We start from the raw sequence: 56,890 nt of genomic DNA on the forward strand, positions 1-56,890 counted from the left end.
AGGCGCTCGCGTGGTCGTCTGCCTCGGCCCCGGCGGCGTGGGAAAGACGACGACCGCCGCCGCACTCGCGGTCGCCGGGGCGCAACGGGGCCGCAAGGTAGCCGTGCTCACGGTCGACCCGGCCGCACGCTTGAAGGATGCTCTCGAGCTCCCCGAAGAGCCCGGCAAGTTCCACCGTATTCCACTGCCCGACGGCACCCCCGGGACCCTGGACGCCATCCTTCTCGACTCCAAGAGCCTGTTCGACGAACTCGTGACGCGACTAGCTCCCAACTTCACCGTGGCGGACAGGGTGCTCGAGAACCCCGTCTATCGGAACGTGGCCGGCGCGTTCGCCGGCTCCGACGCCTACATGGCGTTGGAACAATTGCTGGACATCGTCGACAACCCGGCGTTCGATCTGATCGTCGTCGACACGCCGCCCGCGAGCCATGCCCTCGAACTGTTCGACGCTCCCGAGCGCATTCTCGCGCTGCTCAACTCGCGTGCGCTCGAGTATCTGAGCGAGCCCATCCGGATTCTGGGCGGCGCCACATCGCGGTTCACGCGCGGCATTCTGTCCGCCGTACTCGACGGGCTCGAACGCATGACCGGCCTCAGTCTGCTCGGCGACATCTCTTCGCTCGCGACCGACTTTGCGGGCGTTGCGCCCGCGTTCCGGCGACGCGCCGAGTCGATTCACGACCTCATGCGAAAAGACGACACCCGCTACGTGCTCCTCGCCTCCCCGGACCCGCACGCGGCGCGTGACACGGTTCAGTTCGCCGCCGACATCGACGAATTCGGAATCGCTCTCGAAGCAGTCGTCGTGAATCGGGTCCTGCGAGTCTCGACCGACGAGCTTCCAGTCCCGGCGAGCGAGCCGGTGGCCGTACCCTCGGGGGAGGGCTGGTCCGCCACCCTCGCGCGCAACCTCGTCACGTGTGCCCGCGAACTCGAGGTCCTTCAGGACTCACAACGCGCCGTGATCGATGCACTCCGGATCGGGCTCGCGGAAATCCGTGGATCCGGCGAGGAGGAGCCTGCGACCGAGCCCATCTGGCTCGAACTCCCGGCTCTCTCGCCCGCCCCGACGACCCTCGCGCAGATCGAGCGGCTCGCCCGCGGCTTCGCGTCGCCCCCCGACCTCGCGATGGAGTGGGGCTAGGACCTCGGCTTTTCGCTCTTCTTGGCGGCCTTCGGAGCCCGCCGCGGTGCAGGACGCTTCTTCGGCTCGCGCTCCGCGAGGAGCCGATCGAGCTTGATGTTGATGTTCACCAGGCTGCCCTGGAGGGCCTCCACCTTGGCCATCAGCTTCTCGTGGTCACTGCGCGTCGTGACGTTCAGGGCGCCCAAAACCCGCTCGAGGTTCTTGTCGACCTGGCCCTTCGTTTCGGCGGCGCGCTTCAAAGCGCCGGCCACCGCCTCGGTGACGCGGGGGTTCTGCAAGACCTCTCCCGCGACCTGGGAGACCTTCTCCTCGCCCTGTTCCACCAACCACTGCCAGACATTGTCCGGATTCGCTCGGTTCGCCATCTCGTCATCCGCCCCCAAGCGCTCGATCCGAGCGCGCCCTTCCACTACAGTTTGCCCAGCGAGGCGGTCAAGGTGCAGACACTGGCGAGCATCCTCGGAACGGTGAGCGGACTCCGCTTCGTCGCATCCGATCTGGAACCCGACGTGACCATTGCCACGTCCCTGGCGATGCACATCACCTACGCCATCATCTGCCGCATCTTCGCCGCCCAGCGCGATCGACCGCCCACCCCATGGCTGGCCGCCGGATTCTTTACAGGCGTCTTCGCCGTCGCCGCCCTGATCATGCTCGGCGATCGCGAGCCCGCAACCGACGAACCCGGCTCTGAGCGCCCGTAGCTAGTCTGCGAAGTTCCGATCCACGAAGTAGTAGCTGAACAGGTTGAACATTTCGTTCTCGGTGCTCTCGCCACCAGTGATCGGACAGGCATCGCAGAGTCCGTCACCGGCACCCGGGCTGGCGTCGCACGCCGCATGATCGTCCACACCGGCGCACGCGGCGCCGACGACTCGGGCCGCGCACGCAACCAGGTCACACGTTCCGCCGAACTGGTCGCCCGCAGTTTCGCGCAGCCGCATGTAGCGGGTCACCTCGTGGGCGTTCGGCGTACCGTCGGCGTTCATGCCGTTGTTGTAGGTTCCGCAATACGTCAGCGTCCGGTCCCCCGGGTCGGGCGAGTCAAACTCCAGCGCCAGCTCCTACTTCTGCACCAGCGGATCGTTCAAGAGGAAATTCTCATAGAGCAGCGTGCAATCCGGCCCCGTGATCGTCGTGTGCTTCCCGCGCTTGTGCGTGTCTGTCTGGAACTCGAACAACCGCGTCCCCGGCGGAAGGACGTGCTCGCTGCAGTACGTCTCCTCGGAGAACGGCGGCGTATTCGGGCGAAAAATGGACGAGAAGTCGGTGATCGGAACGACGAGGAACTGAGGATCCTCCGTGTAGTAGTAGTTGACCTTCGCGTGCATGACGGCGTCGGCCGTCGTCAGGTTGAATGCGTGGCTGTTCCAGTAGATGACGCCGCGGACCGGAAGCTCCGCGTAGACGCCGTCCGCGAAGAGCGACCGCCGACGAGTTGCTGCAGGTCCAGATCAAGGCCGGTGCAGCCGCGCAGGCGGGCCTCGGCGCCACGCTCTTCGGCAACGGCGGAGCCGGACTTCGCCCCGTGATCGACGAACACACCGTGACGAGAAGCGCGGCCGAGGCGGTGGCCGTTCACGCCGAGAAACCCCACGACGTCATCGCCGCGTTCTGCGCGACTCACCCCGACGAGAGCAACCGTCGCCGCATGGTGCACATGCAGGGCGGCACCATGTTCAGCACTCCGAGCCTTCGCGTCGTCGACGCTCAGGTTCAGACCGTCGGCGGCTCGGTATGGATCTACCTCTTCACCTGGAAGAGCTAGGGCTTCGGCGGCGCCATGGGCGCGATGCACGCACTCGAGATCCCATTCGTATGGAATCTCGACCTGGCATCCTGGGCCGCGCTGCTCGGCGAGAACCATCCCGCGCGAGTTGGGGGTTACGTCCCTACCGATCTCCTACTTCCGAGCTCCGGACGTCGACGCGACGAGTCGGTTCCCAATCGTGGATTCGTCGGTCTTCTGGCTCATCTTCTGCATCAGCACCGGGTACGACTCGACGGGCGGAACCTCGTCCATCTCCCTTGCCGGCACGACCTTCTCCATCGCCCGAGCGATCGCCGGGGCCAGGCGTTCGGCCTTCTCGGCGACCCGCTTCGCGTGGCGCTCCTTGAACGCGGGCTGGATCTGTTCCGAAAAGAGTTCGAGCGACTCGCAAATGTGTGCGTGCTTGTTCCGCCCACCCTGCTGAATGAAGATCGTCTGATCGACGCCCAACGACTCGAACTTCTCGAGGTGCTCTCGCACCTGATCGACATTCCCGACGCAGCTACTCGGTTGCCACGCGAACTTCCCGTTCTTCTGGAAGTCGTCCCAGACATTGAACCTACCGGGAACATGCGTACCGGTGACGTAGAAGTGTGAAAGCGCGTAGCCAAAGAACTTGAAACCCTCGAGGCCGCGCTGCAGTGCTGTCTCGGAATCCTCGTGAAGCATGAAGCCCGCAACCATCGCGATGTTCGGGTTCACGGCCTGTCCGATCGGCTCGCACTCCTTCTCGAACGTCTCGTAATACTCCTCGATCCAGTACTTCGCTTCTTCGGGCTCCACGAACGCGAACGTCAACGCGCCGACGCCGAGCTTGGCGGCGAGGCGAATCGTCTCACGATTCGAGCACGCGACCCACAAGGGAGGATGCGGCGTCTGCATCGGTTTCGGGACGACATTGCGATGCGGCATCTTGAAGAACTTGCCGTCGAAACCCGGATACGGGCTGCTGCTCATCATCCGCGCCGTCTCTCCGACCGCCTCGAGCCACATTTCCCGCTTCTTCATCGGGTCGATGCCGAAGCCCTCGAGTTCGCTGCGGGAACTCGATTCACCCGTCCCCCAATCGACGCGACCGCTGCTGACGAGGTCCAGCGTGGCGATACGTTCCGCAACGCGGGCCGGATGATTGTAGTTTGGGGGCATCAACGTGATGCCGTGGCCGAGGCGGATGTTCTTCGTCCGCTGGCTACATGCAGCCAGGAAGACCTCCGGCGCCGAAGAGTGCGAGTACTCTTCGAGAAAGTGATGCTCGACTTCCCACGCATAGTCGATCCCGAGCCGGTCGGCGAGCGCCACCTGATCGAGTGCTTCTTGGAAGAGGCGGTGCTCGTCGCCATCCTTCCAGGGCCGGGGGATCTGATGCTCGTAGAAGATTCCGAACTGCATGGGTCAGTCCTTTCGTCCTGGGCTTGGAGCACCGGAGTTCTCGAACAAGGCGGCGAGGCCGCCGAGGGTGAAACGAACGAGGCCGTCGAGGAGACGTTCACGCTCTCGGGCCCGCTGGTCCCCACTCAGACCGAGAAAGTGCACGATCGCCCCGAAGGTCATCGACTGGACAAGCTCGGCGGCAAGCTCGAGATCCGCATCGGGGACCTCTCGATCGCCAAGGATCGTGCGGTAGTCCACGACGAGGCCCTCGATCCAGCGGCGGCGACCTTCCCGCAAGAAGCGCCGAACGCGCGCGTCTTCGCTCTCACGCTCGCGGAGCATGATGTGGAACAAGTCCGCGTTCTTCTCGGCAATCGCGAAAACCGTCTCAAAGGAGTGCCGCGCGATCTGCTCAGCCGAGGCGCCTTTCCGCGGTTGGTTCGCGTCGTGCACCATCTGTCGGAAGGTCGTGCCGTGCTCGCTCAGAATCGCGAGGAACAGGTCCGTCTTGTCCTTGAACTGGTGGTAGAACGAGCCGACCGAGACACGAGCGGGACCGAGGACATCCTCCTTCAGATTAGTCGCGGCGTGGCCCCGGCGACCGAAGGCGCGCCGGCCGCAGTCCAGCAGTCGCTGACGCGTCCTCTCCCGGGAGGCGGCACGCGTCCGGCGCGGCTCCAGGCCTGGGGCTCCGGCGGGCATAATCCTAGAATATCGCTTCTAGAACTGGCCGTCTAGGTTGCTTGCTCGGCCAGAGAGCCACTTGTTACCCTTTTTGGTCGATGAGCGACTCCGTCTACACAGTCGAAGGGAACGTCTACAGCCCGACGAAGTGGGCCGGGAGCCCTTGGTCCACGTCGATGCAGCACGGCGGCCCGGTGAACGGTCTGTTCGCCCGCGAGTTCGAGCGGGTGGCCGGCGAGATCGGAATGCAGATCGGCCGCATCACGATCGACCTCTTCAAGGCGGTTCCGATGGATCCGCTCGTGGCCGAGACCCGCTTGCTGCGCCAGGGCAAGCGAGTCGCCGCAGTCGAAACGACGCTCCATCCGACCGACGACAGCACCCTCGTCTCCCGGGCCACCGGCCTTCTGCTGCGTGCCGCCCCCCACGACGGCCGCCACTGGGAAACGCCGGAGTGCGCGCCTCCCCCACCGGAGAGCACCTCACCGGCAACGCACCCGGGCGACAGCAAGATCCCGTTCAAGATGCCTCCCGGGTTCCACGAGCACCTGGAGAGCCACGCGGGCCTCGACGAGGCCGGCCCCTTCGTGTGGATGACCACACCACTGGATCTCGTCACCGGGGAGACCATCTCGCCGCTGCAGCGCGCGACCGCCCTAACCGACATGACGCTCGGCACGCAGATGCGCATGACGGTGCGTGGCCGCGCCGCCGCAAAACCGGGCGAGACGCCGCCTCCGGCCGGGGCCTTGATGATCAACACCGACACCACCGTGTACTGGGAACGCCCGTTCGTCGGCGACGATCTCGGCCTGCGGCCGTCGTTGATCACCGAGAGCGACGGCATCGGAACCGCGGAAGCGATCCTCTACGACGCGAACGGTCGCGTCGGGCGCTCTTTGCAGACAGCCCTCGTGCAGCGCGCCTTCAAACGCCAACCGAAGGCCTGAACCGCAGAGTCGGCCCAGTAGCCGCTGCGCTTGTCTTGCTTGACCCCGCGGACGGCGCTGCCATAGGTGCACCTCGTGAGCGAGCGCACATCCACGGATCCGAAGCCCGCTCTACTTCCGGCCGGGCGTCCCGACCGCAACCTGGGAGGCCTTTTCCCCGGCCGACTTCGGATGGCGGCCCGCGAGCCTCTCCGCGCTCTTCGAGTGGTGCGAGAGTCACGCCTCGCAGCAGCTCTTGATTCTGCAAGACGGCCGCCTACTCGCTGAAGCCGACTGGAACGGCGCCGACGCCTCGGTGAGTCTCGGCATCGCCTCGATGCCGAAGTGCGTCGTCGCGAAAGCGGGCGTCATCCAACTCGCCCGACAGATCGCCGTCAACTACGCCAGCCAAGGCATCCGCACAAACGCGATTCAGCCGGCCGGGATACAAGACAACAACCTCTCCCCGCACGTCGGCGAAGACCGCGAGCATCAGACCACGCCCCTCGCGAAGCTCCCGCGGCCGAAGCCTTCGCTTCCCATCCGTAGGCAGGGCCACGCGCGTGATGAATACGGCGCCCCCGTCGCTTTCCTTCTCTTAGAAGACGCCGGATACATCACCGGCGCCTCCCTCCCCGTCGACGACGGCTACCTAGCGACCTGATGCCGGACATGTCGACCGACCGGACTAAGGTTCAATTCGGCATCAAGGCCGCGTACGGCACCGGCGCGGTCGCAGACGGAGTGAAGAACGCCGTCTTCAACAGCTTCCTGCTGTTCTACTATACGGGCGTCCTCGGCCTCCCGGGATCGCTCGCGGGACCCTCCCTGTTTCTGGCGATGTGTTTCGACGCCGTATCCGACCTGCTCGTCGGCTATCTGTCCGACCACACGCATTCGAAGCTCGGACGGCGGCATCCTTACATGTACGCCGCCGCGATCCCGATGGGGATCTCGATCTACTTTCTGCTTTGGACGCGGGTATGGCCTGTACCATTGCCACCTTTGTGGCCGCGGCGGGCACGCGCCGACTCATCCCGACGCTTCGCGGACCCGAACCGGTTCCTATCGGGTTCAGCGCGTTCGTCAGCGAGGTCCGAAACGTCTTCTCCAACCGGTCGTTCCGAATGTTGATGACCGGCGGCATCATCATCTCCGCCACAGCGAACTTCCAAGAGGTTTTCGGGCTCTACATGAGCACCTACTTCTGGGAGTTCAAGGACGGCGACATCGCTCGGCTCTCGCTGCTGCTCGGGCTCGCGACGTTCCTACTCTTCTGGGGGTCGCTCGCGATCGTGCCGGTGACTGGCCTCGGGATCCTGCTGTCGTCGATGTTCAAGGGCATCATCGATGAAAACGAACTGAAGACGGGGCTTCACTAAGAAGGTCTCTTCGGTGCCGCGATCGCCTTCATGCTGAAGTCGGTCGCCGGCGTAGGGAATCTGATGGGTGGGATGGCGATCGAGTGGATCGCCTTTCCGACGCAGGCCGCGGCGGGAACAGTGCCTGCCGACAAAGTGTTCTGGCTGGACATCGCGGCCTGCCCCGGCCTCATGATCTTCTATGTGACCGGGTTCTGGTTCCTGAGCCAGTACTCGATCTCACGCGGGCGCTACGCGGAGATCCGAGCGGCGCTGGATGACCGTCAAAAAACCACGACTAAAGATCTGGCCGAGATTAACGAACGTCCCCACCTGGATCCCCACCTGAATCGAAGGTGATGGGCATGGAGGCGAAGCCGCGGACGTTGGTGTTGTGGACGCGGACCAGGCTGGAGTCGTCGACTTGGTAGTTGGGGAAAAACTCTAGGGCGGTTTCGAGACCGATCAGGCCTTCGAGGCGGGCCAGGCGGGCGCCGAGACAGAAGTGGACGCCCTTCCCGAACGAGACGAATTCGGTGCAGTCCCGTGTGAGGTCGAAGCGGTCGGGGTCTTCGAAGACGGCGGGGTCTCGGTTCGCGGCGCCGACGAGGAGCAGGACACGGCCGCCTTCGCAGATGGTCTCGCCGTGTAGTTCAACGTCCCGGGTGGCGACGCGACCGAGTATCTGACTCGAATTGTCGAAGCGTAGCGTCTCTTCAATCCACTGGGGGATTCGGCTGCGGTCGGCTTCGACAAGGCGGCGCTGTTCGGGGTTCTTCGCCAGCCAATAGACGGCGTTGGCCAGTAGCTTGGTCGTCGTCTCGTTGCCGGCAATCGTCATGAGGAACAGAAAGCTGATAACCTGTTCGTCGGTGAGACGTTCGCCATCGACGGTGGCGGTAAGGAGCGCATCGACGAGACCGTCTCCGGTCGAGCGACGGCGGGCCTTCACGAAATCGACGTAGTACGTGATAAGCTCGAGCGACGCGGCCGCCGATTCATTGGGGATCTCTCGTGTTCCGTCCGCACGATGCATGACCAGGTCGGCCTGCGCCCGGAGTTCGTCGCGATCCCCCTCGGGCACGCCCAGCATCTCGGAGATAACGTCCATCGGGAGCTTTCCCGCAAAATCGCCGACGTAATCGCACTCCCCGCCCTCGACCGCACGGGCCGCATGGCTCCTGGCGATCTTACGGATCCGCTGCTCGAGCTCGTCGACGCGACGACCGGTGAACGCTTTCGACACGAGCCCGCGGAACTTCTGCTGCCGCGGCGGGTCCATCCCCAGAATGAACAGGGCCGACTCCGCGTTGTCGGTCACCTGCTCGAGCGCGACGCCCTTGCTGTTGGAGAAGAGGTCCGAATCCTTGAAGCCGGCGAGCACGTCGGCGTGACGCGACAACGCCCAGAACTCGAGTTCCGAGTTGTGGTAGCACGGCGCCTCTTCGCGCAGGCGCTTGTACGTCGGGTACGGATCTTCGTGGAAGTCGTAATCGAACGGATCGAAGTGGACCATGGACATGCGGATCTCCTAATCAGGCGACCAGAGCCGCGAAGTTCCCGCGCATGATCTGATCCTTCTCGGGCGCGTTCATGCCCTCGAGCTCTTCTTCGAACTCAACGGGCCACAAGAGCCCTTCGGGATGTGGGTAGTCCGATCCGTTCAGCACCTGCGTCGTGCCGATGCGCCGGGCCAGCTTTCGCACATCGTCCTCGAAGAACGGCGCGACCCAGACGTTCTTCGCGAACAGCTCACTCGGCGTGGCCGACGGCTGCCCGAAGCGCCACATATCCTTGCTGAACAACCTGCCGAGGTGGTCGAGTTTCGTGACGAGCGGGTCCACCCAGGACGAGCCGTACTCCACGCTCAGGACCTTCAGGTTCGGGAAGCGTCCGAACACATTGTCGGAGATCAACGCCGTCAGCGTGTCCGCGACCGGGCGCTCGGTGAATGACAGGACGTACTCCATCATCGAATGCCGGTGCGACGGGGGATGCGCGCGAAGCCCCCAGGCCGTGTTGTACATCTCACTGAACGGCGTCCGGCCGATGTGAAACACCACATTGAATCCGGCTTCCTCGCAGCGTGCCCAAAACGGATCGAAATACGGATCGCCGGGCGAGCGACCGTCGATCGGCCCGGCAGTCAGAACCCCGAAGCGTGCCCCGGCCTCCAGCACCCGGTCGAGCTCGCGCACCCCCTTCTCCAGGTCCACCAGCGACAAGAGCGGCGCACCGTAGATCCGCCCGTCCGCGCCGTAGCCCCAGTCCTCCGCGAGCCAGCGATTGAACGCGCGCACCGACGGATACAGAATCTCTCGGTGCTGCGACTCGCGCAGCTGCGGCTCAATGCCCACGCCGGTCGTCGGCAGCATGAGGCACGCATTCACCTTCTGCTCGTCCATCTTGGCGAGGCGAGCCTCGCGGTCCACGAACTCCGCGACGGCGAGCCCGTCGATCGGGTTGAGGCTCGGACTCCCACCTTCATCCGACCTGCCGCGGAGAAACTCCTTCATGACACCCGGTGCGCCGACGCTGTCTGCGGCACCGACGCTGAAGAACTGACAACGCTCCTCGCCGATATGCATTCGACCCGGCCCGGCTTTCGTCCGATCAATCCACATCGTGCGCTTCTTGAAACGCGCTTCGATATGACGCGAGAAGCAGTCGTCCGGTTCGTAATAGTGGTTGTCCGCGTCGTTGATCCAATCGGTTCGGTCGGTCATGTCATACCTCGTCCACGCCCACGCGGGATCGCGGCGTTCGGGGCATCGCCCCACAACAGATTCCAAAGCTTGCTCACGAAACGCGCCTGTCTTCGCACGGCCGCCGGCGAGAGAGGATCCCGCACCAACGTCCCGTCGAACGCGGGCGCCAACGCGACGTATCCGGCGATGATGTTGTTCATCGCGAGGAGGAGAAGCGGTAGCTCCTCCTTCGCCCAGGGATGGCGGTCCGGGCTCTCGCGCATCGCCCGTAACCCACTCCCGAAGAGCCGCTCGATCCACGCCGACAGCAACTCATTCATGTGACGGTTGCCGTCGAGCGCCTCGTGCATCAGAAGCCGTGCACGGTTCGGCCGCTCGGCCAGCACCCGCATCATGTCGTCGGCCATCCCCGGGGTCTCGTACGCGGCCTCTCCGCGCCCCAGGAAATCCTCCAGGATCCCCAACATCGGGCCGAAGGCACGCTCGAGCACGGCCGCGTAGAGGGCTTCTTTGTTCGCGAAATGGTTGTAGAGACTCGGCGCCCGGATGCCCACATCATCGGCGATGTCGCGCAGTGCCGTCCCGCGAAAGCCCTCGTCCGCAAAGCGCTTTTCTGCGGCATCGAGCACCCGCTCGACCGTCTGGGCACCCCCCTCCGTCCGCCGTTCCGTTGCGATTCCCCCCATACTAACTACCGTTAGTTAGCAGGCAACGGCCACGCAGCAACTACGAGAACGTGCGGCCCGCCTTCAGGCCTCCGCGGCGGGTGGCGTGCCCTCGACGACCACAAAGGCGAGCGCCAAACCCGCGGCGTGCGTGAGCGAGAGCGCGAAACGTTCCATGCCGAGACGCTTCGCCGTCTCGGCGGCGGCGCCGTGTAGAACGATCTTCGGCGCCTCTCCCCGAGCCCGCGTGACTTCGATGTCGAGCCAACCGGCGTGACGCCCCCAGCCGACTCCCAGCGCCTTCATCGTCGCCTCTTTCGACGCGAACCGCGCCGCGTAGCTCTGCCCCCGCCCCTTGCGACGCCCCTCGCAGTACTTCTGCTCGCCGGACGTGAACACTCGATTGCGGAGACGCTCGCCGTGCTTCGCATCGAGCGCTCGCTCTATCCGATCGATCTCCGCGATGTCCACACCGTTTCCGAGAATCATGTTCGTTCTCTCAGCAGGCACCACAGGTCTGGCACGTCGCGACATCGCACGGTGGCGTCTCTCGCTCGAGCATGGCTTTGCGCCACTCCGAGAGGAGATACCGCTTCTCGACAGAGTGGTCGATGAAGTCCCAGGGCAACACCTCGTCCGGCTCGTACCGGCGATGCACGAACTCGTCGGGCGCGGGACAGTCCCCGAAGCCACCGTCGCGATTCGCTTGGCGCACGATCGGCCAGAACTTACCTGCCGCGCGATGGACAGCCTCGAGGATTTCGCCGACGCGGCGATCCCCGCGGGACAGAAGCGTCTGCCAGTACGCATCTCGCGGCGACTCGAGGTCGACCGTCGTCCCCGGGATGCGATCGGTTGCCTGCTTCAGAAGGCGCGCACGCGACTTCACGACGGACAGGTTCTCCATCGGCTCCCACTGCAGTGGGGTCCACGGCTTCGGGACAAAGGGATTGATCGAAAGCGTGATGCGCCCCACCCCGCCGGGCAGATGCGCGCGGATCTTCTCGGCCAAACGCGCGATCGCCAGCACATCGTCGTCGGTTTCCGTCGGAAGGCCGATCATCGAGTACAGCTTGAGGGCCCGCACGCCCTCCGCAGCGAGCAGCCGGGCCGCGCGCAGGATCTCGCTCTCGGTCAGGTTCTTGTTGATCACGCGCCGCATCCGCTCGGATCCGGCCTCGGGAGCCACGGTAACCGAGTTCGTCTTTCCCCGCGTCAGCGCCTCGGCGAGTTCTGGGCCGACGAGGTCGGCCTTGAGCGAAGACGGCGAGGCACGACCGCCACGATCGGCGACCTCGCGACAGAGCCCGGCGATGCCTGGATGACTCGCCATCTCCGCGCCGACGAGTCCGACAGTCGACCGGTGTGGCAACGCGTCCTCGACGACCGCCTTGCGCAGCGACTCGGTACTGCGATGACGTACCGGCCGATACATGTAGCCAGCCGCGCAGAACCGACAGCCCCATTCGCACCCGCGGCTCGCCTCGATGAGAAACATGTCGCCGAAGACCGCCTCGGGCGCGAGAATGAGCGACTGGGTGGGCGCGTCATCGAGCTGCGCGATGTACCGACGCCGCACGCGCGGCTCACCGGTTCGCTGCGCCGGAACGGACGGCCACAGACTCGGCACGTAGGCACCCGAAATTCCTCGGGAAGCTTCGAGCTTCCATTCGCGGTCTCCGCGCTCCGTACGAATCGCATCGAGCCATTCGGGAACCATCTCCTCCCCCTCCCCGATGAGGAAGAGGTCGATGAAGTCGGCGAGCGGCTCGGGGTTCAGGAAGACAGCCGGACCGCCCGCGACCACGAGCGGCTCCCGGCGATTACGCTCCGCTCCGCGAAGCGTAATGCCCGCACTCGCCAGAAGGTCGAGGACATGGACGTAATCCGTTTCGAACGAAATCGAGAACGCGACCACGTCGAACGCCGACAGAGACCGGCCCGACTCCAACGTTCGAATCGGCTCGTTCGAGCGCGCATCCGGAAGGAAGGCCCGCTCGACGGCAACGCCGGCGCGCACCAGAATCCCGTAGATCGCCTGGAAGCCCAGATTCGCCATCCCGACGGGGTACGTGTTCGGATAGGCGAGGCAGACGGACAAGTCGGCCGATGCCGCCGGCAGCGGCCCGAGATGCGTCTCCGCATCGAGCCGTTGCTGAGCCCTATCGCTTTGACGACGTCTCACGCAGGCAACGGTAGCCCCGCCCCGCAGGTTGAACAACCGACACGAAAAAGGGCGGCCCCTGGAAGAGAGCCGCCCCGATTCGCGATCCGCGGTGAGCCCTAAGACTCGCCGCGGTCAGTCCGCCTGTTTCCGCAGGAAGGTCGGAATGTCGTACTCCGCTTCTTCGCTCGGCGGGTTCGAGACTTCGGGCTCGCCGCCCTCGTTCTGGCCCTTGTGCCAGACGGGATCGGCTCCGTCCTCGATCAGTCCCATCCGGACGACCCGACGACCCGCGCCGTCGAACTTCTCGCGGCGCACCGGCGCTGGCTGGATCGGTGTCGGCGATACGCCCCGACGAAGATCGGGACGCGCCTGCGGAGCAAAATGATCCGTCGGCAACATGTCCGAAACCGCCTCGCCGAAGCCGGTCGCGATGACCGTAATGCGGAGCTTATCTCCCATCGCCTCGTCGAGGACCGCGCCGAAGATGATGTTCGCATCCTCGTGCGCCTCTTCCTGGATCAGAGTCGCGGCCTCGTTCACCTCGTGGAGCGAGAGGTCGCTGCCGCCGGTGATGTTGATGAGCACACCGCGCGCGCCCTGGATCGAGATGTCGTCCAGAAGTGGTGAAGAGATGGCCCGCTGCGCCGCTTCGACCGCACGGTTTTCGCCGTCGGCCATCGCCGCGCCCATCATGGCCATGCCCATCTCACTCATGATCGTCCGAACATCGGCGAAGTCGAGGTTGATCAACCCCTGCACCGTGATCAGATCGGAGATACCGCGAACAGCTTCCAGGAGGACGTCGTCCGCCTTCCGGAATGTCTCGAGGATCGGCATGTTCCGGCTCGAGACCGACAGCAGGCGCTGGTTCGGAATCGTAATGAGCGTATCGACGCTCTGCTTCAACGCCCCGATGCCCTCTTCGGCCTGGCGCATGCGGCGCTTGCCTTCGAAGACGAACGGCTTCGTCACGACGCCGACCGTGAGAGCGCCGAGTTCCTTGGCGACCGTTGCGATGACCGGCGCACCACCCGTGCCGGTGCCGCCACCCATGCCGGCCGTGACGAACACCATGTCCGCGCCCGTCAGAAGGTCGCGAAGCATGTCGATGTCTTCGCTTGCGGCCTGACGCCCGATCTCGGGGTTCGCACCCGCACCGAGTCCCTTGGTGAAGGCGGTACCGAGCTGCAACTTCACAGGCGCGAGGTTGGCGTTGAGCGCCTGCGCGTCGGTGTTCGCGGCAATGAAGTCCACGTCCGGCATCCCCGACTGGATCATCGTGTTCACGGCGTTCCCCCCGCCGCCACCGACACCTACGACCTTGATGCGTGCGCCGTCGTGCTCTGCTCCCAGTATCTCGTTCATCACCAACCTCCTCAGCTCATCCCATCGCGCCCTCGCGCCCGGTGGGCACGAATCGACGCAATCCTCCGGGTCAGAAGAACTCCCGGAACCAATCCCCCATGCGATTTTTTACCTTCGAGAGCACGCCCGCCGATGCCGGCGACAGAGCCGAATCGGAGGTCGCCTTGCCCGCAAGCTGCAGCAAACCCATTCCCGTTGCGTAGGCCGGACCACTGACGATGTCGCCGAGACCACCGGAGTGACCCACCGAGCCTACCCGGATCGGAACGTTGAACACCTTTTCTGCGAGAGCGGCGAGCCCGTCCAAGTTCGCGGTTCCGCCCGTCAGAACGATTCCCGAGGTCAACATGCCCTCGACCCCGGCCCGCGAAATCTCCGCGGCGACCAGTGTCAGCATCTCCTCGACGCGAGGCTCGATGATCTCTGCCAAAATCTGGCGCGAGAGCACGCGCGGCCCACGACCGCCGACGCTCGGAACCTCGATCCGTTCCTCGGAACGGACCGCGCTCGAAACGGCGCTCCCGTAGCGCTGCTTCAACTTCTCCGCTTCGGCCGCAGGCGTCTGCAGGCCTGCGGCGATATCGTTCGTAATGTGGTTCCCGCCCAGCGGCAGAACCGCGGTGTGCTGGACCGAGCCCGCCTGGTAGACGATCAGGTCGGTCGTGCCGCCACCGATGTCGATCATCCCGACCCCGAGCTCGCGCTCTTCGTCCGAGAGGACCGACTCGGCCGAGGCGAGAGGCGCGAGGACGACCTGCGACACCGTGACTCCGCTCCGGTTGCAGCACTTGATCACGTTCTCGACGACCGGCGTCGAGCCGGTGAGGACGTGAACGCGGGCCTCGAGGCGAACGCCCGCCATCCCCTGGGCTTCTCGAACCCCTTCCTGCTCGTCGACGACGTACTCTTTGGGGAGCACGTGCAGAATGTGTCGATCGGCCGGAAGCGGAACGGCCCGAGCGGCCTCGTGGACCTGCTCGATGTCTGATGAGGTCACCTCGTGACCCTTGATCGCGACCATCCCGTGGCTATTGAAGCCCTTGATGTGACTGCCGCTGACGCCGACCACGACGCTCTGGATCTGGCAGTCCGCCATCACTTCGGCTTCACTCACCGCGCGCTGGATCGCCTGAACCGTCGCGTCGATGTTGATCACCACGCCCCGACGAAGCCCGGCCGACGGTGCCGTGCCCAGCCCGACGACGTGGGGCTCATCTTCATTCATGGACGCGAGCAGAACTGCCGTCTTGTGGGTTCCGAGATCGAGGGCAACGTGGAAGGACTGCTTTCGCGCCATGGGAATCACGCCGTCCCTTCAGGTGCCCATTGGGCGACGACCGCCTCGGGATCGCGAACGTCCAACCGCCCCGAAAGGCCGGAAGGGGCTGCATGTCCCGAGCGCGCGGCATGAGAGACGACTCGCGAAAGCGAGACGAGCTTCGCATCCCAACTACCCCACCCTAGCCTCACCGAAAGCTGGCCGTCCGTGCTGAACACCAGCAAGTCCGGGTCATCGCCGGCAAGTGCGCCGGGTTCGATCGTAACCTCGGAAACGCCAATGCCGCCGTGCCCTCCTTCGAGTCGGGCGGCCAGCGCGATCGTCTCGCCAAGAACCCGTACGGGCAACCGGCTCGCATCGCCGAGCGACGGGTCCGCGCCAGGAGCGGGAGGTCCGAGCAACTCAGGATCGGCAGGCACGTCGCCGCGAGCTACGGTCACGATAGGCAACTCCGGGAGGTCGCCCGCACCGGGTCGCGCCATCTCGAAGAGGACACCATCGACGTCGGCGAGAAAGAAGCCGCGCTTATCGCGCACCACGACATCAGGCACGCGCTCTTCGACGGTAACCTCAATCCGATCGGGCAAGATGCGCCTTACATGCGCGTCCGCGATCGGCGGGTATCTCCGGAGGCTAGCCTCCAGGTCCCGTGGCGATGTCCGCCAGATGCTTCTCCCCTCCACCATTCCCAACCACGACCGCACCCGTAACGCCGAGAGTCTCTCGGTGCCTCGCACCTCGACTCCGCGCACGGCGAAGTACCGATGATCCATGCAGTAGCGCATTACTGGGCCTGCTGTAAAGCAAAGGAGCACGACCGAGCCCAAAAAAGCGGTGTTGCGAGGCTGCTTTGCAGCGGCCCACGCGTTCTCGACGAGCCGAGCGAACGTAAAGCGTCGTTCGATGACGGCCTTCCGACGACGCCGGCGCGGCGTCTGCTGGCGAAGCTTCATCCCCCCACCTCCATGCGCGTCTCGCGCACACCGAGCTCGGCACGATCGAGCAGCAGCTCGATCAGGTCGCCAAACCCGATCCCCACATGGGCCGCCATCGCCGGGAACCAGCCCAGTTCGTGCAGTCCCGGCAACGTGTTGACCTCTAGAATGAACATCTCGCCGTCCGGGCGCACGCGCAAGTCGACGCGACTGTACGCGCCGGCGAGCAGGGCACGGTGGCTCTCGAGAGCGAACTCGAGGACCGGCTCGTACCCATCTCCGAGCGGCGCGGGCAGGATGAACTCCTCCCGCCCCGCCGTGTACTTCACTTCATAGGTGTGAAAATCGTCGCCCAGAGCCACGACCTCCATCGCCGAGAGTGCGCAATCCTCCAGGATTGCGACCGTAATTTCCTGTCCCGGAATGAAGTCCTCGATCAAGACATCGGTGTCGAACAGCCGCGCCTCGGCGACCGCCGCCGCAAGACCCGCCGGCTCACGAACGAGAGACACCCCGTTACTCGAGCCCTCCCCGCGTGGCTTCACCACCACAGGATACTCCCGCTCCCACGCCGCCGTCTCTCCGGCGCCCACGAGTACCGCTGGAGCCGTCTGCATGCCCGCTCGGTCGAGCACTCCCTTCGAGAGCCACTTGTCCATCGAGAGCGCGCTGCCCAGAACGCCCGCGCCGGTGTACGGAATGCCGAGCACCTCGAGAAGCCCCTGCACGCAGCCGTCCTCACCGTAGCGACCGTGCAGGGCATTGAAGGCAACCTCGACGCCCTCTTTCGCGAGCGCACCGGCGATGTCGCGATCGACGGCGATCTCAGCGACGTCGTAGCCGCGCGCGGTGAGCACCTTGGTGGCCGCTCGCGCGCTGCGATCCGAGATCTCGCGCTCCGAGGAGAGTCCGCCGGCGAGCACGCCGACGCGCTTGCCGCGAAACCGGCCCTGAACCGCCGGCAGCTTCACGACGAACTCCAATCGCCGATGAGTTTCACCTCGGCCTCGAGCCAGACCCCGCGAGATTCCCAGACGCGGTCGCGAGTCCGATCCATCAACTGCCTGATGTCGGCCGCGCGCGCCTGGTCGACATTTACGATGAAGTTCCCGTGCTCGGCTGAGATCTGCGCCCCTCCCGACCGTTCGCCGCGAAGCCCGACTGCGTCGATCAACCGCCCGGCGAAGTCCCCGGTCGGGTTCTTCCAGATCGAGCCGGCGTTCGGGTGCCCCAGGGGCTGCCGCTTTCCCCTCTTCTTGCGCGCGTCGGCCGCTCTGGCGGCCAGCGCCTCGGAGTCGCCCCGACGAAGGCTGATCTCGAGAGCCGTCACGACGAAGCCCCTCGGCAGGTCGAGGTGGCGATACGCGAAGCGCAGCTCTTCGCGGGGCAATCGCGCCGGCCGCCCGGCGGCATCGACCCCACGCAGAGCCTCGACGACCTCGCCGATCTCTCCTCCGAAGGCACCAGCGTTCATGATGACGCCGCCGCCGATCGTGCCGGGAATCCCCTCGGCGAACTCGAGCCCCGCAAAACCACGGTCGAGCGTATCGACTACGAACCGCTTGAAATTGGCCGCCGCGCCCACGACGACGCGCGCGTCGTCCCCACAGATCTCCCATTCGCGACGGGCGAAGGATCGGCCAAGCTTCAGCGTGAGACCGCGAATGCCTTCGTCGCCCACAATCAAGTTCGTACCGCCGCCGAGCAGGAAGACCGGCATGCTGCGCCCGCGTGCCCACGCGATCCAGGTACCGAGCTCTTCGTCGGACTCGACCTCGCAGAAGAGATCGGCCGGGCCCCCAACGCGCATCGACGTATGACGGGCGAGGGATTCGTCCCTCCGGAGCTTGGCGCTATCAATGCCCGGCGGCATCGTGCAGTTCGTCGATGCAGCCGGGGCGCTCACTTAATCAGCCGAACCGTTCCTTGCGCACCGCCGCGCAACGCATCGAGCACGTCGTCGCCGGCGCGGATGATATCGCCGGCGCCGAGGAGCAACACGACGTCGTCGCCGCGCGCCACATCGGCGATTCGTTCCGGCAAAGTCTCGCGCGGGCCGACGAACGAAACGTCCGTATGCCCACGGCGCTTGATCGCGTTGACCAGGCTCTCACCGGAGACGCCCTCGATCGGCTCCTCGCCCGCAGCGTAGACGTCGGTGAGGAAGAGCACGTCGGCATCGTCGAACGCGTCCAGGAAGTCCTCGTGGAGATCGCGCGTTCGGCTGAACCGATGCGGCTGGAAGGCCACGACGAGGCGGCGGGCGAGTCCCTCCCGTGCGGCGCGCAATGTGGTGCGGATCTCTTCGGGATGATGACCGTAGTCATCGATCACGGTGATGCCCCCGACCTGCCCGCGCACCTCGAACCGTCGGTGAATCCCGCGGAACGCCCCGAGGGAACGTACGCACGTGCTGAACGGCACATCGAGCTCGGTTGCGACCGCGATCGTCGCGAGCGCGTTCTGCGCGACGTGGCGTCCGGGCATGCCGATCCGCACTTCCCCCAACTCGACGCCTCCGCGCACGGCGACGAACTTCGTGTCGAAGCCTTCCACGCGGAGATTCTTCGCCGTCACCTCGGCATCGGGCGACAGGCCATAAGTAAGAAAGCGTTTGCGAACGCGCGGGATCAGCGCTCGAACCCGAGGGCTGTCGATGCAAAGGATCGAGCGTCCGTAGAACGGCACCCGGTTGATGAACTCACAGAAGGCCTCGGCCGCCTTCTCGACGCTGCCGTAGTGATCGAGGTGTTCGGGGTCGATGTTCGTGACGACCGCGATCGTCGGCGAGAGAAGAAGGAAGGTACCGTCGCTCTCGTCGGCCTCGGCGACCATCAGGTCGCCCTGCCCCAGGCATGCGTTGCTGTCGAGCGAATGCACCTTGCCGCCGATCACGACGGTCGGGTCGAGTCCGGCTTCCGAAAGAATCCCTGCGAGAAGCGACGTCGTCGTCGTCTTCCCGTGGGTGCCCGCCACGGCGATGCCCGACTTCATCCGCATCAACTCGGCCAGCATCTCCGCCCGCGGGATGACCGGGATCCGGAGATCCCGCGCCCGTGCAACTTCCGGGTTCGCGAACTTCACGGCCGACGAGATCACGACGGCATCGATGTCCGACGTGATCCGCGTGGCATCGTGACCGAACGAGATGCTCGCGCCGCGCTCCTGCAACCCGTCGGTCGTCTCGCTCCGCGAGAGGTCCGAGCCGCTAACGGTGTAACCCAGCGTCAGCAGAACTTCGGCGATCCCGCTCATGCCGATGCCGCCAATGCCTACGAAATGGATCCGATGATGAGGTGCGCGCATGGTGAAGCGCGTTTTACCCGTCGGCGGTGCCGAGTGCATCCGGGTCATGCTCCCACCGCCGTGGAAAGGGGTTCCCCACCGGCCGCAAGGCAGATGTCGACCACGTCGGCCAGCGCCTGCGGCCTGCCGAGACTCCGCGTGCGTTCCCGGCGGTCGCGCAAGATCTCAGGATCCCGCCGCGCTTCTTCCAGACACGCGGTGATCCGTTCCTCCTCGAGGTCCTGGTCGAGGATCATCCAGGCAGCGCCGGCATCGACGAGCGCCTGGGCGTTTGTGCGCTGGTGATCGGCTGCGGCGTACGGGTACGGCACGAGGATCGCCGGGACACCCAGAACCGTCAGCTCCGCCAGCGTCGTGGCTCCCGAGCGACAGACCGCAACGTCGCAGGTTCGGTACGCGGCCTCCATGTCATCGATGAACGCGACGACGTCGGCCGGAACGCCGAGTTCCGCGTATCGGCGCGCGACCTGGGTGCAGTCCTTCTTCCCTGTCTGGTGCAAGACGTGGACACGAGCCCCAAGACCACCGATGGCACCCGGAATCTGCGTGTTCAGACGATGAGCACCCGCGCTTCCTCCGAATACGAGAACGCGGAACACGTCGCCGTCCTTCGCCTCGGCCGTGCCCTCTTGCGTCGTCGGCTTCCAGCGAATCGGATTCCCGGTGAGCCGGACGTTGTCGCCCAACTCGGTTCCCGTTTCCGGGAAACTGGTGCACACCGCCTGCGCGAACCGCGCGAAGAGGCGGGTCACGAGGCCCGGGCTCGCGTTCTGCTCCAGAAGAACGATTGGACACCCGCGCAGCACCGCCGCGGCGAGCGCCGGAAAGGCCGCGTACCCACCGACTCCGATGACCAGCGCCGGCTCGAAGCGTCCGAGGAGGGACCACGCGGCCACCAGACTCCTCGGCACCATCCAGACGGCGCGCAGCATTCCGCGAAGACCCTCGCCGAGGACGCCGCGTACGGGGAGAAGATCGACCTCGAAGCCGGCCCGCGGCACCGCCGTCCCCTCGATACCGTGATGGCTTCCGACGAACCGCACCTCGGCGCCCTTGCGGCGAACCAGTTCCTGCGCCACGGCAATCCCGGGGAAGAGATGACCTCCCGTGCCGCCCCCTGCGATCAGGACTCGCAAGGCCCTACCTCGTTTCCGTTCGCCGTCATCGCACCTCGCGCGACATGCCGAGGAGGATGGCGATCATTCCGACCGTCGTGACGAGCGAGCTTCCGCCGTAGCTGAGCAGCGGCAGTGGCATCCCCTTTGTGGGAAGACAGCCCATCACCACTGCGATATTCAGCGCCGCCTGCATCACGACGACGAAGGTGAACCCGAAGGCCAGGTAGCTCGTGAAGGGATCCCTTGCGCGGCTGGCGAGGCGAAACCCGCGCAGGGCGAGAATCACGAAGCCTAGCAAGACCAGCGCGCCGCCGATGAAGCCCATCTCTTCACCGATCAACGCGAAGATGAAGTCCGTGTGGCCCTCTGGGAGGTAGAACAGCTTCTGCTTGCTGTGCCCGAGCCCCACGCCGGTCACGCCACCGCTCCCGAAGGCGAGGAAGGATTGTACGAGTTGGAACCCCTTCCCCAGCGGGTCGTCCCACGGGTCGAGAAACGCCACCACGCGCTTCCAGCGGTACGCCGAAGAGAAAACCAGCAGAAAGCCGACACTCCCCCCGATCGCCCCGAGGCCCAGCAACTGACCCGGCCGAGCACCCGCGACGAACAGCATCGCGCCCGTGAGAAGCGCGAGAACGACGGTCGCGCCGAAATCGGGCTGCAGCATGAGGAGCGTCATCGGCACCAGCGCGACGAGCAGGTGCGGCAAGACTCCGTAAGTAAAGCTGTGAATCTTGTCGCGCTTCCGCGCGAGTGAATGGGCGAGGTAGAGAACGAATACCGGCTTCAACAACTCGGAGGGTTCGAACGTCACCCCGAGGCTGATCCAGCGGCGCGCGCCACCGCGCACCTGACCGATTCCCGGAACCAGGACGAACACGAGCAGGATGAGGACGGCGGCCAGAGCCGGGTACGCGAAACGGCGTAGGAGCGGCAGGGGTACACGCGACGCCACGACGCCGATCCCCACGGCCAACAGCAAGAACGTCGTCTGACGCATCGCCATCGCGTACGGATCACCGAAGCGCTCGCCCCCCAGGAAGAAGCTCGCGCCGAAGACCATCAAGAGTCCGAGGATCGCAAGAGCCGCCGACACGCCGAGCATCCAGCGGTCGACCCCGTGGGCCGAGACCACGACGGGCTGCTGCAGGAGCTGTTCGGAAACCGTGCCTCCACTCGGGGGTGCGTGCGCGGGCCCAAGTGCGAGCGGCTTCTGCCGGTGCGGCGAGGCAATCATCGAGGCATCCTCACGAGCGTGGCGAACGCATCTCCGCGCGCCGCGTAATTATCGAACTGATCGAAACTGGCGCACGCGGGCGACAGCAGGACGACATCGCCAGGCTCCGCGGCGTCGGCGGCCGCCTGCACGGCGTCCTCGAAGTGTTCGCGCACGACGAGCGGCGCGGCACCCTCCCAGCTACGCTCGATCAACTCGCGCGCGCTGCCGTACAACGCCACGCAGCGCGCCTTGCGCCCGACGATCACCCGCGCCAGATCGAAATCGCTTCCCTTGTCCTTGCCGCCGGCCACGAGGACCACGCGACCGTCCTCGAGACCCTCGAGAGACCGCATGAGCGCGCCGACGTTCGTCGCTTTGGAGTCGTCGACGAACCGCACACCGTGAACTGTGTGAACCTCCTGCATGCGATGGGGGAGCGGCGTGAAGGACTCGAGCCCCGCCTGAACGGCCGCGTCCGAGGCGCCCATGGAGATCGCGGCGAGAATCGCGGCCATGACGTTCTCCCGATTGTGCGCGCCCTCCAGGGGACACCTCTCCAGCGAGAAGACGCTGCGCCGCCCGCGAAAAGAAACGTGGATCGCACCGCCGCGCGGCTCGGCGCCGTCGCCTTCGAGGGGCGTGGAGCCGAACGTGACGACCGCCCCGGCCAACCCCGACGCCAGCGCCGCGACCCGCGGGTCGTCGCGGTTGAGGACGGCTACGTCGTCCTCCTCCTGCCGGGCGAAGAGCCGAGCCTTCACGGCGGTGTAGGTCTCGAGATTCCCGTGACGATCGAGATGGTCTTCGGTGACGTTCAGAAGCAGCCCGACCCGCGGCCGGAAGGCGTCGACCCATTCGAGCTGGAAGCTCGACACCTCGACGACAGCCACGTCCCACGAGCCGCGCAGCGCCTCGATGAGAGGCGTCCCGAGATTGCCGCCCGCGAACGTTCGCGAGCCCTGCTCTTCCAGAAGGTGCGCAATCAGCTCGGTCGTCGTGCTCTTTCCATTGGTTCCGGTCACGGCAACCATCGGCGCGTCGAGGTTCGCCGCCGCGAGCTCGATCTCACTCACCACCGGGATTCCGCGCTCCTCGGCTCGGACGAGGAGCGGCGCCGAGGCCGGAACTCCCGGACTCGGGACCACGAGATCGATTCCGTCGAGGACGTCGTCGGGGCTGCTGGACTCTCGGCGCTCCACGTCGGTAAGGTCGTCCGGAAGCGCGGCGCCCTTGGCCGGATCACTCACACGAACCGACGCGCCCTGGGTACGCAGGTAGCGCGCAACGGCGACCCCAGTCGTACCCAGGCCGACGACCAGCGCGTGCCGCCCGCCGATACCCGGGTGTGGCCTGCTGCGCTTCTCTTCCACCACGACCACGCCTACCTCAACTTCAGGGTGGCCAGGGCGAGGATCGCGCACACGACGGCGATGATCCAGGCTCGCACGATGATCAACGGCTCCGGCCAACCCAGCAGCTCGAAGTGGTGGTGAATCGGCGCCATTTTGAAGATGCGCTTGCCCCGCGTCTTGTACGAACCCACCTGGAAGATCACGGAGAGCGCTTCCATGACGAATACGGCGCCGAGAACCGGCAACACCAGCGCCTGCTTGCTCGCAAGAGCAACGACGGCAAGCGCCGCACCCAGAGGTAACGAGCCCACATCTCCCATGAACATCTGGGCCGGGTAGGCGTTGAACCACAGGAAGCCGAGCCCCGCGGCGACGAACGCCCCGCAGAACACCATGAGCTCGCCCGAACCCGCCACGTACTGAATCTGCAGGTAGTCGGCGAAGCGCGCGTTCCCGGCCACGTACGCGAAGATGCCGCACGTGCCCGCCGCGATCGTGACCGGCCCGATTGCGAGCCCGTCGAGACCGTCGGTGAGATTCACCGCGTTGGACATCCCGACGATCATGAAGGTGGCAAACGGAACGTACCACCAACCAAGGTCCGGCCGGACGTCCTTGAAGAGTGGAAAGTTGAGCGTCGTCGTGAAGTCGGGGCTCCCCGCGAGCAACGTGCTCACGACCAACGCGATCAGCACCTGCAGGCCGAACTTCGAACGCACCGAAAGCCCTTTCGAGTTCTGACCGCGGAGCTTCCGATAGTCGTCCACGAACCCGATCGCGCCGAAGCCCACTGTCGTGAGCAGAGCGAGCCAGACGTAGACGTTGTCGAGATCTGCAAGCAGCAGCGTCGAGAGGATGCCCGAGAACAGTATCAGCATCCCGCCCATCGTGGGCGTACCGGCCTTGGACAGATGGCTCTCGGGACCATCGTCGCGTATCTGCTGGCCGACGTTCTGGGACGTCAGCCACCGAATCAGCACCGGGCCGAGGACCAACGAGATGATCAACGCGGTCAACCCGGCCAGCAACGTCCGGAACGTGATGTACCGGAATACGTTGAACACCGAGTACGTGGTGTGGAGAGGATAAAGAAGCTGGTACAGCATTTCCCTCTCCCTACACCCTGGGACCCGGTCCGCGCAGCGTGCTCACCACCACCTCCGCACACTTCCTCCACACGCCTGCCGCGCGGCCCCGAATCCGACCGTACCGGAGGGGGGCGGGCCCTGAGTGCCCGCCCCCTTCGATACGAACCACCACACCACCACCACCGATCGTACGGCGCAGACGGCCTCCGCCTGCGTCATCACGCCGCCACTCCGAGAGCGCGGCGGATCTCTTCCCGATCGTCGAAGTGCGACTTCGTCGTTCCGACGATCTGGTAATCCTCGTGTCCTTTTCCTGCGATCAAGACGAGATCCCCGGCGCGCGCGACGTTCATCGAACGCTGAATCGCCGCGCGGCGCCCGGGCACCACCGCATACTCCACCCCACCCCGTTGCCCGAGCGCCTCTTGCGCGACGTGCGTGCAAGACGTCTCCTGCACGCCCGTCTCGATCGCCTTGATGATTTCGAGCGGATCTTCCGTCCGCGGATTGTCCGAAGTCAGGATGACGAGATCGGCCAGCCGGCCTGCGATCTCGCCCATGATCTTGCGCTTCCCGACGTCGCGGTCGCCACCGCACCCGAACACCACGATCAAGCGCTCTCGCGTGAGCGTCCGGAGGCTGCCAAGCGTGTGCTCGAGAGCATCCGGTTTGTGTGCGTAGTCAACGATGACGGCGAACGGCTGTCCCGCGCGAACCATCTCGAGCCGGCCAGGAACCGAGGCGCAGTCCGCGAGGCCTCGGACGATGTCGCCTGCGGGAATTCCGATCCGCCAGGCCGCCGCGGAGGCGGCCAGCAGGTTTTGAAGATGCGGCGTTCCGATCAGACCGGTCGCGAATGCGGCTCGTTCGTCTCCGAGAACGAGAGTGCCTCGCAGACCGTCGAGGTCACACTCGACGTCTTCCGCCGACACGTCCCCACCCTCACCGAACGAAACATGCGGCACCGTGATCTCCGCTGCGAGCCGCCGGCCCTCGGCGTCTGCGGCGTTCAACACCGCGAACGATTCCTTCCCGGAATCCGGCAGGACTTCGTGCAGCAGCCGAGCCTTCGCGGCAGCGTAGCTGCTCAGGTCCTCGTGGAAGTCTAGATGGTCGCGAGAGAGATTCGTGTACACACCGGCATCGCACGACGTCGCGTGGAGTCGGTCGAGAGCCAGGGCGTGCGACGACGCCTCCATCACCGCGTGCGTCACGCCGGAATCGACCATGCGACGCAGGAGATCCTGGAGCGCCACCGCGTCCGGAGTCGTGAGAGGGGCCGCCTCGCACTCATCCGCGAATCGATACTCGATCGTACCGATCAGCCCCGTCGGATGGCCCGCCGCCTGGAAGATCTTCTCGAGGATCCAGGCCGTGGTCGTCTTGCCGCTGGTGCCGGTAATCGCGACCAGGACGAGCTTCGTGCTCGGCCGGCCCGCGCGCTCCGCCGCCGCGGCCGCCGCGAACCGGCGCGAGGACGAGCAGGCGATCACCACGGCGTCACGCGCCGTCTCCGCCACGCGCTCCGCTTGATCTTCTTCGACGGCGATCGCGTGCGCTCCCGACGTCAGCGCGGCACCGACGAACCTCGCCCCGTCCTGCTCTTCACCCCGAATCGCGACAAAGAGATCTCCGGGCGTGACCTGCCGGGAGTCGATCCGCACGGAACCGATCGGTGCAGTCGGCTCGCCGTGCACGATCCGCGCATCCCCGGCAGCCGCCACCAGGTCGGCGACGGTCGAGGTCGATTCGACGGCGGAGCTCATGTCGACGGCTCCAACATCACGCGAACGACACCACCCTGCTCGAAGGCCGTACCCGCTGCCGGGTCTTGGCGCGTCACGAAGCCCGTCCCGAGCAGCTCGATGCGAAGCCCTGCAAGCCGGGCTCGCTCGATCGCACGTCGCAGACTGAGTCCGCGGAACGAAGGAATACCGCTCGGCTCCACGGGCTCGACGAACGACACCGTCGCCGCGACGGCCGGAAGGGGGGAGATCGGACGCGGCAACGGCGCCTCGAAACGCGGGCGGCGGCCAAGATGATCGAGGGCCCGCGCAGTAATCTCTCGGAAGATCGGCGCGGCGACGACGCCGCCGTATTTCACGCCCTGAGGGTTGTCGATCATCACGACCACGACCAGGGCCGGCTGTTCCGCCGGCGCGAAGCCGATGAAGGACGCGAGCCGCTCTTTTCCGTATCGCTTGGTCTCGCGATCGACCTTCTGCGCGGTACCGGTCTTGCCGGCCACGCGAACCCCCTGAATGCGCGCGTTCTTGCCCGTGCCCTCCGAGACGACGAGCTCGAGCATGTCCGTGACCGCGTAGGCCGTTTCCGGCCGAATGACCCGGTGCGAAGCCGCCTCGCGCTCACCGGGATCCCAGTCGAAGAGAACGTTTCCGCTCGAGTCGACGGCCCGCTCGAGCACGTACGGCTTGTAGAGGACGCCGCCATTCGCGATCGCCCCGAACGCCGCGGCGATCTGAATCGGCGTGACCGCAATGCCCTGCCCGAAGCTGATGTTCGCAAAGTCGATGTCCGCCCAACGGGCGGCCGGCCGCAGAATCCCCGCTGACTCGTACGGAAGGTCAATCGACGTCGGGCTCCCGAACCCAAAGCCGCGCAGGTAGTCCGAGAGTCGTTCCGGACCGAGCATGCCCGCGATCTTCGCGGTGCCGATGTTGCTCGAGAACTTCATGACCTCGGGCAGCGACAGAAGCTCGTAGCGATGGTGATCGTGAATGGTCCGACGGCCGATGCGGAACGCGCCCTTCTCGCAGTCGATCTGGTCCTCGAGACCGACGACGCCTTCGTTGTAAGCCGCCGCGATGGTCATCGCCTTCAAGGTCGAACCGGGCTCGACCGGATCCGTGACGCCGCGGTTGCGGCGCATTTCCGGCTCCGCGCTCCCGGGCCGATTCGGGTCGTAGGTCGGGTAGTTCGCCAGAGCGAGTACCGCGCCGCTGTGCGGGTCGAGAAGGATCGCAGTACCCGCCGACGCCCTCGACTTCTCGACACCAAGAGCCAGCTCCCGCTCGACCATCGCCTGCAATTGGGCGTCGATCGTGAGCTCGAGCTCAGCACCAGGCGCCGGCGCATCGTCGAAGTCCTCGCGGGCGTGATCGAAGCCCTGCGTGAGCATCGTGCGGCCGCGGCCGTCCCTCTCGAGCTGCAGCACGGTCTCGCGACCGCGCATCCAGCGGTCGTAACGAAGCTCGACTCCGTACCGACCGCGAAGCTCACTCCCCGCGGCGGTGCCGATGACGTGCGCCGCGAGCGTGCCCTTCGGATAGCGGCGACGGGGCTCAATGATGGTGTCGACGCCATCGAGATGCAGGCTCGCGATGGCCCGCGCCTGGTCACGCGTCACATGGCGCTTCAACCAGACGAACCCGGCCTTCTTGTTCACACGACGCTCGAGAGCCGGAATGCTCATGTCCAGAATCTCGGCGAGCTTCGGGACGACGTCTGCCGGGACCTGGTGATACTTCGGGCTCGCGTAGATCGAAGGAGCGCCGACTGTGAGGGCCAACGTGCGCCCACTGCGATCGAGGATCGACCCTCGCGACGCCGCCATGCGAAGCGTCTTTCGATGCTGACGATCTGCCTTCGCGGACAGCTCGGGACGCTGAACGATGGTGAGATGCGCCAGACGGACGCCCATGCCGCCGAACGCGGCTACGAGAACGCCCGCCAGCAGGAGGATGCGCCCGTTCGGGGTTCGCTCCGTCACCGCGACCGTCACCGCATCGACCTCCGTGTCGCGGAGGCGAGCTGCTTCGTGCGCAGATCGATGACCTGCCCCGCAGTCGGCTGTCCGAGCCCGAGACGTCGCTCGGCTTCGAGCTGGAGATGCTCCGTGCGAAGCAGGCCCGCGAGCTCATCGGCGAGTTCTTCCCGCTGCGTGTCGAGCCGCCGGTTGAGTTCGATCGCCTTGGAACGCTTGTAGCCGAGTTGCGCCACCTGGATCCCGGTCCACACGTGGAACGCGGCGGCGAGACCGATCGCGACACCTCCCACGAGGATCGCTCGATTGCCCGGACGCGACACGGGCGTCGTACTGCCTTTGGAAACCCGGGGGCGCTTCGTCGCCCGCGTCGTGCGCTTGGCAGCGGTCTTCTTCTCTTTCGCCGCCGCCGTGCTCACGAGTCGTCTCCCGCGTCTTCGAGCCACTCGATGGCACGCAGCCGCGCGCTTCGGGCGCGAGGGTTTCCTTCGATCTCTTCCTCGGACGGGGTCGCCACGCGACGGGTCAGCGCCTCGGCGCGCGCCTTCCCCCCGCACTGACACATCATCAGCGCGGGCGGACACACGCAGGCCTTCGCCCACAGCGCGAACGTCCGCTTCACTGGTCGGTCCTCGAGAGAGTGATAGGCAAGGATGACCACGCGTCCATGCAGGGAAAGCCGGTCTTGCAACGCAACGAGGAGCGCGTCGAGTTCCTCGAGCTCCCGGTTCACGGCGATCCGCAGGGCCTGGAAGGTGAGCGTCGACGGGTCGTGCTTGCGACCGCGCCGGGGTCCCACGGCACGATGAACGGCTGCGCGCAGAGCGCTCGTCGTCGCGGGCGATTCGTCGGCTCGCTTGATCGCACGTGCGATCCGGCGCCCCGCCGGCTCGTCACCGAGTTCTTTGATCAGAGTCCCGAGCTCGCTCACGTCGAGCCGCGCGAGCAGCTCCGCGGCGCTCTCCCCGTGGGTCTGATCCATTCTCATGTCGAGCGGCGCGTCGCTCTGGAAGCTGAATCCGCGACCGGCGTCGTCGAGCTGCATCGACGAGACGCCGAGGTCGGCGAGAATCCCATCCGCGTGGGTCCAACCGATGGAGTCCATCGCACCGGGCATCCCCGAAAACGGCGACTGGACCAGGTGCACCCGGTCGCCGAACGGCGCGAGCCGCGCACGCGCCTTCTCGAGCGCGACCGGATCTCGATCGATGGCCAACAGCTCGGCATCCGAAGGCGCCGCCTCAAGCAGCGCCTCCGAGTGTCCACCGAGCCCCACCGTGAGATCGATGAGGCGTAGGCCCGGGCGGGGCGTCGGAAGGAGGAGGCGGACCACGTCCGCCCGCATCACCGGCTCATGTTCGAGCCCATCCACCGCCCTCTCCTCCTTCCGTCGCGTCCCGCCCGGGTCGCCTTCGAGAAGGCCGGACGCCCAATCGGCGTCGCCCTCTCCATTGAAAACAGTTTGATCAGATCCCCAGGTCACCGAGGGCATTCCGGTTTTGGCGCATCATGTCCTGGTACGCTTCGACGATGTCCTCGTAGGCCTCGGAACGAAAAATCCGGATCTTGTTCCGCGAACCGACGAACGTGACCTCTTCCGCGAGCTTCGCTCGCGTCCGCAAACTTTGCGGAATCAGGATTCTTCCTTGCCCATCGAGCTGGCAGGACTGGGCCTGCCCGATGTACACTGACTCGAAATATGTTCGCGCTTCGCCAAACGAGCCGGTCATCTGGTCCAACCGGTCTCCCAGCTTCTCCCACTCGGGCATGGTGTAGAGATCCAGGCACGGGTTGGGATCGACGAAGTGGTACGTCACCATCACCTGCTTCTGCCCGAGCTCCTTGAGGAGCCCGCGATGGCGAGCCGGTATGGCCACCCGGCCTTTGTCGTCCACCGAGTTGTTGAATGTTCCTTCGAACGTCCGCATGGGAATAACCGCTCACTGTTCCCCACATTCCACCACTTTGGGTTTGGGCGTTTCGAATAGCCGTGTCAACAGGTTTGTGTGGGAATCCGCACCAACGAAAAACCTGCTGATAAATCAGTTACTTAGCTAAGGCGAACATAGGGCGTAGATCTGTTCTTCGGATCCGCCGACCGGCTGGATTGCTCACGGAGTGGGCAGCGCCGCCCTCCCCCACTCGGCAAACCTACGCAAACATCTGATTTTAAATCAGATTTTCCGCGTGGTGGGGCAGGCGCCCTGGAAATGAGATCCCGCGGTGGGGAGAGGCGCCTGGAGAATTCCGCCGCACGCGTGGGGGGAATTCCCTGTCCATCTGAATCATCCGGTACCAGGTGTCGGAGGGAGTCTGTAAGCCGGATTCTGTCCCCGATGGCAGAGCCACCGGGCGACGGTCATTCATCTGGGCGCATGATTGCTCACACGCTCGTTGCGGCAGTACCCGGGAGATATGGGCGGGTCGCCCTCCTCCCAGTTTCGCCTTGCACCGGACGGGGTTTGCCGAGCGCCGCGGCTCTCGCGCGCGGCCGGTGAGCTCTTACCTCACCTTTTCACCGTGACCGATCGAACGAACCGACCGGACGTCTCGTTTTCTGTGGCACTTTCCCCCAGTCACCTGGAGCCGCCGTTAGCGGCCGTCCCTACCCTTTGGAGTCCGGACTTTCCTACCGGATCAGCCGAAGCCAACCCGATCGACCGCCCGACTCCCTCCGACGACTGAAGATTTCGCGATGACGGGACCCGGAGTCAAGGTTTGGGGGTCTCAGGCGACGGGGCAGGCCCTCCCTCTTCGGCGGGCACGGGAGGTTCGACTGATTTCGGCCGGGCCGCCCCGGGAGGGACGTTGGTTAGTCGTTGTTTCGTCTTCGAAGTCGGGGCGGCGCTGCTCAGTCCGGACCTGGATCATTGCTGGGCGCGGGAGGCACGACCGCGCCCCGATCGTGCGGCTCAGCCCGCGTCTCAGCGGTGAGCCCGCCTCGGGCCAGCCGAGTTGCAGGGGCGGCGGCGAACCTAGCCGATGCTCAGGCGGGCGGGCTCAGGCGGGCTGGCTCAGGCGACGCTCAGGCGGGCTGGCTCAGCCGACGCTCAGGCGGGCGGGCTCAGCCGACGGAGGCTTCGTCGCTGTCGATGCGCCAGAACAAAATCCGCTGACAGCTCGGGCAATCGATGAGGCTGTTGCCCTTGCGGATGTCGTTGGCCATCTGCGGCGGGATCGACATGTTGCAACCGATACAGATGTCGCGAACCATCTCGACGACCGCGAGACCCGCTCGGCGCGAGAAGACGGTCTCATAGCGCCTGCGAACGTTGGGCTTCAGCAGCGCTGCGATGCGCTCTCGCTCAGCCTCCTCGGACGCGATTTCCTTGTTGAGAGTGCCGATCAGGCCCTTGGTCTCGTCGGCGTGCGCCTGGGCGCGGTCGACGATCGCCTGAAGCTCTTCTTCGATCGCCTTCAGCCCACCCTCGACCGATTCGGTCTGCTCAAGGACGGTATAGAGCTCTTCCTCGTGCCGGGAGCTCAGCTCCTTCAGACCGTCGATCTCACGCTGGGCCGCCTCGAGTTCCTTGTCGTTGCGGATCCGGGTGAGGCGCATCCGACGTTCTGTCAAGCGACGCTCCTCTTCTTGGAGGACGGCTTCCAACTCGCGTCGCTGGACGCCGGTGGAGTCGGAGTCTGCCCGAATCGCTTCGACTTCGACCAGCTTGGCGGTGCGTTCGGCCTCGAGGTCGGCGGCCGTCTTTTGGAGGTCCTCGATCTGGATGCTCCGCTCGCGGTTTCTCCGATCGATTTCCTGCAAATTCACCAGAGTATCGATCACCGATTCGTCCAAATAGTGCCTCCCAGGCCGCGCAACTTAGCAACTTACCACTCGGTTTAGCCTGCGCAAGATGGGTTTGTGCCCACATGGCTCGGTTTGCCGCGAAAACGAGGTGCTCTCGCCCCGGTTTCGCGCCCGAACGTCCCTTCCTCCTGCCGATCGGACCCTGCCCGGCTCAGTCCTCGAACTTCGGCGGCCGGCCTTCTTTGCGCGCCCGGGTCGCCTCCTCGAAGTTCTTCGTCGTCATCCGAACGAAGAGCTGCGTGTGACTCTCGAGTTCGACGGCGGCCCGCAGACTTCCGGTCTCGAGGCCTGCCCACATCATGCGCTTGGTAAGCGCGACGCCCTGCGGGCTCCAGCCGTTGATCTGGTCGGCCAGGTCGAGCGCGGCATCCAGCAGCCCGTCGTCGGGAACGACGCGCGACACGAGTCCCATCTCAGTGGCCTCCTGTGCGGTCACATCCCGGCCCGACAGCATGATCTCGAACGCACGGGAGGAACCGATCGCACGAGGCAGCAGGAAGCTGAGCCCCAGCTCGGTCGCCGTGAGACCATTGTTGATGCCGGCGGCGCGAAAGTAAGCCGACTCACCCGCGATCCGTACGTCGGCGCCCAGCGTCAGGCAGAACCCGCCTCCGACTGCGGCTCCGTTGATCGCGCAGATCACCGGTTGCTGCATCCGCTGCATCGCCGGAACCAGATCCGCGAGTACGGACATCGCCTTCGTCGCGATGCGAGTGAGAGTCAGACCGTCGATGTCCGGCGGCGGCTCCAGGTCGCGCGTGTCCGCACCCGAACAGAAGCCCTTTCCGGTCCCGGTCAGAATCACGCACGTGGTGTCGTTGTCCTTCCCGACCTGCACGAAGGCCTCGTGCAGCGGGACCATCAATTCGAACGACATCGAGTTCATCCGCTCGGGGCGGTTCATCGTGATGACGCTCGTGTGGGGACGGGGCTTCGTAATTTCGATCAGGCTCATGTCGAGAACTCCTCCGTAATCCGCGAACCGAACCCGAGCGCGCCACGCGGCGCAAGCGACACGATCGCGGCGCCCTCCCGGGAGCGCCGAAGATCAAGACGAACCACCGAAAATCCCCCCCGACGAAACCGCAAATGAACCACCACAAAAGTGACGATTAAAGAATTCGCCGAGATTAGATAGCCTCCCCATCGCGATCACGAGCGCCGCGGCTGCGTTCGGGACCGGGGGTCCCCGCCCGGCTCACCCCCGCCCTCGGGCATCATCACTTCTCACTCGGAACCACGTCCTGCGATACGTCAGCCTCGTCGTCGCTCGAGCCACGGATTCAGCATAAGACGGCGGCCGACCCGAAGTACCGCGACGTCCCGCTCCCGATGACGACGTAGGGCGTGGCTCCGTCCGAAACAGATGCCTTGGCTTTCCGCCACCCGTCGCCGGGGTAGTACTCAGACGAGACCACCTTCGGAATTGCCGTGACCAGCGGATTCGGTTCGCGATACCCGCGCACCATTGTCGACCCGTCGATCCCCACCAACTCGCCGCGCGGACCGCTCTCGCCGGACAGGAAGTGCACGACAGAGCCGTTGTGAGCGTATGTCGTGCCGCAGACCGCGCAATGCAGACCCCCATCGTTGGACGTGAGCGCAGTGCAGTCCGTCGGGCAGGCAAGCAGGTCGTGCCACGGTGGTCAGTCCCGCTTCATTCTCATGCCCTCCGGGGGAACGGAGTGCGAACCATCGACTCGGATAGCAGCCTCGACGCCGACTGCGAATCAAAGACACCCGCTCCCGGGAGCCGGAGACGCCCCAGCAAGGATCCAAACCGGAACGGGAGAGCACCACCCCAACCAAGGAGACGATGCGGACTCCCGCCGCCGGCCGAAATCAGCAGAGGCTCCCGTCCCCGCCAAAGATCCAGGCGACCCATCGAAGGTACCACCGACGAACGCCGCCGTGTCGGCCGCCGTGAACGGCTCGGGGTTAGCGAGTCCCCCCGCTAACCCCGCCATTTTCCAATGGGCCCGCCAGGGCTCGAACCTGGGACCAACCGGTTATGAGCCGGCCGCTCTAACCAACTGAGCTACGGGCCCTCGCTCCCTGGCAGTGCCGGGGCCGAGTGCTCCAAATCCGATACGAGGTCAGGCGGGCGGTTACAATCCGGGCGACGGGAACCCCTAGGATCCGTCCGGAACCCAGTCCCCGTCCTCGTCGAAATCGGGCTCGCCGTCTTCCACGGATAACTCGGTCAGCCCAGGAGGGAGCGCGTCCACCCGAGCCGGCCCCTCTTCCTCCGGTGCCGGCTCCGGTGCGACTGCCGGCGCCGATGCGACTGCCGGCTCCGGTGCGACATCCCGCGGCAGCGCGACACCGCTGCGGAGCGCTTCGAGAGCGGCCTTCACCCCCTCTTCGTCGCCCCGGTGCTCGGCCGCGCGCAGGCGTGCGATGGTCGACTTGCGGTCTCCCCGGGCCGCGCGTTGCACGTGCGCTGCGAACCATTCGTCGGCGGCCCGCGCGGCCACGTCACCAATCGCCCCCTCGTCGAGGCGCAGGCGTACACGCTCCGCCATCGCGGACGGAAGATCGGGCAGCAGCTCGAGCGGTTCGAAGTACTCATCGGTCTCGCGCCGTTCGAGCACGCGCGTCGCGATCGCTTTCAGAACGGGCTCCTCGATCAGCTCGACCGCCCCCTCGGTGCGAACGCGCTGCGCGACCCCCTCGTCGCACACGATGAGTTCGACCATCTCGGCGTCAGAACTGAAGCGAACCTGGCCCGTGCGTCGCGGGGCGCCATGCTGCGGCGCGGAGTCCCTCGGCGACGTGCCGCGCCTTTTCTCCGCGTGCGCCTGCCGCGCGGCCGCGAGCAGCGCGCCGTCGGAGACGCCCAGCCGCCCAGCCGCACCGCGCACGAGCTTGTCGCGCACGATGGGATCCTTCACACGCGAGAGAACGCCGGCCATCGTGCTCGCCGCGCGCGCCGTCTCGCCGACGCCTGCATCGGGACCGACGAGGTCGTCCAGGAAGAAGTCGATGAGCGACTGGCCATTCGCAACAAGCGTCTCCATCGCTTCGGTTCCGCCGCCCTGCACCACACTGTCTGGATCTTCACCCGCGGGGAGGAACACCGCCTTCGGCCACAGGTCGATCTCGTCGACGCAAAGCGGAAACGCGCGGAGAGCCGCGCGACGGCCGGCTTCGTCGCCGTCGAAGCAAACCACGATTTCCGAGGCGAAACGGCGCGCCAGCCGGAGCTGATCCGTCGTGAGAGCCGTTCCGAGCACCGCGACCGCGTTCGTCATCCCTGCCTGCGAGAGCGCGATCGCATCCATGTATCCCTCGACGAGCATCACCTGCCCGCGATTCCGAACCTCGTCGCGTGCGAGCGCCATCCCATAGAGGTGGTGCCCCTTGCGGTAGAGCGGCGACTCGGGGGAGTTCAGGTACTTCGGGCCCTTGGTCTCCCCGATCGCCCGCCCGCCGAATGCTATGACGCGCCCGGAGAGATCCTGGATCGGGAACATGAGCCGATCGCGAAACATGGGGTACGGCCCGGTGCGGCCTTCGCTAAGCAGACCAAGGCGCTTCAGGTCCGGCGTGCTCACGTCGCGCCCGCGGAGCTTCTCGACCCACCCGTCACCGGGAGCGAAGCCGAGACCGAAACGCCGCGACGTCTCCTCGCTGATGCCGCGGTCCGCGAGGTACTTCTTCGCGCGCTCGCCGCGCTTGCTCTCGTGCAACACGACCTGGAACAGCTCCGCCGCGAGTTGATTCACTTCGGCGAGACGATCCTGCCCGTGCGCGGAGCGCGACTCGGGGATTGCAACGCCAGCTTTCTCCGCGAGTTCGCGCACGACCTCGGGAAACGTCTGCCCCGTCATGCGCATGAGGAACGTAAACGCGTTCCCTCCCGCGTTGCACCCAAAGCAGTGGAACGAACCGCGGTCCGGGTTCACGTAGAAGGACGGCGTCTTCTCTTCGTGAAACGGGCACAGACCGGCGAAGCCCCGACCACTGCGCTTGAGGCTCAGGTGCTCCGAGACCAGGTTCGCAATGTCGACTCGATGTTTGATCTCATCGAGGACGGGCTGCGGAATCTCAGGCACGGTCTCCCTTCGCATGTAGCGACGAGAGAGGGAAGATCGCTACGGGGCGCCGACGAGGATTCGTCGGCGCCCTGTAGGAAAGGGTGACTTAGCCGGTGCTGCGCGCGGCGCGGCGCAAGCTGCGCTTGCGGGCGGCCAGGGCCTTCTTCTTTCGCTTCACGCTCGGCTTCTCATAGTGCTCGCGTTTGCGAAGCTCTGAGAGGATGCCGGCCTTTTCGCACTGCTTCTTGAAGCGTCGGATGGCGCTTTCAATTGGTTCGTTCTCTTTGACTCGTACTCCAGGCATAGACTTCCTCACCCCCCTCCGGCGGATTTCCGCGAACCCAGGATGTTCGGGGATGGAGGGAGCCGCGTCAAGACTGGGGATTCTCAGCCTTCGCCGCCCAGCAGTCGGGCCCGGACCTCGAGCAGACGCCCCGGGTAGTCGCTGATGATCCCATCCACGCCGGTCCGGACCAGATCGAGCATCGCGGCCGGTTCGTTGACCGTCCAGGCGTTCACGGCGAGGCCCCTCTCCCGAGCCGCCTCTACGACCCCGACGTCCACCGCCTCGGCCCGCGGATGGAGCGCTCCGGCCCCGAGGCGGTCCGCCAGGGCAAAAGCGTCGTCGAACGGGTCGAAAATCCACAGGACCCCGATCCTCGCCTCGGACGAGACGTCCCGCAGGGCCTCGAGGCTGGTGGCATCAAAGGAGGAGAAGATCACCCGGTCGAAAGCATCGCGTTGCGAGACCGCGGCAACGGCAGAGAGCGCCAGGCGACGGGCATCCTCCTCGGACCCCCGGCATTTGAGCTCGAGGTTCAGGCGCCCGCCGGGAAGGACCGTGTCTAGGGTCTCATCGAGGGTCGGAATCCGCTCACCGGCGAACCGAGGGTCTTTCCAGGAGCCCGCATCGAGTTTTTGGAGGTCCGCCAGGGACGTCTCCCGGACGGCGCCCTCCCCGTCGCTCGTGCGCTCGAGCGTCCAGTCGTGAATCACGGCGACGTGGCCGTCCGCGGTGAGCTGCAGATCGCACTCGATCATCTGCGCGCCCTGCTCCAGGGCCCGACGGAAGGACACGAGGGTGTTCTCGGGATACTCGGCGCAGGAGCCGCGGTGCCCGATGCGCAAGAAGTCAGCGAGCTTGCCCGGCATGGCGCCCTTATATCCCAACCGGGCGCGGTCGCCAGGCCGGATGTCGGGCGCTACGCTGCCTCTCGTGGCGGCTCGCAAGCAGAAATGGACCCGGCTCCGGCTCCCCGTTCCGCTCGAGGCAACCGATGCGATCGCCGCGCTCTGCATCGAGCTCGGTGCCCCGGGAGTGGTGACCGGCCAAACGGATTTCCGAAGGAAGAAGAAGACCTCGACACGGGTCGCCCGCACGACGCGCATCGAGGCCTACTTCCCGCCCGACGTCCCTCGCCGTCGTCTCGAAAAGCAGCTGCGTACCGCACTCGAAGGCGTACAGACACACTTCGCCAAGCTCGACCCGAAACGCGCGAACGTGGAGCCGTTCGAAACCGGCGACTACGGAAACGCATGGCGAGCCCATTTCCCGCCGATCACGGTCGGAAAGTACCTCGTCATCGCACCGAGCTGGCACGACGTCGAAGACGAGGGGAAACACATCCTGCGCGTCGACCCGGGCCAGGCGTTCGGAACGGGCCATCATCCCACGACGCGCGGTTGTCTTCTGGAAGTCGAGCAGGCCTGTGCGAAGACTCCGCCGAAGAGAGGTCTCGACGTCGGATGCGGCTCCGGCGTTCTCGCGCTCGCGATGCGGGCGTTCGGCGTCCGCCGCGTCGCCGCGGTCGACAACGATCCGATCGCAATCGAGGCGACGATCGACGCCGCGAAGACGAACGGGCTCGGTCCCATTGCGACCGGGGCCTCGCTGCAATCGCGACGCGGACGTTACGACCTGATCGTCGCCAACCTGTTCGCGAACCTCCTCGCCGAACTCGCACCGGCGTTGGCCGCGCGACTCACGCCCGGCGGGAAGCTGATCGTGTCCGGACTTCTCGATAGTCAGGAGAAGGACGTGCGCAAGGCGCTTCGGGGCGCGGGCCTGCGGATTCGACGGCGGCGCTGTCTGTCGACGTGGGTCACGTTGGTCGCGCAAGCGCCGGCGGCACCGGAGGTGTGAGATGCCGCGCCTGTTTGTCGACGTGTCGAGCGACGACACCGATCGGGCCACGGTCGATGCGGACGGCGTGCGACACCTGCGCGCGTTACGCCTCGGCCCGGGCGATGGTCTCGAAGCGATCGTCGGGCCCGGAGAGGTCCGCCTCGCGACCATCGAGACCCTCGGGAAGCGCGGGGCGAAACTTCGGCTCGGCGAGTCGGTTCACCTCGGCGCGGTCGATCCCGGCCGGCCGCTGATCCTCGCCGTCGGCCTCGCCGATTTCTCGCGTTTCGACTCGGTAGTGGAAAAGGCGACCGAGCTCGGCGCCACGCACATCGTTCCCCTACGCACGGCACGGACGCAGATCGGGAAGCTCACCGATTCACGGCGGCAGCGCTGGCACCGGATCGCACGGGCTGCGTGCGAACAGTGCGGACGCACCCAGCCGCCGGAGATCAGCGCCGAGATCGGCCTTGACGACGTGCGGGCCCATCTCCCTAAGCCGTCGCACCGGGTCGTCCTCTCGCCCAACGGCGAACGACAGTGGGACGGGGAGACCGGGGACCAGCAACCGCTCGTTCTCTTCGTCGGCCCGGAGGGCGGATTCACCACCGAGGAGGTCCAAGCGCTGTGCCGCGACGGCGCACACGCCCGAACCCTCGGACCACGCATTCTTCGGTTCGAAACGGCCGCCGCGGCCGCGCTCGCGATCGCGGGCACGAGGCGGCCATGAGCGCCGACTGGCGTTGGCCCCGACCATCTGGAATGACCACCTCATGAGCCGCTGCAACGAGTGTGGCCAGCCGGTGCACCCGCACCAACTCACGTGCGGGTCGTGCGGTGCGTCCTTGCGAGAGGATCGCCCGCCAGGCGCGGAAGACGATACACTCGAGAAGCCGGACGAGACCGAGGGTTTCGTGCTCAGCGATCCGCTGGACCTGCGAGACGGCGACCGCGTCGCTGCCCCCCCGCCCACGGCCGAGAAACCGGAGCCCGCTCCGCGCCGCCGTCGCAGGCGGGTCCGGGCGCGCACCCGCGGGCCGGTGTCGTCACCGGCGTTCGTGTCACGCGCATGGGCTCTCGTGGTCGACGCGATGATCCTCACTCTCGCCTCGGCCACCCTGCCGACGATCGCCTGGATCGGCATTCGCGCGGCCGAAGCCGTGAGTGGCACCACCGAGCTGTACGACGATGTGATCACGGAACAACTGACAGCCATCGGCCGGATCGCCCTGGTCGCGAGCTACTTCGTGTTCCTCACCGCCAGCACCGGCCAAACCGTCGGCAAGGGCCTCATGGACCTCCACGTCGTGCGGGCCGATGGCCAGCCGCCCGATCCCCTTCAGAGCCTCATGCGCTTCGTCGGGTACCTGTTCTCCGCGCTTCCCCTCGGGTTCGGATTCATCCTCGCGGCCTTCACTCCGAGACGCGCCCTCCACGACTACCTCGCGGGAACCGTAGTCGCCCGCCCGCGTGACATGCCCAACCCGGAAAGCGGAGATACGCCGACATGAGCAGCCCCAAGCTTCGCATCGGTTTCGTGATGGACCCGCTGGACGGGATCGACACCGAAAGGGACACGACGTTCGTCTTCCTCGAGGAGGCCGGCGCCCGAAACCACGAGTGCCTGTACATCCGCCCAGAGAGCCTCTCGATTCGCAACGGCACGCCCGAGGCGAAGGTGCGCGAGGTGTCGGTGCGTCGCAAGGTCGGCGATCACTTCACGCTCGGTGAAGAACGACCCGCCGCTCTCGAAGAGCTCGACGTGGTGCTCCTCCGTAAGGACCCGCCCTTCGACATGGAGTTCTTCTTCGACACGCACGTCGCGTCGATGGCGGACTCCGGCAAGGTGCTCGTGCTCAACGACCCGCGCGGCCTGCGCGACGCAAACGAGAAGCTCTACGCCCTGCACTTCCCCGACGTGATCCCCGAGAACCTCGTCAGCGCCGACATGGAATTGCTGAAGGAGTTCCTGGTCGACCTCGGCGGCGAGATGATCGTAAAGCCTCTCGATGGCTGCGGCGGCACGGGCATCTTCCACGTGAAGTCCGGCGACCGGAACGTGAACGCGATCCTCGAGGCGTCCACCGACACCGGACGAACCCGCGTCATGGCACAGCGTTACCTCCCCGAGGTGCGCCAGGGCGACAAACGCATCATCCTCATCGACGGCGAGCCGCTGGGCGGCGTACTGCGGGTCCCGGGCGAAGCGGAAACCCGCTCCAACTTCCACGTCGGCGGCTCGGCCGCAAAGTCCCCCCTCACCGAGCGCGACCGCGAAATCTGCGCCGCGGTGGCCCCGAAGCTGAAGGAGGACGGCCTCGTGTTCGTAGGCCTCGACGTGATCGGCGATTACCTGACCGAGGTGAACGTCACGAGCCCGACCGGCGTCCAGGAGATCAACGCCCTCGACGGCGTGAAGCTCGAGGCCAACATGCTCGACTGGATCGAGCGCCACGCCCCGGGCCGGTGAATCACGCGAGAAACACTAAGCGTTGACTCAACGGAACCCGCCCGTTATCTCGACTTCTTCGATCGTCTTGGGCACCTGGCCAGGTAGCTCAGTTGGTAGAGCAGCAGACTGAAAATTTGCGTGTCCCTGGTTCAAATCCAGGTCTGGCCATTTTTTACTTCCCCCGGGACGGCAGCCCCTAGAAAAGTCGCCGGGCCAGCGCCGACATCAGATCGGTCGCCAATTTCGACTGCACCTGCTCCGAGCCCCGGCCCTGCGTCCTGATGTTCTTGACTGCCTCGGACATGGACATGCCCAGACGCACAACCCGATCCGGAGTCACGTACACCACGGACCCCGACCAAGGGTTGGGCGCTCCCGGAAGGTAGACCACGACGGCCCCCTTCTCCGTTCAGTCCACCTCGTACATGTGCTGAGGATCGTGATCGACGAACGTCATCACGTGTTCGCAATGCTCCCGCGCCCGGCCCAGGTTGCCGAGGAAGAGCTCTCGGTCCGCGAGCATACAAAACACGCCGGCTTCGATGCGACTGTCGCCAATCCGCCGAGCGACGACGAGACCCTCGTTCAGGAGCTCGTGCTCGCGCCGCACGGATCGCATCGTTCTCGGCGACGCGCGGGACTCCGAAGACCGCCTTCACACCGTTGCCTAGGAACTGAGTGACCATGCCACCGTGACTCTGAACCGCCTCGCGAGCGGCCGCGTAGTAGCTCTCCATGAAGCGGCGAGCCGACTCTGGGTCGAGCCGCTCATGCAGCCCGCTCGACCCGACTAGGCCCGCGAACAGGATCGACACGACCTCGCGGGCGCCGATGGACTCGGTCGGAGGGGGCGGCGATGGCGCCCCACAAGGCGGAGCACCTCACTCATTGCAGACCTTCTAGTTCGTCTGCAGCCCGGCGCACACTGCGTGCAGGAAGGGCAGGTCATCGGCCGATCTCGCGCAGCGGCAGAGCGGCTCGTCCTCCTCTATGGAAGAGTCGCCACCCCGTCCACCGCGACCCCGAATCATGCCCATAGCCAGGCGTCATCCCGTCCCGACTATGATGCCCCGGCTCCGCGAACTCCACCGGCCGAGGCTCAGCCTACGGTGCTGCACGCCATCGACTCCGGTGCCTTCTCCCCTATCGCATCCCCGATCTTCTCTAGGAGCTTGTCGATCGGGCACGGCTTCTGGATGACACCGGCGAGACCGGCGCCACGAAAGCGGTCGACGATCTCCTGCTCCGCGAAGCCGCTCGCCAGAACGACCCGAACGTCGCTGCGGATCTTGCGGAGTTCGTGGAAGACCTCTTCGCCATCGAGTTTCGGCATACTGAGGTCGAGTAGAACGCAGTCGACCGAATCGGGCTCTCGACGGAAGATGTCGAGCGCCTTCATCCCATCAGACGCCAGGGTGACGGTGTAGCCCGAACCTTCCAAGATGCTCGCCAGAACCTCGCGCACGCTGGGCTCGTCATCCACGACTAGGATATGCGCGTGGCGCCCACCGGGAGCCCCCTCGTCCGCCGGCGCGTCCTCCGCCGCGGGCGGGGCCGCGCTCGGCAGGAGAACCTCGAAACTCGTCCCCCGCCCCTCTTCGCTCTCGACACGGATCGCACCCTTGTGTTGCCGCACGATGCCCTGAACCGCCGAAAGACCGAGGCCACGACCGTTCGCCTTCGTCGAGAAGAATGGATCGAAGACCTTGGCTCTCGTCGCGGAGTTCATTCCCGAGCCTGTATCGCGCACGACCAGGCAGACGTACTCCCCCGCCACCAGACTCAGGCCCGGGTAACGGAGCTGGAGGTCCCGCTCCGTGCAGCGCTGGGTTTCCGTGGAGATGACGATCCGCCCGGTGTCGTTTCCCAGCGCCTCCGAGGCATTCGTGATCAGGTTCATGATCACCTGCCGAAGCTGGCTCCGGTCCGCCATTACGCCCTGGCGCGTCGCGTCCAACTGGTAGACCAGCGTCGCCTTCTTCGACAACGCGACCTGCAGCAAGCCACCGAGCTCCCTGACCAAGCTGTTGCACTCGAGCGGCTCTCTCGACACCGAACCCCGGCCTGCGTACGCGAGCAACTGACTGCAGAGGTCGGTTGCGCTGACAGTCGCGCTCGCGATCTCCTTCAGCATCTCCGTGCCCGCCAGTTGCGGCGGGAGCTTCGCCAGGGCCAGCTCTGCGTTGCCTAGAATGACCGCCAGCAAGTTGTTGAAGTCGTGTGCGATGCCTCCGGCGAGGATGCCGACAGCCTCCATCTTCGCCGCTTGGCTCAGCTGCTCTTCGAGGCGGTCGCGTTCGACGGCGAGACCAACCATCCGTGCCGCGATCTCGAGGCCGTCCATCTGCGCCTGCGTCGGCACCCTCGGGGTCACGCTGTACAGGGCCATCGCGCCGAGTACGGTGCCACTGGCCGCGGTAACGGGCTGCGACCAGCACGCCGAAACCCCGGCGATCGCCGCAGCGCCACGAAGGTCCTTCCACAGGGGGTCTGTTCCGATGTTCTCGACGACGACCGGAACGTTCCAGAACGCCGCCGTGCCGCAGGAACCGACCGTGGGACCGATCCGGAGGCCTTCGACCGCGTCGTTGTACGCGGCAGGGAGACTCGGGCCCGCGCCGACGCTGACGTGTTCCTGGCGGGCATCCACGAGAAGGATGGAACATCGCATGCCGGGGTTCTGCCCCTCGACGATGTGCACCATCGCTTCGAGAGTCTCGCCGATCGTAGTGCGCGGCTGCACGTCGTCGGGCGACGGCTGGGTGACCGTGTCGGATGCCCGTGCCGGAAGACCGAGGATCGCGACAGAGTCGGCCTCGGTCCGCACCTCCCAACGAAATGAAATCCATTCACCAGATCTCGTGCGATGCCGGGCAACAGCACAGCCCTCTCCCGCATCGACGGCCGACTTCAACTGACGGCAGTCGTCTGGGTGGATCCAGTCGAGGAGAGGCTTCCCACCCAGCTCCCCGCTCTCGAACCCGAACTCGTCGGTGAACGTCCGGTTCACCCGAACCTGCGCGGCAGGACCCTTCACCCTCAAAATCATCGGTGGATTGAACGACATGAGGGCCAGTATGCTCTGTCAAAGGATCAGATGCCAGAAACCGGCCTGGGGGCCGCTCCGGCTCCTACCTATCGATTCTTTTCACCCTCTGCATGGCCGCCTGATACCGCGGAATCAGGACCGCCCACCGAGATCGCAGCTCGACCTGCGCGGCCTGGAGATCAGCCGGCATCGCGCCCTCGAGGACGGGCGCCCGCTCCATCTTCTGCTTCATCCTCTCGCCCTCGGTCGAGCACCGCAGCCCCTCCTCCGAATACCGCGCGAGGAACTCATCCATCCGCTCACACGAGGCCGTGGCTCCGAGCATGCACGTCGGCAGGGCCTCTTCGATCCCGGCGAGCGAGTGCTCCATCTCATCGGCGCACAGCTGCTGCTCTGCGAAGAATGTCCGGAACGCGGAGTGCACTTCTTCCATCGTCATCTCGGCGTGAACGGGCCCGCCGAGGCCCAGGGCGGCCACGACGGTGAGCACGGCAACGAAGCGGTTCATGATGCGACGCCTAGCCAGACGGGCCCACGAGAGCAACACGCGTCAGGCCGGCAAGCGCACGATCACCCGACTCTGCCCCACCTTGTCGGCCCGACCCAGGTCTCGGATGAACCCGAGCTGGCGCACCAGAAGATCAAGAAGTACCCGGTCGGCGAGGCCCGCGTTCCGAGCGAGCGCGGACGATTCACGAGGCGGTCGGGCAGCGACGTGATCGTCGCGCATCGGCTTCTAAAGAACGGCGTGGAGTCCGACGAGTACATCTGGCTGACCGCTCCAGCGGTCGAGGCCCTCACACTCCCACGCGCTCCCACCTTCGAGGCGACCTGCGGGACGTTCGACCAGATCGGACGCATCGACGGCCAGGTCGCGTCCGACCGGAAAGGACTGGTACGACCGCATCCAGGCGGGCCAGGGTGTCGGCGAGACGCATCCGCTCCTCTCTCCCCACGACGAGTTCGTGGACTACGAAACGTTTGACATTGGAAACCTCGACGTCTCCAAGGCGAAAACAGGCAGCATGCTGCCCGGTGAGTACGCCCGCGAACTCAGAGCAGCCCAGCAATCAGGGAGCGACGAGTTCGGGGCGCGACGCGAGGAATACCGCGATCTCGCGAGCGGCCAGCGCCTGCCCAGCCGGTGCGAGGTGCTCGTCCGTGTCCCAGTATAACCGCTCCGCCGCCGCCTTGAACGGGGGAAGAAGGTCGAGCATCGTGATCCCGCGGGAAGCGTAGTACTCGCGCAAGAGCTCTTGCGGCCTCCGGGCCTGCAACATCGACTCGTCCACCTCGAGCTGCCAACTCGCGTAGAGAGCGTGATGAAGTTCGTTCACCTGAAGCGTATGCGGGAACACCACCGGGACGACGACCGCGCCGAGGGCGTGGGCCCGCAGCAGGATTTCATCGAGCACAACGATCGTATTGGCCCACGCCCTCTGCGCGCAGTCCGAATCCACGAGCAGCGTCTCTCTGTAGTACGACGGCCGGCTCTCACCGAGTCCGAGCACCCACGGGTTCACTTCGAAACGCTTTGCGCGCCCGATGTCTTCCACCGGAATTCCGCGCGCTTCGAGCGCCGACCAATCGAAGTCCGGGCTTCGCATCGCGTACCGACGGGCGAGGTCTTCGAGGTACAGCAGAAGGAAGCTGGTGCGCCACAGGTCTCGCCCAAGAGGCGACAGTGTCGCCTCCCGCATCACCTGATCGATCTCCCGGGTACATCCGAGATCCAGCAGATCGTTCCCGACGTAGTGAGAGACCAGAATGACATCGGGCCGGAAATCCTGCGCGGCCTCGACGAAGAGCTCAAGATAGCCATGGGGGCCGATGCCCGGGCGGGACGGGTTCAGGATCTGAATGCCCCATTCTCTCACCTGCTCCAAAAGGTGATCGTGGATGTCCTCGTGCGCCGGGAGTCGCGAGAAGAACGAGTCACCGAGAATCAGCAATTTCGGCCCGCTTCCTCCCGCGCCCGTTACCCATCGCTGATGGCTCGTCGTCGAGGGAAACCCCAAGCGAAGTGCGAGTTCCCCGGAAAGAACCGCGAGGACGACCAGCACGAACGTCGTTACGCAGACGACGAACCGACGTTTTGCACGCAGATGCTTCATAAAATTCTCCACTCGAACGGGTGGGTACGAATTCCAATGGACTCTCCGTTGCGCCAACCCTTTCATTCGACGGTGGTGCGCGGCCCCGCAGACCTGTAGACAATCGATTCCTCCCAATGGTGCCCGCACTCTTGCCGCGACTACGGTTCACAGGCTCCACCCTTGCCGTGCGAGCCACGCTCATGACGCTCGCATGCGCACTCCTCGCGTCGCAGGCGACCGCAGCCGACGAGCCCGCGGCGCCGATCGCACCGGCCGCTGCGACGGTGACCTTGGTCGCGAAAGGCAAGACCCCCTGGCACCTGGTGAACCGCTCGAAGGAGTCGACGCCGGTCACCTTCGCCGCGAAGGAGCTGCGCGACTACATCGAGAAGATATCGGGAGTCAGCATCGGACGGCGCGAGCCTTCGGGCGACGGCCCGGAGATCGTGATCGGCCTGCGAGAGAACCTCTCCGCGAACGACACGGCGATGTTGCCGCCCGCCGCGGACGGACACGACGGATACGCGATTACGCTACGAGGCGAGACCGAAGGCGCGCCCGCGCGTATCGTCATCGGCGCCGACAACGAGCGGGGCGCGGTCTACGCGGCCTACGACCTGCTCGAACGACTCGGCTGGCGCTGGGTCCACCCAGACCTCGACCCCAGAGACAGCGAGGTCATTCCTAAGAGCGACATCGTCTCGCTCCCTGCCGAGTCCTGGTCGGTCGCTTCCCCCATGAAGATCCGCACCTTGAATTGGTTCGAGTGGCGACAGCGCGGCGGAGAGGATCCGAAGACGAGCCCGGAAGCGCTTCGAGCCCAGGTCGATTGGGCGATGAAGTCCCGGTACAACACCTTAGCCTCCTCTTCATCGGAGTTGGAGCCCGACCACCCTTTCTACATCGCGCTAAAGGCCGCGGACGAGCGCGGCATGATGCGTCAGATCGGCGGGCACAACTTCGCGGTGTTCTTCCCCAACGACCCGAAGACGTTCGCGGAGCATCCCGAGTGGTTTGGGATGCGCAACGGCGAACGCGTCGGGCACAGCCACTACGGGAATCAATTCTGCTGGAGCAACGAAGGCGCGCAGAAGCACTTCGTGGACAACATCGATGCCTTCATCCAGGCGCGGCCCGAGATCGACGTACTGCCGCTCTACGGATTGGATGACGGCCGATTCTGCGAGTGCCCTGCGTGTTCCGAGGCCTCGCCGACCGACAACATGATCAACCTGATCAACGCCGTCGTGGAGCGACTCGAGGAGACCGCGCCCCACGTCACGGTCGAGACACTCGGCGGATACAAGAACAGCTCTGCCCTCCCCAAGACGGCCAAGCCACACGATCGGCTCCGCGTCGAGATCGCCTTCTGGGGCCGAAACCCCACAACGGGCTACGACGTGCAGCGCTATCTGCACGGAAAGCTCAAGAGCTGGGCTCGGGCCTACGACGGCCGCCTCACCATCTACCAGTACTACAGCGATAACTTCGCCGGCCCGTGGATGTCCGCACCATACACCAAGCAAATGCTCGGCGACCGGAAGTTCCTCCTGGGCTTGGGAGCGGACGGCTTCATGAACCTGCTCTACCCCGATGGCTTCTGGTGGCGAGAGAGCCTGAACGCCTACCTCGCCGGCCGTTCCTTCTACGACGTTTCAATCGACCCGAATGAACTACTCGAAGACTACGCCCGCTCGTACTACGGACCCGACGCCGGGCCCCTGATGGCCAAGTACTACGCAGAGTGGGCAGCGAACCCGGTCCTCGCGAGCCGTAGCCGATCCGGCACCCGGCCCGAGCACCGCAAAATGATCGCCGACCAACGCAGAGACCTCATCGACCCCGCCCTCGCGGCGAGCGCGGACCAACCCGTCTACCGCTATCGGGTCGAGAAGGCGGAGAAGCTGCACCGCATGGCCGAAGAAGTGATGGAGCTCCAGCTGATCGCGATGGAGGTCACTGAGTTGCGCGAGTCGTCCCATCGAGACGCCGCCATCAACCTCCTTGCAACCTCGGACAAGCAACGCGAAGTGGTCCGAGAACTCGCGCGATCCCTGGAGGCGGAAAACGCCGGCATCATGCACTTCGACGACTTCGTCCTGCGCGCGACAGTGCGCCTGCGCGACGAAGCGGGGAAGCTCAAGGAATCGCCGAAGGCCAAACCCAAACCCGCGCCTAAGCCGAAAAAAGCAGCCGCTCCGCGTTCCCCCGCAGAATCGCGTGACGCACCTCCGGACGCTTCTCCGTAATGATCAGGACCTTCGCGAGCGTCGCTCCCAGGTGATAGAAGGGCCAGTCCGTTCCGAAGAGAAGGCGATCCGGGCCAACCTCACGCGTCAGCCGGTCGAGCACCGTGACGCCCTGCCCGTGGATCCCGAGCCACGCGTTCGGGTAACGCCGACCGAGCACCATCGCATCCTCGACGTCGCGCGCACCCGCATGACCCAGCACGAAGTTCACGTTCGGATGCTCTGCGAGCATCGGCTCGTAGCCACGCATCATCGTGAACTGGTGTGCATAACCTGGCTCGATCCCCGCCCGCCCCCCGTGGAGGAACACGACAAGCCCGAGCCGGCCACACTCTTCGTAGATCTCCATCGCCTTCGGATCGTCGGGGAAGTAGCGCTGGCCAGCCGGATGCAGCTTGACCATCCGCGCGCCCCGAGCGGCCTGGCGTCGTAGCTTCTCCCGCCACTCGTCGTCCCCGAGATGGACGGACGCCCCGCGAATGAACCGTTCCTGGGAACCCGACGCATCGATGGCATCCAGCCAGCGGTCCGCGAGATCGTCGCCGAATGGAAGCCCGAACGCGATCGGTAGGATCGCAGCCTTCTCGACACCGACATCATCCATCTCGGCGACCAGGTTCGGCAGCGTCTGCGTCTCGGACGCCGCGCTCCCCCAGAGCAACCGCGCCACCGCGTCGTACCGCAGCGCGCTCAAATCGTCCGCACCGAAGTTGCTGTTGATGTAGACGTCGAGATCCAGATCGCAGCCCGGATCGCTGCCATCACAATCGAGCAGATGCTCAACCCGCTCGGTCCGCGCCTGGAGATCGATGTCGGGAGCGAAGAGGAGCGACATCCCGAGATGCGCGTGGAGATCGATAGCGCGCGGTACGGTGTCGTCCACGAGCCGCAACCGGCCGCGCCCATCCACCTCGAACCACGGCAGTTCCGCCAGGCCCCGGTACCCGTCGTACCGCTGCACGCCGAACGGGCCCTTCCCCGAGGCGATCCGCTCCGCCTCCCGTTGTGCATCGAGGCCGGCGGCGTCTTCTTCGGAGTAGCGCGTTCGATCCACACATCCGGGCGACGACGCCAAACCGAGGAAGAGGAGCTGGCCGAACTGGCGGCGGCTGACGGTTCTCATCGAGCCGGAGTCTCCCCGAATTGGCCCCCGTCGCGCAACTTCCGACCCGTTGGCCGCAACGACGCCTTCGTGCAAGCGTCGGAACCCCTAACAAGGAGGAATCCCCATGCCCATGTCCGACTACATGAAACGGCTTCGTGCCCGGATCGGGCATGAGATGCTGCTGATCCCCACGACCGCCATCCTCACCTTCGACGAGCAGGATCGGGTGCTTCTCGTGCGCCACGGGGACGTCCTGCGCTGGACGACGGCGGGCGGAGCGATCGAGCCGGAGGAGCGCCCGAGCGATGCGGCCGTTCGCGAGATGTGGGAAGAGACGGGGCTGCACGTCGAACTAACCCGCGTGCTTGGGATCTACGGCGGACCGGAGTTCAACACGCGGTACTCCAACGGCGACCTCGTCACGTTCACGATGATCGTCTTCGAGGGCGAGAAGATCGGCGGCGAGGAACGCCCCGACGGCGACGAAACGCTCGAGATCCGCTACTTCGCCCGATCCGAGATCGCGACTCTCGACACCCAGCCCTGGGTGCCCGCGGTGCTGGATGACGTTTTTACGCAACGAGAACGCACGCACTTCGCGCCTCCCACGTGGCACCCGTCTCAGTCGTAGCGAAGAGCGGCCGCCGGCGAGAGCCGAGCCGCCCGCTCGGCCGGGATCGCGGCGCCGAGCACGCACGCCGTCGTACCCAGAAGCCCCCCGAGCAACGCGACACCGATCGTCGGATGAAACTCGAGCTCCCACCCGAGAACGACTGGGATCAACCCTTCGGTGAACGCCACGCCCATCGAAAGTCCCACCAGGATGGCCAACCCAGAGCCCGTGACACCGATCGCGAACGCCTGCGCGAGCACCATCTGTCGGATCTGGGCCCGCGACATCCCCAGCGCCCGCATCGAACCCAGCTCCCGCGTCCGCTCCAACACGTTCGCCGCGAGCGCATCACCGCACCCGAACAACACGACCACCAGCGTCAGAGCTGCGAGCACCCGTACGAAACCGAAGCCCGCACGCACCGCCGCGGCGAACCACTCCGAGAGATCCTTCATGGGTTTCACGTCGAGTCGATACCGGCCCTCGAGCCGGTCCGCGATCCGCCGCCGTACCGCCTCGATGTCCTGTCCCGGCTCGACCAGAACGAAGGCGCGGGTGATCGTCTCGTCCTTCCACTCGCGACGATAGACCTCGCGGCTCAGAATCAGATCGCCACTGGCCACGATCGGAACCGTACGAAGCACGCCTGCAACGGGGAGCTCCAAGAGGCCGGCGGGCGTCGTCACACGGAACGGCTGTCCGACTTCGACGCCGTAGTTGGACTGTAGGTTCGTGTCGACGAGGACGGCTTCGCCCCGCGCGACGCGCTCCAACGCGCCGGACACCGCGCCGGGCTCGAGCGCCCAGTTGCCGAACTCCGGTCGTCGCAGCCGCACGGGGTCCAATCCGAGGATCCCCATCTCCGGCGTCGTGCTCTTCGAGAGAACCGCCGCCCCCACGTCCGCGACGCCGGGAGTGTCCTTGATGAGGTCGATCACCTGTTCGGAAACCACGGGCCGGCCCGCCCCCGTGGCTCCGAGCTCGAATCGGGACTCGACCACCAGGTCTCCGCGCCGGATCCGCATGACCGCGTCGACCACGTACTCCTGAAAGCTCTCGCTCACGCCCGCCATCCAGATAGGGATCGCAATGCCGACCATCAAGACGCCCGCCGCGCCAAGCGCCCGACTCGGCACCCGGCTCTGGTCCTCGACGCCGATGTGAGCCGCAACACCGAACAAGAGCCCGATGGGCTTTGCCACCAAACGAAGCAGGGGCGACAGCAGAAGCGCACCGGTAGCGCCGATCAGAAGCATCGCCGCGCCCACCACGACCGCTTGGGGCAACAGAGAATGCAGGAGCCACACGAGCACGGCGACGAGCGGCAACGCTATCCGCGCGTATCGCTTCATTTTGGAATCCTGTTCCGGGTCTCGCCTGCGGCCCTTGGTGAGCACGGTGATGACGCTTCGGCGCACCGCCTGCACCGCCGGAACCAACGCCGCGACCAGCGCGCTGAGCACCCCGGCGAGTCCGGCCAGGAAGAGCGGCAACGGCCGCAGCGGCACCCACGGGGCGGCAACTGCCTGTTTGAAATTCAAGGACATCGTGTCGGCGACCGGCGCCACGATGATCTGGGCGAAGAGGTAGCCTAACGGCAACCCGACCGCGACGGCCAGGAGGGAGATGAGAAACGCTTCGAAGAGGAGATCCCGAACGAGCTTGGCCCGCGAGGTCCCGAGGGAGCGCATCACGCCCATCTCCCACAGCCGCTCCTGGTAGACGGTCGAGAGCCGGTTTCCCGTCACAAGGATCGCGAGAAGGAGACCCATCCCACCGATCAGGTCGATGACGAGATGGAATGCGGTGAGCGACTCCGCCAGATCCTCGCGCCGATCGACCAGGAGTTCCACCGAGAGGTGCTCGGGCAGGGCACCTCGCAGTCGAGCACCCACGTCGGTCGCCTTCTCCGTGGGATCAATCCTCACGTCGATCTGCGACGCGCCGCCCTCGGCTCCCAGCGACCGCTGCGCGCCAAAGAGATCCATCACGACCAATCGACCGCCGAAAGCCTGCGCAACGGCATCCTCGTCGAGAAGACCACGAAGCGTCCACGTGCGACGCCCGACGGGCAACTCCACCGGGATCCGGTCTCCCACCTCAGCGCCAAGTTCTTCGGCAAGCGACGCTGTGAAGAGCACGGAGTCCGGCTGGTTCAGGAAGATCAGCGGGTCGTGCATCCCGGCAACCTGCGCGCGAGCGCGATAGATTTCGACGGACGATTCGTCGAGCATGTCGACACCGATGATCCGCACCGACATCGGCTCCTCGGCATCGACGTACGCGGTTCCGACCAGCAGGGCCGCCGCCACGTCCACGCCGGGAACCGCACGAACGGTCTCGACGAGCGTTTCGTCCACGACGCCGCCCGAGAGCCCCGTGACCTGCAGGTCGGCCTCCCCCGCCAGTACGTCGAGCGACTCTTCGAAACTCCGAACGAGAGACGCGTTCGAGAGAAGGATGGCCGCGGCGAGAGCGACACCAAGCGCGATCGTCGCCACTGCGATCAGCAGCTGTCCCAGCTGAGGCCGGATCTGGCTCCAGGCGAGTTGAACCTGGTTCACCTCATTCGCCCCGACGACGGAACGGCACGACTTGCCCGTCGGAGGACCGTTCCGCGGGCGCCCCCATCTCTCCCGCCTCACGGACGATCCGTCCATCCTTCATCCGGATGGTGCGGTGGCCATAGGTACCGGCGAACGTGTCGTGCGTGACCATGATGACGGACATCTTGCGCTCCTCGTTCATCCCACGCAGGAGATCGAGGATCCCTCGGCCGCTCGAAGAATCCAGGTTGCCTGTCGGCTCATCTGCAAGGAGCAGCTTGGGCTCGGTGGCGAGGGCCCGAGCGGCAGCAACCCGTTGCTGCTCGCCGCCCGACAGCTCGCTCGGATGGCGCGACCACGCGGACGGTGGAACCCGAAAGGCTTCGAGCAGAGAAGAGGTGCGATCGCGCGCGATGCGCCCCGTCACGCCGATGAGGCCAAGGCGCCAAGACACGTTCTGCTCGACCGTTAGCCGCGGGAGCAGATTGAAGGACTGGAAGATGAAGCCGACGTAGCGAAGCCGAAGGACGCTGAGCTCGGCGTCCTTCATCTGCGCCAGATCGTTCCCGCCTACCAGGGCACGGCCCGAGGTCGGGGCCTCCAGGCCCGCGATGAGATTCAGGAGCGTACTCTTGCCGCACCCGGACGGACCCATCACCGAAACGAACTCTCCCTCGTCGACGCTGAGGCTCACGTCGTTGAGCGCACTGGAGGTGGCGAAGCTGGAGCCGTATTCTTTGGTGACGTTCTCGAGCTGAACGACGGGGCTCATGCGCCTCCCGTTGCTCTCCTCTTCTGCATCGCGTCCTCCGCAGCGACCAGCGGCGCGACTTCGTCCGCCTCAGGCAGCGAGAGGATGTTGCGCAGGTCCTCGACGAACTCGATATCTTTCGCGCCGTGCTGCAGGCGTCGATGCAGCAGAGCCTTGTGGACCTCGTCGGTCACACCCTGCTTCTGTGCAACATCTTTGATCTGGCGCTCGAGGCGCTTGGTCAGATCCCAGAGGTCGGACTCCCACCGATTGAGAACCCAGTGCGCGGTCTCGGGCCGCACTTCGGTGAAGAAAAGGGCTCGAACCGCCATTTCCGAATCTGCGCAGTGGCTGGCGCGCGGCAGATCCTCAAACCAGTCGTCGAAGGCCTCCTCGCCGGGGGTCGTGATCTCGTAGGGCGCGCGACGGGGGTCGACATCATCCTTGTTCGCGACCCGTCGGACGAACCCCTGCTCGACCAACTTCTGGAGCTCGCGGTAGAAGCTTCCGAGGCCGCTGTCCACGCCGCCCCTGCTTCGATACTCCTTGGCCAGTCCATAGCCGTGCTGCGTTCCCTTTCGAAGCATCCCAAGCAGGTGATAGCGAAACATAGGATCTCTTCCCTTATGGATCGTGTTTGAAGTCGCGGCCCTTTGGTCCCGTGACACAAGCCACAGGGAAGCGACGGCCGTCAATAGGTGCACGCCATCTATTGAGCCCGAAGCCCCCGTGCAACCTGCACAAAGTGGCCAATCAGGGCACCGCGAACGGGACCGGGCCCTCGAGGTAAACCGCGCTCGAGTCGGGCAAAGCTACTCGCGCACGCTCTGTTTTTAGGTCGTCCGCAGAATGGACCAGGACCCCGGCTCCACTGATCGAGTACACAAAGTCCTCTATGAATAGCCCGCGGCGAATCTTCGGCGAGTAGGCACATCGCCACTCCTCGAGCGCCCCGCACTGCGTGGCCGTGAGATCGGTGTGATCGGTGTGATCGACCTCCCCGAGAAGCGCGAAACCGCCGGTCGGATCCACCGAGAAGAGCTCCAAGCTGGATCGGAAATCGCCCTCGTACGACACGTACGAGAACGTGAGGAGGCCGCGGACCACCCTTGCCCGGAGAACGCGCAAGAGTGGGCCAGAGTCGGATTCGCGTCGTCCGAGACGTCGAAGACGCGGAGCGCCAGCCCTCGAACGCGACCTTGGTCGTCCGCATCCTGTCCAATCGTGAGCAGATGACTGTCTCCCAGCGGATGCATGTACTCGCTGAATCCCGGGATGTGGAGTTCGCCCAGTAGCTGCGGACGGGTCGCGTCGCTCAGGTCGATCACGAACAGAGGATCGACCTGACGAAACGTGACGATATAGCCACGATCGCCGATGTAGCGAACCGCGAAAATACGCTCGCCCAGCGCGAGGATTCTCGTCATGCCGTTCTCGCTGGCCCCCACGGCCGGAAGGTGCACTGCGCCGCAGGTCGGCGCGATCTCGGTCAGCGAATCATTACGGCTCTCCCACTGCGACGGAAGCCACTCGGCGAGGGCGCTACTCGCGATCGCCGCCTGCGCGTCCTGTTCCCAGGCATCGACCTCGGCGGCGAATTCCTCGACCGTCGCTGGGGGCGTGCCCGAGTAGATGCGATTCCAGAAATCGGGCACGGCGACGGGAAGACCATTTCCTCCCTGCACGACGACGCGAACAATGCCTCCGTGCCGCCGTGCCCCGGTGTAGCCGCCCTCGAAGTACAGTTCACGCACGACGGTCGGTGCGCCGGCTACATCCAGAACGGTCAACTTCGTGAACGTCGGGAGGCAGGGCGCCACGTCTCCGAACAGCGCCGCGTCGACCAGAGGGAGCGGCGGGCCGATGAATCCGCACCCGCCCTCTCCGCCAAAGCGATCCTCGTCGTCATAGACCATCGAGAAGACGACCGCCCTGCCGTCTGCAACGAACATCGAATGCCCGAGACCCCCGATGGGCGTAATGCTCGCGAGTGAAGTCTCCTCGGGCGGCCACGAGTCGACGACGACGAACGCATCTCCGTGGAGAAAGTAGATCCGGTTGCCATCGGTCTCGATGATGTCGGCCTCATCTACGCCTTCGACCTGGACGTTGGTCTCGGTGAAGTCGTCGGGGGCGTCCTCTCCGCCGGGGGAGGCGGATTCCCAGGGCCCGGCTCGACGGGGCCCGGTGATCCGGGTGCGGGTTTCGAAACCCCTCCCCCGCCGCACGCAGCAGCGAAGAACAGCGCTGCCAGGAGCGCCAAGATCGTTCTCAGAGTCGCGTCCGATCGCCTGATCCCGTTTTCCCTCTCGCTAAAAAAGTCGCCGCGTCTCCCCGAAGCCGACTTGACCTGTTCACATTTTTCGAACATATCATTCACAATGTTTGTGAAAACAATCCCCGTAGGCCCGAAAAGGGCCGTGCGGTGATGGCGCGCAAGCCCGCACAAGAGCTCACCGGGGATCGCCAACGGACGATCGGCGACGTGTTCTACGAGACCCGGGTCCTGAAGGGGCGGCATTACTCACTGCGTCGGTTCGCCGACGAAGTGCTCGGCGGCCGGATCGAGCCGGTCATGCTGAGCTACATCGAAAAGGGCGAGCGCTTCCCCAACGAGGATCTGGTGCGCCACGTTGCCGCCGCGCGAAGAGAAGATCCCCAAGCCCTGCTCGCCGTCCTGTGGCGCGACCGGGTTCTCTACGCCATCGCGCGCGAACTCGACCGTGCCTTCGACGCAGAACCCGCCGTCGGCGAAATCAACAACGGAGAACTCGCGGTGCGGCTCAGCCGCGCCGTCGCCGCCCTCCCCGACGACGAGGGTTGGATCTCGCAACGGAACTGGCGCCGAGACTTCCGGCGCGAGCGGAAGAAGACGAAGAAGAAGCGGCCCGCAGCCGAAGAGGCCGCCCTCGACTCCGAAGTCGAAGCTACGCTCCTCGACCACGGCTTGATTGAGATCCACGCCGGTAAGGTGCGCCGACGCGGACGCCACCACCAAGCGGAAACCCGCCGCGAGCGCCAAGCCGTGGCACACCAGTTCGCGCAGCTCTTCGCAAAGGGGCTTCTCGACCGAGTCGCACTCGCGGAGGAGGATACGGGAACGTATCTTCGCAACCACTATCTGAACATCGAACGAAATCGAATTCCGGAGTTCCACGCAGCCCTCGAGGATTCCCTGCGTGAACTCACAGAGCGATTCGCCGCCGACCCGTCGGAGGCGACGGAGTTCATGAACGTTTTGGCTACCGCGACGCCGAGGTGACCGTCATGGATCGAACGAGAAACCGAAGAAACTGGATCGCCGGCGTCGCCGCACTCATCTTCATCGCCTGCGGCGGAAGCGGGTCGACCGGATTAATCCTTCCGGAGACGGCTCTGTTCGACGAAGTGCGTGAGACCGGGGAATGTCGCGACGGGCACGGGACGACCTACTGTTTCGCCGTTGCGGCCGAGACTTCGGGCCTCCCGGACCCGAGCGCGCCCTGCCAAGGCCCCTGCCTCGGATTCGACCCGCTCTACCTGTTCGGAACGACGGGCCTCGCCCCGGATGCCGTCTGCGCGGTGGCCACACGAAGCGACGGCGCGCTGTGGACCCTCGAGGCACCGGCGCCAGTCGGCCTGGACGAGTCGTCGTTCGCGGTCTTCCCGCCGGAAGCCTTCGATCCGGCGGAAGGCCCGCTCGAGGCGGCCCTACTGTGCTTCGACGATCCGCCGGAGTCGCTCCCGAGCACCGCCGAGATGCTCGCAGACGCGGACCCGAGCATCGTCTTCGTCGCGCCGCTGCTCTAGCCGGCAGCAGGCGCGCTGGGCGCGACCAGACCTGATCCTCTTGGACCGGCACCGGGATGGACGTGCTCGAGGTGC

General features: G+C 65.6%; 57 protein-coding genes, 2 tRNA genes, 1 other RNA gene and 1 pseudogene (2 of these 61 only partly in view). 18 read left to right on the forward strand and 43 right to left on the reverse strand.

Annotated elements, in window-relative coordinates:
• Positions 1-1,147: the 3' portion of an ArsA-related P-loop ATPase gene (locus P8R42_17290; protein MDG2306367.1), read on the forward strand. Its footprint begins 20 nt before the window's first position; 1,147 of the gene's 1,167 nt are visible here — the last part of the coding sequence; its start codon lies off the left edge, out of view; it ends in the stop codon at positions 1,145-1,147.
• On the opposite strand, the gene P8R42_17295 is transcribed toward P8R42_17290, so the two are convergent.
• On the reverse strand, positions 1,144-1,515 hold the full coding sequence (locus P8R42_17295) for a hypothetical protein (protein MDG2306368.1): 372 nt from the start codon (positions 1,513-1,515) through the stop codon (positions 1,144-1,146). The genes P8R42_17290 and P8R42_17295 overlap by 4 nt on opposite strands.
• 51 nt (positions 1,516-1,566) lie before the next feature.
• Here P8R42_17295 and P8R42_17300 point away from each other — a divergent pair, with 51 nt between their 5' ends.
• Complete coding sequence (locus P8R42_17300) at positions 1,567-1,854, forward strand: hypothetical protein (GenBank protein MDG2306369.1); 288 nt, start codon at positions 1,567-1,569, stop codon at positions 1,852-1,854.
• Here the strand turns inward: P8R42_17300 and P8R42_17305 are convergent, their stop codons facing one another.
• Together P8R42_17305 and P8R42_17310 are read right to left on the reverse strand one after the other, a co-directional pair.
• Positions 1,855-2,139 (reverse strand): hypothetical protein, encoded by a 285-nt coding sequence (locus P8R42_17305; GenBank protein MDG2306370.1) that lies wholly within the window; start codon positions 2,137-2,139, stop codon positions 1,855-1,857.
• Positions 2,140-2,214: 75 nt separating this feature from the next.
• Complete coding sequence (locus P8R42_17310) at positions 2,215-2,481, reverse strand: hypothetical protein (protein ID MDG2306371.1); 267 nt, start codon at positions 2,479-2,481, stop codon at positions 2,215-2,217.
• A 107-nt stretch (positions 2,482-2,588) separates the two neighbouring features.
• Between P8R42_17310 and P8R42_17315 the strand changes: the two genes are divergently transcribed.
• Complete coding sequence (locus tag P8R42_17315) at positions 2,589-2,918, forward strand: hypothetical protein (protein ID MDG2306372.1); 330 nt, start codon at positions 2,589-2,591, stop codon at positions 2,916-2,918.
• A 135-nt stretch (positions 2,919-3,053) separates the two neighbouring features.
• Here the strand turns inward: P8R42_17315 and P8R42_17320 are convergent, their stop codons facing one another.
• Positions 3,054-4,310 (reverse strand): LLM class flavin-dependent oxidoreductase, encoded by a 1,257-nt coding sequence (locus tag P8R42_17320; GenBank protein MDG2306373.1) that lies wholly within the window; start codon positions 4,308-4,310, stop codon positions 3,054-3,056.
• A 3-nt stretch (positions 4,311-4,313) separates the two neighbouring features.
• Positions 4,314-4,994: a TetR/AcrR family transcriptional regulator gene (locus P8R42_17325; GenBank protein MDG2306374.1), complete on the reverse strand. Its 681-nt coding sequence runs from the start codon at positions 4,992-4,994 to the stop codon at positions 4,314-4,316.
• An 80-nt stretch (positions 4,995-5,074) separates the two neighbouring features.
• Between P8R42_17325 and P8R42_17330 the strand changes: the two genes are divergently transcribed.
• The 4 genes from P8R42_17330 to P8R42_17345 all read left to right on the forward strand — a co-directional run bounded on the left by P8R42_17330 (position 5,075) and on the right by P8R42_17345 (position 7,626).
• Positions 5,075-5,926, forward strand: a complete 852-nt coding sequence (locus tag P8R42_17330) for a thioesterase family protein (protein ID MDG2306375.1) — start codon at positions 5,075-5,077, stop codon at positions 5,924-5,926.
• Positions 5,927-6,161: 235 nt separating this feature from the next.
• On the forward strand, positions 6,162-6,569 hold the full coding sequence (locus P8R42_17335) for an SDR family oxidoreductase (protein MDG2306376.1): 408 nt from the start codon (positions 6,162-6,164) through the stop codon (positions 6,567-6,569).
• Between the two features lie 319 nt (positions 6,570-6,888).
• Positions 6,889-7,287 (forward strand): hypothetical protein, encoded by a 399-nt coding sequence (locus P8R42_17340; protein MDG2306377.1) that lies wholly within the window; start codon positions 6,889-6,891, stop codon positions 7,285-7,287.
• A 30-nt stretch (positions 7,288-7,317) separates the two neighbouring features.
• Complete coding sequence (locus tag P8R42_17345) at positions 7,318-7,626, forward strand: hypothetical protein (GenBank protein ID MDG2306378.1); 309 nt, start codon at positions 7,318-7,320, stop codon at positions 7,624-7,626.
• On the opposite strand, the gene P8R42_17350 is transcribed toward P8R42_17345, so the two are convergent.
• The 28 genes from P8R42_17350 to P8R42_17485 form a co-directional block, all read right to left on the reverse strand.
• Positions 7,583-8,788 carry a cytochrome P450 gene (locus tag P8R42_17350; protein MDG2306379.1) on the reverse strand — a complete coding sequence of 402 codons (1,206 nt, stop codon included), beginning with the start codon at positions 8,786-8,788 and terminating at the stop codon, positions 7,583-7,585. The genes P8R42_17345 and P8R42_17350 overlap by 44 nt on opposite strands.
• 13 nt (positions 8,789-8,801) lie before the next feature.
• Positions 8,802-9,992: an amidohydrolase family protein gene (locus P8R42_17355; protein ID MDG2306380.1), complete on the reverse strand. Its 1,191-nt coding sequence runs from the start codon at positions 9,990-9,992 to the stop codon at positions 8,802-8,804.
• The gene (locus tag P8R42_17360; GenBank protein MDG2306381.1) at positions 9,989-10,660 is read right to left on the reverse strand and encodes a TetR/AcrR family transcriptional regulator; all 672 of its coding nucleotides are present in this window, start codon (positions 10,658-10,660) and stop codon (positions 9,989-9,991) included. The genes P8R42_17355 and P8R42_17360 overlap by 4 nt, the downstream gene beginning before the upstream one ends.
• Positions 10,661-10,723: 63 nt before the next feature.
• Entirely contained in the window at positions 10,724-11,128 is a 405-nt protein-coding gene (gene acpS / locus P8R42_17365; GenBank protein MDG2306382.1) for a holo-ACP synthase, read from the reverse strand.
• Between the two features lie 10 nt (positions 11,129-11,138).
• Entirely contained in the window at positions 11,139-12,824 is a 1,686-nt protein-coding gene (locus tag P8R42_17370) for a radical SAM protein (GenBank protein MDG2306383.1), read from the reverse strand.
• A gap of 114 nt (positions 12,825-12,938) precedes the next feature.
• Positions 12,939-14,171, reverse strand: a complete 1,233-nt coding sequence (gene ftsZ, locus P8R42_17375; GenBank protein MDG2306384.1) for a cell division protein FtsZ — start codon at positions 14,169-14,171, stop codon at positions 12,939-12,941.
• Between the two features lie 70 nt (positions 14,172-14,241).
• Positions 14,242-15,468: a cell division protein FtsA gene (gene ftsA / locus P8R42_17380; protein MDG2306385.1), complete on the reverse strand. Its 1,227-nt coding sequence runs from the start codon at positions 15,466-15,468 to the stop codon at positions 14,242-14,244.
• A gap of 5 nt (positions 15,469-15,473) precedes the next feature.
• Complete coding sequence (locus P8R42_17385) at positions 15,474-16,403, reverse strand: FtsQ-type POTRA domain-containing protein (GenBank protein MDG2306386.1); 930 nt, start codon at positions 16,401-16,403, stop codon at positions 15,474-15,476.
• Positions 16,400-17,356 (reverse strand): D-alanine--D-alanine ligase, encoded by a 957-nt coding sequence (locus tag P8R42_17390; GenBank protein ID MDG2306387.1) that lies wholly within the window; start codon positions 17,354-17,356, stop codon positions 16,400-16,402. The genes P8R42_17385 and P8R42_17390 overlap by 4 nt, the downstream gene beginning before the upstream one ends.
• Complete coding sequence (gene murB, locus P8R42_17395) at positions 17,353-18,291, reverse strand: UDP-N-acetylmuramate dehydrogenase (GenBank protein ID MDG2306388.1); 939 nt, start codon at positions 18,289-18,291, stop codon at positions 17,353-17,355. Before murB ends, P8R42_17390 begins: the two co-directional genes overlap by 4 nt.
• Positions 18,288-19,691 (reverse strand): UDP-N-acetylmuramate--L-alanine ligase, encoded by a 1,404-nt coding sequence (gene murC, locus P8R42_17400; GenBank protein MDG2306389.1) that lies wholly within the window; start codon positions 19,689-19,691, stop codon positions 18,288-18,290. Before murC ends, murB begins: the two co-directional genes overlap by 4 nt.
• A 44-nt stretch (positions 19,692-19,735) precedes the next feature.
• Entirely contained in the window at positions 19,736-20,827 is a 1,092-nt protein-coding gene (murG, locus tag P8R42_17405) for an undecaprenyldiphospho-muramoylpentapeptide beta-N-acetylglucosaminyltransferase (protein MDG2306390.1), read from the reverse strand.
• Positions 20,828-20,852: 25 nt separating this feature from the next.
• Positions 20,853-22,046 (reverse strand): putative lipid II flippase FtsW, encoded by a 1,194-nt coding sequence (gene ftsW / locus P8R42_17410; GenBank protein MDG2306391.1) that lies wholly within the window; start codon positions 22,044-22,046, stop codon positions 20,853-20,855.
• A complete protein-coding gene (gene murD / locus P8R42_17415) occupies positions 22,043-23,407 on the reverse strand; it encodes a UDP-N-acetylmuramoyl-L-alanine--D-glutamate ligase (GenBank protein ID MDG2306392.1) in 1,365 nt (454 codons plus the stop codon). The genes ftsW and murD overlap by 4 nt, the downstream gene beginning before the upstream one ends.
• A 2-nt stretch (positions 23,408-23,409) precedes the next feature.
• On the reverse strand, positions 23,410-24,486 hold the full coding sequence (gene mraY / locus P8R42_17420; protein ID MDG2306393.1) for a phospho-N-acetylmuramoyl-pentapeptide-transferase: 1,077 nt from the start codon (positions 24,484-24,486) through the stop codon (positions 23,410-23,412).
• 200 nt (positions 24,487-24,686) lie between these two features.
• Entirely contained in the window at positions 24,687-26,234 is a 1,548-nt protein-coding gene (locus P8R42_17425) for a UDP-N-acetylmuramoyl-L-alanyl-D-glutamate--2,6-diaminopimelate ligase (GenBank protein MDG2306394.1), read from the reverse strand.
• The gene (locus P8R42_17430; protein MDG2306395.1) at positions 26,231-28,210 is read right to left on the reverse strand and encodes a penicillin-binding protein; all 1,980 of its coding nucleotides are present in this window, start codon (positions 28,208-28,210) and stop codon (positions 26,231-26,233) included. The genes P8R42_17425 and P8R42_17430 overlap by 4 nt, the downstream gene beginning before the upstream one ends.
• Positions 28,207-28,611 (reverse strand): hypothetical protein, encoded by a 405-nt coding sequence (locus P8R42_17435; protein MDG2306396.1) that lies wholly within the window; start codon positions 28,609-28,611, stop codon positions 28,207-28,209. The genes P8R42_17430 and P8R42_17435 overlap by 4 nt, the downstream gene beginning before the upstream one ends.
• Positions 28,608-29,564, reverse strand: a complete 957-nt coding sequence (gene rsmH, locus P8R42_17440) for a 16S rRNA (cytosine(1402)-N(4))-methyltransferase RsmH (protein MDG2306397.1) — start codon at positions 29,562-29,564, stop codon at positions 28,608-28,610. Before rsmH ends, P8R42_17435 begins: the two co-directional genes overlap by 4 nt.
• Before the next feature lie 94 nt (positions 29,565-29,658).
• Positions 29,659-30,120 carry a division/cell wall cluster transcriptional repressor MraZ gene (mraZ, locus tag P8R42_17445; protein ID MDG2306398.1) on the reverse strand — a complete coding sequence of 154 codons (462 nt, stop codon included), beginning with the start codon at positions 30,118-30,120 and terminating at the stop codon, positions 29,659-29,661.
• 372 nt (positions 30,121-30,492) lie between these two features.
• Positions 30,493-30,868, reverse strand: an RNA gene (gene rnpB, locus P8R42_17450) — RNase P RNA component class A.
• A 388-nt stretch (positions 30,869-31,256) separates the two neighbouring features.
• A complete protein-coding gene (locus P8R42_17455) occupies positions 31,257-31,976 on the reverse strand; it encodes a C4-type zinc ribbon domain-containing protein (protein ID MDG2306399.1) in 720 nt (239 codons plus the stop codon).
• Between the two features lie 175 nt (positions 31,977-32,151).
• Positions 32,152-32,955 (reverse strand): enoyl-CoA hydratase, encoded by an 804-nt coding sequence (locus P8R42_17460; GenBank protein ID MDG2306400.1) that lies wholly within the window; start codon positions 32,953-32,955, stop codon positions 32,152-32,154.
• 328 nt (positions 32,956-33,283) lie between these two features.
• The gene (locus P8R42_17465) at positions 33,284-33,532 is read right to left on the reverse strand and encodes a hypothetical protein (protein MDG2306401.1); all 249 of its coding nucleotides are present in this window, start codon (positions 33,530-33,532) and stop codon (positions 33,284-33,286) included.
• Positions 33,533-33,974: 442 nt separating this feature from the next.
• Positions 33,975-34,048: transfer RNA gene (locus P8R42_17470), tRNA-Ile, on the reverse strand.
• A gap of 84 nt (positions 34,049-34,132) precedes the next feature.
• The gene (gene dnaG, locus P8R42_17475; protein ID MDG2306402.1) at positions 34,133-36,058 is read right to left on the reverse strand and encodes a DNA primase; all 1,926 of its coding nucleotides are present in this window, start codon (positions 36,056-36,058) and stop codon (positions 34,133-34,135) included.
• An 88-nt stretch (positions 36,059-36,146) separates the two neighbouring features.
• A complete protein-coding gene (gene rpsU / locus P8R42_17480) occupies positions 36,147-36,344 on the reverse strand; it encodes a 30S ribosomal protein S21 (protein ID MDG2306403.1) in 198 nt (65 codons plus the stop codon).
• A gap of 83 nt (positions 36,345-36,427) precedes the next feature.
• Positions 36,428-37,192 (reverse strand): glycerophosphodiester phosphodiesterase family protein, encoded by a 765-nt coding sequence (locus P8R42_17485; GenBank protein ID MDG2306404.1) that lies wholly within the window; start codon positions 37,190-37,192, stop codon positions 36,428-36,430.
• A 64-nt stretch (positions 37,193-37,256) separates the two neighbouring features.
• Here P8R42_17485 and P8R42_17490 point away from each other — a divergent pair, with 64 nt between their 5' ends.
• From P8R42_17490 to P8R42_17510, 5 genes are all read left to right on the forward strand, one after another.
• Positions 37,257-38,183, forward strand: a complete 927-nt coding sequence (locus P8R42_17490; protein ID MDG2306405.1) for a 50S ribosomal protein L11 methyltransferase — start codon at positions 37,257-37,259, stop codon at positions 38,181-38,183.
• Between the two features lies 1 nt (position 38,184).
• Positions 38,185-38,895, forward strand: a complete 711-nt coding sequence (locus P8R42_17495) for an RsmE family RNA methyltransferase (protein ID MDG2306406.1) — start codon at positions 38,185-38,187, stop codon at positions 38,893-38,895.
• Positions 38,896-38,938: 43 nt separating this feature from the next.
• A complete protein-coding gene (locus P8R42_17500) occupies positions 38,939-39,676 on the forward strand; it encodes an RDD family protein (GenBank protein MDG2306407.1) in 738 nt (245 codons plus the stop codon).
• Complete coding sequence (gene gshB / locus P8R42_17505; protein ID MDG2306408.1) at positions 39,673-40,635, forward strand: glutathione synthase; 963 nt, start codon at positions 39,673-39,675, stop codon at positions 40,633-40,635. Before P8R42_17500 ends, gshB begins: the two co-directional genes overlap by 4 nt.
• Before the next feature lie 77 nt (positions 40,636-40,712).
• Positions 40,713-40,785: transfer RNA gene (locus P8R42_17510), tRNA-Phe, on the forward strand.
• A gap of 241 nt (positions 40,786-41,026) precedes the next feature.
• On the opposite strand, the gene P8R42_17515 is transcribed toward P8R42_17510, so the two are convergent.
• The 4 genes from P8R42_17515 to P8R42_17530 form a co-directional block, all read right to left on the reverse strand.
• Positions 41,027-41,227 carry a hypothetical protein gene (locus P8R42_17515; protein MDG2306409.1) on the reverse strand — a complete coding sequence of 67 codons (201 nt, stop codon included), beginning with the start codon at positions 41,225-41,227 and terminating at the stop codon, positions 41,027-41,029.
• A gap of 489 nt (positions 41,228-41,716) precedes the next feature.
• Entirely contained in the window at positions 41,717-43,654 is a 1,938-nt protein-coding gene (locus tag P8R42_17520; GenBank protein ID MDG2306410.1) for a response regulator, read from the reverse strand.
• 94 nt (positions 43,655-43,748) lie between these two features.
• Positions 43,749-44,174, reverse strand: coding sequence for a hypothetical protein (locus tag P8R42_17525; GenBank protein MDG2306411.1), 426 nt, complete (start codon positions 44,172-44,174; stop codon positions 43,749-43,751).
• Positions 44,175-44,216: 42 nt separating this feature from the next.
• On the reverse strand, positions 44,217-44,396 hold the full coding sequence (locus tag P8R42_17530; GenBank protein ID MDG2306412.1) for a hypothetical protein: 180 nt from the start codon (positions 44,394-44,396) through the stop codon (positions 44,217-44,219).
• A 124-nt stretch (positions 44,397-44,520) separates the two neighbouring features.
• Here P8R42_17530 and P8R42_17535 point away from each other — a divergent pair.
• Positions 44,521-44,718 (forward strand): annotated as a pseudogene (locus P8R42_17535) (DUF3604 domain-containing protein).
• Positions 44,719-44,736: 18 nt separating this feature from the next.
• Here P8R42_17535 and P8R42_17540 read toward each other — a convergent pair.
• Positions 44,737-45,780 carry a hypothetical protein gene (locus tag P8R42_17540; GenBank protein ID MDG2306413.1) on the reverse strand — a complete coding sequence of 348 codons (1,044 nt, stop codon included), beginning with the start codon at positions 45,778-45,780 and terminating at the stop codon, positions 44,737-44,739.
• A gap of 119 nt (positions 45,781-45,899) precedes the next feature.
• Between P8R42_17540 and P8R42_17545 the strand changes: the two genes are divergently transcribed.
• Positions 45,900-48,011 carry a DUF4838 domain-containing protein gene (locus tag P8R42_17545; GenBank protein ID MDG2306414.1) on the forward strand — a complete coding sequence of 704 codons (2,112 nt, stop codon included), beginning with the start codon at positions 45,900-45,902 and terminating at the stop codon, positions 48,009-48,011.
• Here the strand turns inward: P8R42_17545 and P8R42_17550 are convergent.
• Positions 47,938-49,134 (reverse strand): amidohydrolase family protein, encoded by a 1,197-nt coding sequence (locus P8R42_17550; protein ID MDG2306415.1) that lies wholly within the window; start codon positions 49,132-49,134, stop codon positions 47,938-47,940. The genes P8R42_17545 and P8R42_17550 overlap by 74 nt on opposite strands.
• 106 nt (positions 49,135-49,240) lie before the next feature.
• Here P8R42_17550 and P8R42_17555 point away from each other — a divergent pair, with 106 nt between their 5' ends.
• Positions 49,241-49,747: an NUDIX domain-containing protein gene (locus tag P8R42_17555; protein ID MDG2306416.1), complete on the forward strand. Its 507-nt coding sequence runs from the start codon at positions 49,241-49,243 to the stop codon at positions 49,745-49,747.
• On the opposite strand, the gene P8R42_17560 is transcribed toward P8R42_17555, so the two are convergent.
• The 4 genes from P8R42_17560 to P8R42_17575 all read right to left on the reverse strand — a co-directional run bounded on the left by P8R42_17560 (position 49,738) and on the right by P8R42_17575 (position 55,254).
• Positions 49,738-52,293, reverse strand: coding sequence for an ABC transporter permease (locus tag P8R42_17560; protein MDG2306417.1), 2,556 nt, complete (start codon positions 52,291-52,293; stop codon positions 49,738-49,740). The two genes, P8R42_17555 and P8R42_17560, sit on opposite strands and share 10 nt — an antisense overlap.
• A gap of 1 nt (position 52,294) precedes the next feature.
• Positions 52,295-53,047, reverse strand: coding sequence for an ABC transporter ATP-binding protein (locus tag P8R42_17565; protein ID MDG2306418.1), 753 nt, complete (start codon positions 53,045-53,047; stop codon positions 52,295-52,297).
• Complete coding sequence (locus P8R42_17570) at positions 53,044-53,637, reverse strand: PadR family transcriptional regulator (protein MDG2306419.1); 594 nt, start codon at positions 53,635-53,637, stop codon at positions 53,044-53,046. The genes P8R42_17565 and P8R42_17570 overlap by 4 nt, the downstream gene beginning before the upstream one ends.
• A 282-nt stretch (positions 53,638-53,919) precedes the next feature.
• Positions 53,920-55,254, reverse strand: coding sequence for a beta-propeller domain-containing protein (locus P8R42_17575; protein ID MDG2306420.1), 1,335 nt, complete (start codon positions 55,252-55,254; stop codon positions 53,920-53,922).
• 200 nt (positions 55,255-55,454) lie between these two features.
• Here P8R42_17575 and P8R42_17580 point away from each other — a divergent pair, with 200 nt between their 5' ends.
• The 3 genes in view from P8R42_17580 to P8R42_17590 are tightly spaced (at most 56 nt apart) and all read left to right on the forward strand, a layout consistent with a single transcriptional unit that may run on beyond the window.
• The gene (locus P8R42_17580; GenBank protein MDG2306421.1) at positions 55,455-56,288 is read left to right on the forward strand and encodes a hypothetical protein; all 834 of its coding nucleotides are present in this window, start codon (positions 55,455-55,457) and stop codon (positions 56,286-56,288) included.
• Positions 56,289-56,293: 5 nt separating this feature from the next.
• On the forward strand, positions 56,294-56,815 hold the full coding sequence (locus tag P8R42_17585) for a hypothetical protein (protein MDG2306422.1): 522 nt from the start codon (positions 56,294-56,296) through the stop codon (positions 56,813-56,815).
• 56 nt (positions 56,816-56,871) lie between these two features.
• On the forward strand, positions 56,872-56,890 hold the beginning of the coding sequence (locus P8R42_17590; GenBank protein MDG2306423.1) for a response regulator. 287 nt of this gene lie beyond the right edge of the window; only the first 19 of its 306 coding nucleotides appear in the window; its start codon is at positions 56,872-56,874; the stop codon falls past the right edge of the window.

This window comes from Candidatus Binatia bacterium, assembly GCA_029243485.1.
In the GTDB taxonomy this organism is placed as follows: Bacteria; Desulfobacterota; Binatia; order UBA12015; family UBA12015; genus VGTG01.

What these genes read in the sequence shown, in the direction of transcription:
- P8R42_17340 (MDG2306377.1), top strand. Translation starts at nt 6,889, where the DNA reads ATGGCCTGTACCATTGCCACCTTTGTGGCCGCGGCGGGCACGCGCCGA.
- P8R42_17500 (MDG2306407.1), top strand. Translation starts at nt 38,939, where the DNA reads ATGAGCCGCTGCAACGAGTGTGGCCAGCCGGTGCACCCGCACCAACTC.
- P8R42_17385 (MDG2306386.1), bottom strand. Translation starts at nt 16,403, where the DNA reads ATGAAGCTTCGCCAGCAGACGCCGCGCCGGCGTCGTCGGAAGGCCGTC.
- P8R42_17325 (MDG2306374.1), bottom strand. Translation starts at nt 4,994, where the DNA reads ATGCCCGCCGGAGCCCCAGGCCTGGAGCCGCGCCGGACGCGTGCCGCC.
- ftsW (MDG2306391.1), bottom strand. Translation starts at nt 22,046, where the DNA reads ATGATTGCCTCGCCGCACCGGCAGAAGCCGCTCGCACTTGGGCCCGCG.
- P8R42_17460 (MDG2306400.1), bottom strand. Translation starts at nt 32,955, where the DNA reads ATGAGCCTGATCGAAATTACGAAGCCCCGTCCCCACACGAGCGTCATC.
- acpS (MDG2306382.1), bottom strand. Translation starts at nt 11,128, where the DNA reads ATGATTCTCGGAAACGGTGTGGACATCGCGGAGATCGATCGGATAGAG.
- P8R42_17585 (MDG2306422.1), top strand. Translation starts at nt 56,294, where the DNA reads ATGGATCGAACGAGAAACCGAAGAAACTGGATCGCCGGCGTCGCCGCA.
- P8R42_17570 (MDG2306419.1), bottom strand. Translation starts at nt 53,637, where the DNA reads ATGTTTCGCTATCACCTGCTTGGGATGCTTCGAAAGGGAACGCAGCAC.
- P8R42_17330 (MDG2306375.1), top strand. Translation starts at nt 5,075, where the DNA reads ATGAGCGACTCCGTCTACACAGTCGAAGGGAACGTCTACAGCCCGACG.
- gshB (MDG2306408.1), top strand. Translation starts at nt 39,673, where the DNA reads ATGAGCAGCCCCAAGCTTCGCATCGGTTTCGTGATGGACCCGCTGGAC.
- P8R42_17495 (MDG2306406.1), top strand. Translation starts at nt 38,185, where the DNA reads ATGCCGCGCCTGTTTGTCGACGTGTCGAGCGACGACACCGATCGGGCC.
- mraZ (MDG2306398.1), bottom strand. Translation starts at nt 30,120, where the DNA reads ATGCGGACGTTCGAAGGAACATTCAACAACTCGGTGGACGACAAAGGC.
- P8R42_17555 (MDG2306416.1), top strand. Translation starts at nt 49,241, where the DNA reads ATGCCCATGTCCGACTACATGAAACGGCTTCGTGCCCGGATCGGGCAT.
- P8R42_17580 (MDG2306421.1), top strand. Translation starts at nt 55,455, where the DNA reads ATGGCGCGCAAGCCCGCACAAGAGCTCACCGGGGATCGCCAACGGACG.
- P8R42_17355 (MDG2306380.1), bottom strand. Translation starts at nt 9,992, where the DNA reads ATGACCGACCGAACCGATTGGATCAACGACGCGGACAACCACTATTAC.
- ftsZ (MDG2306384.1), bottom strand. Translation starts at nt 14,171, where the DNA reads ATGAACGAGATACTGGGAGCAGAGCACGACGGCGCACGCATCAAGGTC.
- P8R42_17320 (MDG2306373.1), bottom strand. Translation starts at nt 4,310, where the DNA reads ATGCAGTTCGGAATCTTCTACGAGCATCAGATCCCCCGGCCCTGGAAG.
- P8R42_17425 (MDG2306394.1), bottom strand. Translation starts at nt 26,234, where the DNA reads ATGAGCTCCGCCGTCGAATCGACCTCGACCGTCGCCGACCTGGTGGCG.
- murC (MDG2306389.1), bottom strand. Translation starts at nt 19,691, where the DNA reads ATGCGCGCACCTCATCATCGGATCCATTTCGTAGGCATTGGCGGCATC.
- P8R42_17360 (MDG2306381.1), bottom strand. Translation starts at nt 10,660, where the DNA reads ATGGGGGGAATCGCAACGGAACGGCGGACGGAGGGGGGTGCCCAGACG.
- P8R42_17540 (MDG2306413.1), bottom strand. Translation starts at nt 45,780, where the DNA reads ATGAAGCATCTGCGTGCAAAACGTCGGTTCGTCGTCTGCGTAACGACG.
- rpsU (MDG2306403.1), bottom strand. Translation starts at nt 36,344, where the DNA reads ATGCCTGGAGTACGAGTCAAAGAGAACGAACCAATTGAAAGCGCCATC.
- P8R42_17485 (MDG2306404.1), bottom strand. Translation starts at nt 37,192, where the DNA reads ATGCCGGGCAAGCTCGCTGACTTCTTGCGCATCGGGCACCGCGGCTCC.
- P8R42_17310 (MDG2306371.1), bottom strand. Translation starts at nt 2,481, where the DNA reads ATGCACGCGAAGGTCAACTACTACTACACGGAGGATCCTCAGTTCCTC.
- P8R42_17350 (MDG2306379.1), bottom strand. Translation starts at nt 8,788, where the DNA reads ATGTCCATGGTCCACTTCGATCCGTTCGATTACGACTTCCACGAAGAT.
- P8R42_17530 (MDG2306412.1), bottom strand. Translation starts at nt 44,396, where the DNA reads ATGCGCGACGATCACGTCGCTGCCCGACCGCCTCGTGAATCGTCCGCG.
- ftsA (MDG2306385.1), bottom strand. Translation starts at nt 15,468, where the DNA reads ATGGCGCGAAAGCAGTCCTTCCACGTTGCCCTCGATCTCGGAACCCAC.
- P8R42_17550 (MDG2306415.1), bottom strand. Translation starts at nt 49,134, where the DNA reads ATGAGAACCGTCAGCCGCCGCCAGTTCGGCCAGCTCCTCTTCCTCGGT.
- P8R42_17295 (MDG2306368.1), bottom strand. Translation starts at nt 1,515, where the DNA reads ATGGCGAACCGAGCGAATCCGGACAATGTCTGGCAGTGGTTGGTGGAA.
- P8R42_17565 (MDG2306418.1), bottom strand. Translation starts at nt 53,047, where the DNA reads ATGAGCCCCGTCGTTCAGCTCGAGAACGTCACCAAAGAATACGGCTCC.
- P8R42_17525 (MDG2306411.1), bottom strand. Translation starts at nt 44,174, where the DNA reads ATGAACCGCTTCGTTGCCGTGCTCACCGTCGTGGCCGCCCTGGGCCTC.
- mraY (MDG2306393.1), bottom strand. Translation starts at nt 24,486, where the DNA reads ATGCTGTACCAGCTTCTTTATCCTCTCCACACCACGTACTCGGTGTTC.
- P8R42_17345 (MDG2306378.1), top strand. Translation starts at nt 7,318, where the DNA reads ATGCTGAAGTCGGTCGCCGGCGTAGGGAATCTGATGGGTGGGATGGCG.
- P8R42_17305 (MDG2306370.1), bottom strand. Translation starts at nt 2,139, where the DNA reads ATGAACGCCGACGGTACGCCGAACGCCCACGAGGTGACCCGCTACATG.